The organism is Streptomyces yerevanensis, from assembly GCF_000716805.1.
Lineage (GTDB): Bacteria > Actinomycetota > Actinomycetes > Streptomycetales > Streptomycetaceae > Streptomyces > Streptomyces flaveus.
The window spans coordinates 230,687-288,357 of the sequence record NZ_JNWJ01000014.1; the positions used below are offsets into that span (position 1 = coordinate 230,687).

A 57,671-nucleotide genomic window follows, 5' to 3' on the forward strand; every position below is an offset into this window, starting at 1 on the left:
TTCACCCAGGAACTCGCCGTCGAGCTCTCGGGGCGGCCCTGGCTGCTGTTCGCGCCCGCTCGTTACGAGGGCATCGACCGCCGCGTCATCGACGAGTACGCGACCCGGATGCCTGTCCACGAGGTGTCCATCGGCGACTACGTCCTGGCCGGCGGCGAGGCGGCCGTACTAGTGATCACGGAGGCCGTGGCGCGGTTGCTGCCCGGCGTCCTGGGCAATGCCGAGTCACACAGGGACGACTCCTTCGCACCGGGCGCCATGGCGAGCCTCCTGGAGGGGCCCGTTTACACGAAGCCGCCCCAGTGGCGTGACCGAGGCATCCCGGACGTCCTGCTCAGCGGCCACCACGGGAAGATCGCCCGCTGGCGCCGGGACGAGGCCCTGCGGCGTACGACAGCCAACCGGCCGGACCTCATCGAGCGCTGCGACCCCTCGGTCTTCGACAAGAAGGACCGCGAAATGCTCTCCATCCTGGGCTGGGCACCGGACCCGGAGGGGAAGCCCTACGGCCGATTTTGGCGCAGGCCAGAGGGCGTGGAAGAATAGACCGCTGCTGTACGTCGTCCAGTGTGCGCCCCTGCCACAGGGGGACACGACGCCCGCCCCGACACGGCAGCCCACCTCTGGAAACCTAGTTCCCGTTGATGACCTGTGGCATCAGCGAAGAAAGCAGACGATCATGTCTCACCTGCTCGACTCCGTCGACGCCGCGTCGCTGCGCAGCGACGTCCCGGCCTTCCGCCCGGGCGACACGGTCAACGTCCACGTCCGCGTCATCGAGGGCAACCGCTCCCGTGTGCAGCAGTTCAAGGGCGTAGTCATCCGTCGCCAGGGCGCCGGTGTCCGTGAGACCTTCACGGTCCGCAAGGTCTCGTTCTCCGTCGGCGTCGAGCGCACCTTCCCGGTGCACACCCCGATCGTCGAGAAGATCGAGCTCGTCACCCGCGGTGACGTCCGTCGCGCCAAGCTGTACTACCTGCGCGACCTGCGCGGCAAGGCCGCGAAGATCAAGGAGAAGCGCGAGAGCTGAGCTCGCGCCGGGGTTCACATCGGGCCCGGATAGCATCTGGCCCGATGGACGCCGAAGCACAGTCGACGGAGCGCGACCGCTCCTCCCGCCCTTCCGAAACCGAGGAGATCTCGGCCACAGAGGGGACGGAAGGACGGTCGCGTTTCTCGTTGGTGTCCTGGGCCGCCGACTGGCTTCCCGGTGGTCGCATCAGCCTCACTCTGCTCTTCTGCTTGGTTTTTCTGCTGCTTTTGAGTCGGTTTGTGATGCAGCCGTTCCAAATTCCCAGTGGTTCGATGGAGCCAGGATTGAGGATCGGGGACCGCGTTCTCGTAAATAAGTTGGCGTACCGTTTTGGTGCCGAGCCGAACCGCGGCGATGTCGTCGTGTTCGACGGCACCGGCCATTTCGGCAGCGCCGACTACATCAAACGAGTCGTCGGTGTGGGGGGAGACCGTGTGGTCTGCTGCGACAGGCAGGGGAGGATCGAGGTGAACGGCCGGTCGGTCGACGAATCGACGTTTCTGTACCCGGGGAACAAGCCGTCCGAGGTGCCCTTCGACGTCGTTGTGCCCGACGGCACCCTGTTCGTCCTCGGCGACCACCGCGGCGACTCCAGTGACTCCCGCGACCATCTGGGCTCACCGGGCGGCGGCATGGTTCCTGTGGGTGACGTGATCGGCAGAGCCGACTGGATCGCCTGGCCCACGGACCACTGGACCCGCCTGGACCCCGCCGACGTCTACGCGCGCGTGCCCGACCCGGAGGCGAACGAGCTGAACACAACGGTCGGTGCGCATGGGTAACCGAGGACGACCGCGCGGAAGTCACCGCGTCGACACCCGACTGCCCACCGGATACCGGCCCACCAGCGGCCGCGTAGGCCCCGGCCGGGCCGAGCGGCGCAAGCTCGCCCGCAAGGTCAAACGGCGCAGGCAGCGTTCGGCGATCAAGGAGATACCGCTCCTCATAGGCGTCGCCCTGCTGATCGCCCTCGTCCTGAAGACGTTCCTCGTCCAGGCCTTCGTGATCCCGTCGGGCTCCATGGAGCAGACGATCCGGATCGGCGACCGTGTCCTGGTCGACAAGCTCACCCCGTGGTTCGGCTCCAAGCCCACACGCGGCGACGTCGTCGTCTTCAAGGACCCCGGGGGATGGCTCGAGGACGAGCAGCCGATCGCGAAGAACGAAGATCCCATCGTCGTCAAGCAGGTCAAGCAGGTGCTGACCTTCATCGGCCTGCTGCCCTCCGAGAACGAACGGGACCTGATCAAGCGGGTCGTCGCGGTCGGCGGCGACACCGTCAAGTGCTGCGACGCCCAGGGCCGCGTCACCGTCAATGGCATGCCACTCAATGAGGCTTACATTCATCCCGGCAACAAACCCTCCTCGATCCCGTTCGAGGTGAAGGTGCCCGCGGGCCGTCTGTGGGTCATGGGTGACCACCGGGACAACTCCGCCGACTCCCGTTTCCACCGCACCGAGGCTTACAACGGCACCGTTTCCGAGGAGGAGGTTGTCGGCCGCGCAATGGTCATCGCCTGGCCCATCGGCCACTGGCGAGGCCTGGAAGAACAGGACACCTATGTGTCCGTGCCCGACGCGCCCGGCGGGTCGACCACCGCCCTCGGCGCGTCGCATAGGCTGGCCGATGCGGATCGATACGGATTGATCCCGCTCCCGAGCCCTGCGGAACTCCCGCTCGTTATGGGAGTGGTGGGCCTGCGCCGCATCTGGCGCGGCCGATGGCACGGAGTGAGGAGTGGATGTGGGGGATTTGGCGGTCGGAGCACGGTCCGGACACGAGGGTCCGGAGGAGAAACCGGAGCGCCCCGAGAAGACGGCTCCCCCGGCCACTGAAGACGTCGTGCCCTCCGGGGGCGACTCCGGTTCCGGAGCCGGAGACGGCGATGACGGGGGCGAGCAGGGCGGTGGGGACGCCCCGAAGCCGAAGAAGCAGCGGTCCTTCTGGAAGGAGCTTCCGCTCCTGATCGGTATCGCGCTGGTCCTCGCGCTGCTGATCAAGACCTTCCTGGTGCAGGCGTTCTCAATCCCCTCGGACTCGATGCAGAACACCCTTCAGCAGGGTGACCGCGTCCTGGTCGACAAGCTCACCCCATGGTTCGGCTCCGAGCCCGAGCGTGGCGAGGTCGTCGTCTTCCACGACCCCGACGGCTGGCTGGCGGGCGAACCGGCCCCGAATCCGAACGCGGTCCAGACGGCCCTCAGCTGGATCGGCCTGATGCCGTCCGCCGACGAGAAGGACCTCATCAAGCGGGTCGTCGCGGTCGCCGGAGACACCGTCGAGTGCAAAGGCACAGGGCCGCTGAAGATCAACGGCAAGGGGCTGGACGAGCCTTACGTCTACCCCGGGAACACGCCGTGCAGCGTCGACGACTCGGGCGGCCAGTTCAAGAAGACGGTACCCCCGGGCAAAATCTGGGTCATGGGTGACCACCGGCAGAACTCGCTGGACTCCCGCTACCACCAGCAGGACGAGAACGACGGCTTCGTCCCCGTGGGCAGCGTCGTGGGCCGCGCCATCGTGGTCGCCTGGCCGCCCACCCGCTGGTCCACGCTGCCGGTGCCGGAGACCTTCGACCAGGGACTCAGTGCCGCGGCTCCGGGCGCGCTCGGCCTCGCGGGCGCGGTGCCCCTGGTGTTGTGGCGCAGGCGCCGGATTACCGTCGGAAACGCCAGGGTTTCTGGGCGGGGTACCGCCAGGTAGGGTGCCGTCCCAGATCGCCGATCTTCCGGGGCCACAACGAGCGCCCCGGGGTCGATTCTCCGAGTTGGAGGAGCACTGGGATGAGCCGGACACGTCGTACGGACGAGGGCCACGGACGGCTCGGCAGCACGCTGTCGGGGCTGGCCGTGGCCCTCGGCTGTGTGCTCTTCCTCGGAGGATTCGCCTGGGGCGCGGTCGTCTACCAGCCGTACACCGTGCCGACGGCCTCCATGTCGCCCACCATCGCGGCCGGCGACCGGATCCTCGCCGAGCGGATCGACGGCGGTGAGGTCCAGCGTGGCGACGTCGTCGTCTTCAAGCAGGCCAGCTGGGGCAACGTCCCCATGGTCAAGCGGGTCGTCGCGGTCGGCGGCGACACGGTCGCCTGCTGCACGGACGGCAAGCTGACCGTCAACGGCAAGAAGATCGAAGAACCGTATCTGGCCAAGGGCTCCGAGGCCGAGACGAGCAAGATCCCGACCGTCACGGTTCCCGAGGGCCGACTCTTCCTGCTCGGTGACGAGCGCGTCGGCTCCCTCGACTCGACCGCCCATCTCACGGAGGCCGGCAACGGTTCGGTGCCGCGCGGCTCGGTGGACGCACGGGTCGACGCGGTGGTGTGGCCCATGAACGGGGTGCTGGACCGTGCCACCGGCTTCGAGACGCTCGGCGGTATTTCCCAGCCAGGGCCCCTGAGGCTGGTCCTCGCCGCGATCGTGGCGGGCGCGGTGCTCGTCCTGGGCGGGGCCGCGTACGGGCCGCTCGCCAAGCGGGCGGCGCGGCGGCGGAGCGGTACGGCGGCCAAGGAGCAGGTCCTTGCCGGCTGAGGTGCCGGAGGGGCTCGGTGAGCTGCCGTCCGAGGGGCGGGAGGGGCTCGGTGAACTGCGGAAAGTCGCTCGGGTGGTGCTTCTCGATCCGCAGGACCGCATCCTGCTGCTGTACGGCCACGAGCCCGAGGATCCGTCGGACAACTGGTGGTTCACTCCGGGCGGCGGCGTGGAAGGCGAGGAGACGCGCAAGGAGGCTGCTTTGCGGGAACTCGCGGAGGAGACCGGCATCACCGAGGTCGAGCTCGGCCCGGTGCTGTGGCGGCGGACGTGCTCGTTTCCGTTCGCGGGGCGCCGCTGGGACCAGGACGAGTGGTATTACCTGGCCCGTACAACACAGACGGCGACCAAGGCGCTGGGCCTGACCGAGCTGGAACGGCGCAGTGTCGCCGGAGCACGCTGGTGGACGTGCCAGGAGCTTCTCCAGGCACATGAGACGGTGTATCCGACCAGACTCGCCGAGCTGCTGCGCAGGCTGCTCGACGAAGGGCCCCCGGCCGGCCCCGAGATCCTGGACACCGAAATCGTCTAGGGGCTCGCGGGGCTGGCGCACAATAGGGGGACGCACGGCTGAAGGGGAACATGCCATGAGCGCCGAGGACCTCGAGAAGTACGAGACCGAGATGGAGCTGAAGCTCTACCGGGAGTACCGCGATGTCGTCGGTCTGTTCAAATATGTGATCGAGACCGAACGGCGCTTCTACCTCACCAACGACTATGAGATGCAGGTCCACTCGGTTCAAGGTGAGGTGTTTTTTGAGGTGTCCATGGCGGATGCCTGGGTGTGGGACATGTACCGGCCTGCTCGTTTCGTGAAGCAGGTGCGAGTACTCACGTTCAAGGACGTGAACATTGAGGAGCTGAACAAGAGCGACCTGGAGTTGCCGGGCGGCTGACATGGAGCCGCCGACGGCCGGTGATCACCCGCAAGGGTGGCGACATTGTCCACAGATCCAGGGTTGTCCACCAAGATCCAATAGCTTGCTGAGCTGCCCTCATCGTTGGCGCCGGAGGTGGTGCCGACATGAACGCACGCAATGCACGGGGCGCGCTCGGCAAGTACGGCGAAGACCTGGCCGCGCGGCGGCTGGGTGAGGCCGGAATGACGGTCCTGGAGCGCAACTGGCGCTGTGGCAGGACCGGTGAGATCGACATCGTGGCCCGGGACGGCGACGCGGTGGTCGTCTGCGAGGTCAAGACCCGCCGGGCCGGTGCCTTCGAGCACCCGATGGCCGCCATTACGCCCGTCAAGGCGGAGCGACTGCGAGGCCTGGCCGAGCGCTGGGTGCAGGAGCATGGAGGGGCGCCACCCGGCGGCGTACGGATCGATGTCGTCGGCGTCCTTCTCCCCGACCGTGGTGCGCCCGTCGTCGAGCATGTGCGGGGGGTGGCCTGATGGGATTCGCCCGTACGTGCTCGGTGGCGCTGGTCGGCGTAGAGGGCGTCGTCGTCGAGGTTCAGGCGGACCTGGAGCCGGGGATCGCGGCGTTCACGCTGGTGGGGCTGCCCGACAAGAGCCTGTCCGAGAGCAGGGACCGAGTCCGGGCGGCCGTGGTCAACTCCGGCGGCGAGTGGCCCCAGAAGAAGCTCACGGTGGGTCTCAGCCCCGCTTCGGTACCGAAATGCGGCAGTGGTTTTGATCTTGCTGTCGCTTGCGCCGTACTGGGAGCCTCCGAGCGGATCGATCCACGGGTGCTCCCCGACATCGTGATGATCGGGGAGCTGGGCCTGGACGGCCGGGTGCGGCCGGTACGGGGTGTGCTGCCCGCGGTGCTGGCCGCGGCGGACGCCGGGTACGAACAGGTGGTGGTGCCCGAGTGCGCTGCCGCCGAGGCCTCGCTGGTGCCCGGCGTCTCGGTGCTCGGTGTCCGTAGCCTGCGCCAGCTGATCGCCGTCCTCACGGACGAGCCGGTGCCCGACGAGGAACCGGACGAACAGGGACGCCCGGACCCGCTCCTCGCGGGCCTGCGCATGCCGGGTACGGGCGCCGCCACCGGCATGCACAGCATGGGCGCCGCGCAGCACGACCACGGCCATGACCTCGCCGATGTGGTCGGCCAGCTCTCGGCGCGGACGGCGGTGGAGATCGCCGCAGCCGGCGGTCACCATCTGTTCTTGGAGGGTCCGCCGGGCGCCGGCAAGACGATGCTCGCCGAGCGGCTGCCGGCCATCCTGCCGCCGCTCGGCAGGCAGGAGTCGCTGGAAGTCACGGCGGTCCATTCCGTCGCGGGCCTGCTCCCTCCGGGAAAGCCGCTGATCGATGTCCCGCCCTACTGCGCGCCCCACCACTCGGCGACGATGCAGTCGCTGGTCGGCGGTGGCCAGGGAGTCGCCCGGCCCGGCGCGGTGTCGCTGTCTCACCGAGGGGTGCTTTTTCTGGACGAGACTCCGGAGTTCAGCAGCCGGGCGCTGGACGCGCTGCGCCAGCCCTTGGAGGCGGGACACGTCGTGATCGCGCGAACCGCAGGTGTCGTGCGCTTTCCGGCGAGGTTCCTGATGGTGCTCGCGGCCAATCCCTGCCCCTGTGGCCGCTTCTCGCAGACGGGTAACTCGTGCGAGTGCTCTACTCCGATGATCCGCCGCTACCAGGCCCGGCTCTCCGGTCCGCTGCTCGACCGGGTGGACCTCAGGGTCGAGGTGGACCGCGTCACACGCTCCGCGCTGGTGGAGGCCGGTACACGGGGCGACTCCACCTCGACGGTCGCCGACCGGGTACGAGCGGCCAGGGAGCGCGCGGCCGCCCGGCTGACCGGCACACCGTGGCGGACGAACAGCGAGGTCCCAGGACGCGAACTGCGCAGCCGGTGGTACGCGTCGATCGGCGCCATGGACGAGGCCGAACGGAGCCTGGAGCGCGGCCTCCTCACCGCCCGCGGTCTCGATCGCGTGCTCCGCGTCGCCTGGACCATCGCGGACCTCGTCGGCCACGACCGGCCCGATGCCACGGACGTCGCCCGAGCCCTGCAACTGCGCACCGGGGTGCCTCAGGGAGCGCCGATGGTGATCGGAGCGATGCCGTGAGCGGGGGTGACGAGCGCGTGAGCGGGGACGGCGAGTTGGAGAGCAGGGACGGCGAGCGCGTGAGCGGGGACGATGAGCGGCTCCACCGTGTTTTCCTCGCGCGCGTCATCGAACCTGGAGACGAGGTCTGCGGGCGCTGGCTCCGGCAGCTCGGGGCCGGCGAGGTGGTGCGGCGCCTCTTCGGGCAAGGGGAACAACTGCCAGGGGTGACGGACAAACGGTGGGCGGGCCTGCGGGCCAGGGCCCAGCAGGCGGATCCGGAGCGGGACCTGGCGGCGGCGCGGGACGTCGGGATGCGGTTCGTGTGTCCCGGGGACCCCGAGTGGTCGGCGCAGCTCGATGACCTGGGGGACGCGCGGCCCATCGGACTGTGGGTGCGAGGGCGGCCCAACCTGCGGATGTGGGCACTGCGGTCCGTCGCGGTCGTGGGCGCCCGGGCCTGCACCGAGTACGGCGCCCATATGGCGGCCACCCTCGGCACGGGGCTCGCGGAGCGGGGCTGGGCCGTGGTGTCCGGGGGTGCGTACGGAGTCGACGGTGCGACACACCGTGGTGCGCTCGCGGCCGGCGGAGCCACCGTCGCCGTGCTTGCCTGCGGGGTCGATCAGCCCTACCCGCGCGGGCACACCCAGTTGATCACCAGGATCGCGGAACAGGGCCTGGTCGTAGGCGAGTTGCCACCCGGTGAGCACCCGACGCCGAGCAGATTCATTCTCCGCAACAGGGTCATTGCGGCGCTGACCCGCGGCACGGTGGTCGTCGAGGCCGCCTACCGCAGCGGGGCGCTGGTGACCGCGAGAGCCGCACAGCGGCTGGGGCGCTACACGATAGGTGTCCCGGGCCCCGCCACCAGCGGGCTCTCGGCCGGTGTGCACGAACTGCTGCGCGGGGACGCGGTGCTCGTCACCGATGCCGCCGAGATCGCCGAGCTGGTCGGCGACATGGGTGACCTGGCGCCGGACCGGCGCGGGCCGGTGCTGCCGCGCGACCTCCTGGACCCGGACGCCCGCCGAGTGCTGGCCACGCTGCCCGCCCGGAGGACCGCGTCGGCCGAGGAGATCGCCAGGGGTGCTGGGACGACGCAGGACGACGCGGTCGGGAGACTGTACGAACTCCGGTCACTTGGCTACGTCGAACGACACGGCGACGGCTGGAAGTTGACACGCGAGGCGATGATCCCCGTCCACCCGGATCGGGGGCGATGCTGACCCAGCGTGTTCCCCCGTCCGGGCGACACGCCGATATCCCTGGCAGTTCCCGCAGTTGGTGCCTCGCGACAGTCACGTACGGCGACGGACGTGACCCTGAGGGGCGCCCAGCGGAACGTATCTGCGCATGGTGGATCCTCCGCCCTTCGCTCACTGCGACTCCCCAGTCACGCTACGCTCACGAGGATTCCGACTCAGGCAAGCAACCCGGACGAGCAACTCAGACAAGCACCTCGACTTCAGACCGACAGCTCACTCAGGCACTCCCTGTTCACGGCAGAACGGCACAAGACGACGAATGCCCCAGCACACCTCCGGGTCAGACCGGGCGGCTGTTCCCCCCGCTGCCCGCGGCGACGTGCGGCCGCCCGCGCCCTCGACGCTCGACGAGTTGTGGAGGTCGTACAAGGCGACGGGCGACGAGCGGCTGCGCGAGCAGCTGATCCTCCACTACTCGCCGCTGGTGAAATACGTCGCGGGCCGGGTGAGTGTGGGGCTGCCGCCCAATGTGGAGCAGGCGGACTTCGTCTCGTCGGGGGTGTTCGGGCTGATCGACGCGATCGAGAAGTTCGACATCGAGCGGGAGATCAAGTTCGAGACGTACGCGATCACCCGGATCCGGGGTGCGATGATCGACGAACTGCGGGCGCTGGACTGGATTCCGCGGTCCGTGCGACAAAAGGCGCGCAACGTCGAGCGGGCCTACGCGACGCTGGAGGCCCGGCTGCGGCGCAGTCCGTCGGAGGGCGAGGTGGCCGACGAACTGGGCATCGGGGTGGACGAACTCCACGCCGTTTTCAGCCAGTTGTCGCTGGCGAACGTGGTGGCCCTGGAGGAGTTGCTGCACGTCGGGGGCGAGAGCGGTGACCGGCTGAGCCTGATGGACACGCTCGAGGACACCGCGGCCGACAATCCTGTGGAGGTCGCCGAGGACCGCGAGCTGCGGCGGTTTCTCGCACGGGCCATCAACACGCTGCCCGAGCGCGAGAAGACCGTGGTCACGCTGTACTACTACGAGGGCCTCACGCTCGCCGAGATCGGCAACGTACTCGGGGTGACCGAGAGCCGGGTCAGCCAGATCCACACGAAGTCGGTGCTCCAACTGCGGGCGAAGCTTGCAAGCTTCGCCCGTTGACCGCCGCTGACGTCCGCCGACTTGGCTGACTCGCGCCTTCTGCTCGGAGCCTTCATCAGACCTCGTCGTGCGGAGTGACTCCCGTCGCGGGTGGTCCATCCGTAAAGTGGAGGCGTGCCAAGGATTCGAGCGGCCTCCGTGGCCGAGCACCGGTCGATGCAGCGAGCCGCCCTGTTGGACGCGGCACGATCACTGCTGTCGCAGGGTGGGACTGAGGCGCTGACGTTCCCCGCGCTCGCCGAGCGCACGGGACTCGCGAGGTCCTCCGTCTATGAGTACTTCCGTTCTCGGGCGGCCGTGGTCGAAGAACTCTGCGAGGTCGACTTCCCGGTATGGGCGGCCGAGGTCGAGGCGGCGATGTCGCAGGCCGAGACGCCCGAGGGCAAGGTCGAGGCGTATGTCCGCCAACAGCTGGCCCTGGTAGGTGACCGGCGGCACCGGGCTGTGGTCGCCATCTCCGCGAGCGAACTCGACGCGGGCGCACGCGAAAAGATCCGCGCCGCGCACGGCGGCCTCGTCGCCATGATCGTGGAAGCGCTCGGGGACATGGGCCACGGCCAGCCCCGTATGGCCGCCATGCTCCTGCAGGGCATCGTGGACGCGGCGGTACGGCGCATCGAGCTGGGCGCGGCCGAGGATCCGGGCGTCATCACCGATGCCGCTGTGGCGATGGCGTTGCGGGGGGTACGGGGCTGAGGCCCTTTCGGCCGGCCTGACGCTTGGCCGGCTGGAGCTCGGCTTGGCTGACGCTTCGTCGGCTGGACCTCGGCTTGCCGGAGCCGGCTGACTGGCGGATGAGTTCGCTTCCCGGGTTTCCCAGTCGGGTAGCCGGGGTCCGCTACCGAACCCCGGCCCCCTCAGAACGGACTGCTTTCCCTACGTCGGTGGCCCCTCCGGTACGCCGATGACCGGGAGCAGGCGTGAGGGGCCCCGGTGGAGCAGCCATGGGGGCAGCAGGGAGAGCGGGTCCAGGTAGGTGTCGGCTCGGAGCAGGCCCCAGTGCAGGCAGGACGCCTGGCAGTGGGAGCCCGTGGGTTCCACGACGCCGACGATGTCACCAGGCGTCACCTTGTCTCCCTTCTTCGCTGTCGCGCGAACCGGCTCGTATGTGGTGCGCAAGGGGGGATCGCCGGTGCTGTCGAGTTCGATCGAGACGACTCCGCGGCCCGCGACCCTGCCCGCGAAGGAGACACGGCCCGGGGCGACGGCGCGGACCGGTGTGCCTGATGGCACCGTGAGGTCCACGCCGCGGTGGCCCCGGCCGTACTCCGTCGTCGGCGGATCCCAGCCGCGGGTCACTGGTGGACGTACCCCTACAGGCCAGGCGCGGCCGACAGCCGGGACCGGGGCAGCGGCTCCCGGCGGTGCCGGACCGTCCGCGCCGCCGGGAGCCGCTGCCCCGGCCGCGGGGAGGGTGATGCCGAAGGCGGTCACCGTCAGGCCCAACAGCAGCGCCGGCCACGTACGAAGACATCGCTGACATCGTCGACCTCGTTCTGCTCGCATGCGAGAACGCTCCCGCGGTCCGCGGGAAAAAGTGGATCATGGCCAGGATCTGTGGACTACCGGGCGGTTGTGGACAGCGGCGTCACCCGGTGCCTCGCCTGTCCCGTACACTTCTGATGGCGATCCGGGTCACCGGGTCGACTTCGCACGCCCCGACATCGGGCCACCAAAAGCCGGTGTCAGCGCCCCTCGGTCCCTAGTGGCAGGCGCATCGCGGGCGTCAGGCGCGCGTGCCGTCCGGCACGCGCGGCACAACCGAGAACACCAAGGAGTACGGCCATGGCCGTCGTCACGATGCGGGAGCTGCTGGAAAGCGGCGTCCACTTCGGTCACCAGACCCGCCGTTGGAACCCGAAGATGAAGCGATTCATCTTCACGGAGCGCAACGGCATCTACATCATCGACCTGCTCCAGTCGCTGTCGTACATCGACCGCGCCTACGAGTTCGTCAAGGAGACCGTCGCCCACGGCGGCACGGTCATGTTCGTCGGGACGAAGAAGCAGGCGCAGGAGGCCATCGCCGAACAGGCCACCCGCGTCGGCATGCCCTACGTCAACCAGCGCTGGCTGGGCGGCATGCTCACCAACTTCTCGACCGTCTACAAGCGCCTGCAGCGCCTGAAGGAGCTCGAGCAGATCGACTTCGAGGACGTCGCCGCGTCCGGTCTGACCAAGAAGGAGCTTCTCGTGCTCTCGCGCGAGAAGGCCAAGCTGGAGAAGACCCTCGGCGGTATCCGCGAGATGTCCAAGGTTCCCAGCGCCGTCTGGATCGTGGACACCAAGAAGGAGCACATCGCGGTCGGCGAGGCCCGGAAGCTCAACATCCCGGTCGTCGCCATCCTCGACACCAACTGCGACCCCGACGAGGTCGACTACAAGATCCCGGGCAACGACGACGCGATCCGCTCCGTCACCCTGCTCACCCGCGTGATCGCCGACGCCGTCGCCGAGGGCCTCATCGCCCGCTCCGGTGCCGCCGCCGAGGCCAAGGGCGAGAAGGCCGCGGGCGAGCCGCTCGCCGAGTGGGAGCGTGACCTGCTCGAGGGTGGCGAGAAGAAGGCCGAGGAGGCCACCACCGAGGCTCCGGCCGCGGCTGAGGCCCCTGCTGCTGAGGCTGAGGCCCCCGCCGAGGCCCCGACTGAGGCCCCTGCTGAGGCTCCGGCCGCTGTTGAGGCCCCCGTTGCCGAGGCCGAGAAGCCGGCCGAGACCGAGCAGGCCTGACCCCGGCGTCGCAGGCCTTGACCTCCGCGTCGTGGGCCTGACTCCAGCGTCACGGCTCAAGTGACGGCGGGCGGCGCCAGCGCGCCGCCCGCCGTTCACCCGTAGACCGTAGATCTTCGGTGGACGCCCGCCCGATCAGCGGCGGACGCCGACTTCGAGACTTCGAACTCCGAGAAGAGATTCACTGATCATGGCGAACTACACCGCCGCCGACGTCAAGAAGCTCCGCGAGCTCACCGGCGCCGGCATGATGGACTGCAAGAAGGCGCTCGACGAGGCCGACGGCAACGTCGACAAGGCCGTCGAGGCCCTGCGCATCAAGGGCCAGAAGGGCGTCGCCAAGCGCGAGGGCCGCTCCGCCGAGAACGGCGCCGTCGTCTCCGTGATCGCCGACGACAACACCTCCGGTGTCCTCGTCGAGCTGAAGTGCGAGACGGACTTCGTCGCCAAGGGCGAGAAGTTCCAGGCCGCCGCGAACGCGCTCGCCGCGCACGTCGCCGCCACCTCCCCGGCCGACCTCGAGGCGCTGCTCGCCTCCGAGATCGAGCCCGGCAAGACGGTTCAGGCGTACGTCGACGAGGCCAACGCCAACCTGGGCGAGAAGATCGTCCTGGATCGCTTCGCCCAGTTCTCCGGCGAGTACGTCTCCGCGTACATGCACCGCACCATGCCCGACCTGCCCCCGCAGATCGGTGTCCTGGTGCAGCTGGACAAGCCGGACGCCGAGACCGCCAAGGGCATCGCCCAGCACATCGCCGCCTTCGCGCCCAAGTACCTCTCCCGTGAGGACGTTCCGGCCGAGGTCGTCGAGAGCGAGCGCCGGGTCGCCGAGGAGACCACGCGTGCCGAGGGCAAGCCCGAGGCCGCCCTGCCGAAGATCGTCGAGGGCCGCGTCAACGCCTTCTTCAAGGACGCCACGCTCCTCGGCCAGCCGTACGCGCTCGACCAGAAGAAGTCCGTCCAGAAGGTCCTGGACGAGGCCGGTGTCACCCTGAAGCGCTTCGTGCGCATCAAGGTCGGCATCTGAGTCCGTGCCGCGATCCACGCGAGAGCCCGCTAGGGTCGACAGCAGTCGTCCTCGCACGTGGGCACGCGCGCGTGCGTGACGGACGACAGCAGATCTGACGAGGAGGCCATTGCCGCGCATGGGATGAGAACACCCACCGGCAATGGCCTCCTTCGTATGTGCGACACGTAAAAGAGGCGGGATCTCCATGACCACCACCAAGGCCGACAAGGACGACAAGAGCGATCACGGCAAAGGCGCGGGGCGCTTTCTGCTGAAGCTTTCCGGTGAGGCGTTCGCCGGTGGCGGGGGACTGGGCGTCGACCCCGACGTGGTGCACAAAATCGCCCGCGAGGTGGCCTCCGTTGTCCGCGGTGGTGCCCAGATCGCCGTCGTCATCGGCGGCGGCAACTTCTTCCGCGGTGCCGAGCTGCAGCAGCGCGGCATGGACCGGGCCCGCTCCGACTACATGGGCATGCTCGGTACGGTCATGAACTGCCTCGCCCTTCAGGACTTCCTGGAGAAAGAGGGCATCGACTCGCGCGTGCAGACCGCCATCACCATGGGGCAGGTCGCGGAGCCGTACATCCCGCTGCGCGCCGTGCGCCACCTGGAGAAGGGCCGCGTGGTCATCTTCGGCGCCGGTATGGGCATGCCGTACTTCTCCACCGACACCACCGCCGCCCAGCGCGCCCTGGAGATCGACGCGGAAGCCCTGCTGATGGGCAAGAACGGTGTGGACGGGGTCTACGACTCCGATCCGAAGACCAACTCCGGGGCCGTCAAGTTCGACTCGCTCAGCTACGGCGAGGTCATCACGCGGGACCTGAAGGTCGCCGACATGACGGCCATCACGCTCTGCCGGGACAACAAGCTGCCCATCCTGGTCTTCGAGCTTCTGGCGGAGGGCAATATCGCGCGGGCCGTCAAGGGTGAGAAGATCGGCACTCTCGTGGGTGACCAAGGCAGCCGGGCCTGACCGGGACTGTCCCCGCCAGGAGGACGGACCCTGACCGGGGGATGGACAATGTCCTGCCGGTCGGGAACCGTGCAGTAATAAGACGCGACGCAGCCGGCTGCCGACCCCGACCAGGAACAGCTGCCGGGCCTACTCAAGACACGCAGGAGCAAGTGGTGATCGAAGAGACCCTCCTCGAGGCCGAGGAGAAGATGGAGAAGGCCGTCGTGGTCGCCAAGGAGGACTTCGCCGCGATCCGCACCGGTCGTGCGCACCCGGCGATGTTCAACAAGATCGTGGCCGACTACTACGGCGCACTGACGCCGATCAACCAGCTGGCCTCGTTCTCGGTGCCGGAACCGCGTATGGCCGTGGTGACCCCGTTCGACAAGAGCGCGCTGCGCAACATTGAGCAGGCGATCCGCGACTCCGACCTGGGCGTCAACCCGAGCAACGACGGCAACATCATTCGGGTGGTGTTCCCCGAGCTGACCGAGGAGCGACGCAGGGACTACATCAAGGTCGCCAAGACCAAGGGCGAGGACGCCAAGGTCTCGATCCGGTCCGTGCGCCGCAAGGCCAAGGACGCCATCGACAAGATGATCAAGGATGGCGAGGTCGGCGAGGACGAGGGCCGCCGTGCGGAGAAGGAGCTCGACGACACCACCGCGAAGTACGTCGCCCAGGTGGACGAGCTGCTCAAGCACAAGGAATCAGAGCTGCTCGAGGTCTGATGAACGACTCTTCCTGGGGGGCGCCGCCACAAGCCGGGTACTGGGGGCCGTCCGACCAGGGGCCTGTCCAGGGGGCTGCCCCGGCGGGTCCCGCGTACGACGCGCACAACGCCCAGCAGACTCGCCCCATGCCCATCGTGCCCGACGTACCCGCGCATGGCGGAGACCAGGATGACGAACGGGGGGCCGCTTTGACGGGTGGCCCCCTGTTCCGCGACGAGACGCCGTCGCACCGGGCCCCGTCGCAGCACCAGCCCAAGCCGCAGGAGCCCATGTCCAGCGCCTCACAGCCGGCGTCCGCACCGCAGAAGAAGAACGCGGGCCGCGACCTGGGTGCTGCCATAGGGGTCGGCGTCGCGCTCGGTGCGGTGATCGTCGTGTCGCTGTTCGTCGTCAAGGCCGTCTTCGTCGGCGTCATAGTGGTCGCCGTCGTGGTCGGCCTGTGGGAGCTCACCTCGCGGCTCCAGGAGCGCAAGAGCATCAAGGCGCCCTTGGTGCCGCTCGCACTCGGCGGTGCGGCGATGGTCGTCGCCGGATACGTGCGGGGGGCAGAGGGCGCCTGGGTGGCGATGGCGCTCACCGCTCTCGCGGTCCTCGTCTGGCGTATGACGGAACCACCCGAGGGTTACCTCAAAGACGTCACGGCGGGCGTTTTCGCGGCCTTCTACATCCCGTTCCTGGCCACGTTCGTGGCGATGATGCTCACCGCCGACGACGGCGCGTGGCGGGTCCTCACGTTCCTGGCGCTGGCCGTGGTGAGTGACACGGGCGCGTACGCCATCGGCTGGCGCTTCGGAACGCACAAGCTCGCCCCGCGCATCAGCCCCGGCAAGACCCGGGAGGGCCTGCTGGGCGCGGTCGCCTTCGCCATGGTGGCCGGCGCACTGTTCATGCAGTTCCTGATCGAGGACGGCACCTGGTGGCAGGGCCTGCTCATGGGCTTCGCGGTCGCGGTCACCGCCACTCTGGGCGACCTCGGCGAGTCCATGATCAAGCGCGACCTCGGCATCAAGGACATGGGGACGCTGCTGCCGGGCCACGGCGGCATCATGGATCGACTGGATTCGCTGCTGCCCACGGCTCCGGTGGTGTGGCTGTTGCTGGTGATCTTCGTCGGTTCGGGATGACCTTTGTGAATCGCTGCTGACCTGCACGTTCATACGTGAGGGGCTCGTTGTCCACCTCGTTGTCCACAGGTGGCGAGCCCCTCTTCGTATGTCTGCGACACTGGTATGGCCATGCAGAAGCCCGGAGAACTCGTTTTCGTCGCCCCCCGCGGAGCCAAGAAGCCGCCGCGGCATCTTGCCGATCTCTCGCCCGCCGAGCGCAAGGAAGCCGTTGCCGCGATCGGTGAGAAGCCGTTTCGTGCCAAGCAGCTCTCGCAGCACTACTTCGCGCGGTACGCACACGATCCGGAGCAGTGGACCGACATCCCCGCCGGTTCGCGAGCCAAGCTCCAGGAGGCGCTGCTTCCCGAGCTGATGACGGTCGTACGGCACCTGTCGACCGACCAGGACACGACCCGCAAGACCCTGTGGCGAATGTTCGACGGGACACTCGTCGAGTCCGTGCTGATGCGCTACCCGGACCGGGTCACCATGTGCATCAGTTCGCAGGCGGGCTGCGGCATGAACTGCCCCTTCTGTGCCACCGGGCAGGCCGGGCTCGACCGGAATCTGTCGACCGCCGAGATCGTGCACCAGATCGTCGACGGCATGCGGGCCCTCAGGGACGGCGAGATCCCCGGTGGCCCGGCGCGGCTCAGCAACATCGTCTTCATGGGCATGGGCGAGCCCCTCGCCAACTACAAGCGCGTCGTCGGGGCGATACGGGCGCTCACCGACCCCGAGCCGGACGGGCTCGGGCTGTCGCAGCGCGGCATCACCGTGTCGACCGTCGGACTGGTCCCCGCCATCCACCGGTTCGCCGACGAGGGCTTCAAGTGCCGGCTCGCCATCTCGCTGCACGCGCCGGACGACGAGCTGCGCGACACCCTCGTACCCGTCAACACACGCTGGAAGGTGCGGGAAGTCCTCGACGCCGGCTGGGAGTACGCGGCCAGGTCCGGGCGTCGGCTGTCCATCGAGTACGCGCTGATCCGGGACATCAACGACCAGGCGTGGCGCGGCGACCGGCTCGGTCGGCTGCTCAAGGGCAAGCCCGTGCACGTCAACCTGATTCCGCTGAACCCGACGCCCGGCTCCAAGTGGACCGCCTCGCGGCCCGAGGACGAGAAGGCGTTCGTCGAGGCGATCGCCGCGCACGGGGTGCCGGTCACCGTCCGGGACACCCGTGGCCAGGAGATCGACGGGGCGTGCGGGCAGCTCGCGGCCACTGAGCGCTGACGGGAGTCAGGGCACGGGCTGATCACAGCGTCCACCGAGCGGTGGGCACGGGCGGATCAGGCGGTACTCTGACCTCCGTACACATCTTCATACCTGCAAAATCCGACAGGGGAGCGCCACAGCGCTGAGAGTGCGGCACGGCCGCAGACCCTCTGAACCTCGCCCAGGTCATTCTGGGTAGGAAGTTCGGTCTTCACTCGAGCCAGCTGTTGTGCCCTGCCCGGGAGCCTCGGGAGTTCTCCGAGAGTGCCGGGCAGGGCCGCGTCTCTTCTGGTCATCCCCAGGAGGGATCCAGTGAGCACCACCAAGAAGTTCGTGGCCGTGGCCGTCGGGCTCGGTCTGGTCACGTTGTCCGCTTGCACGTCGTCCGACTCCGGGGACGGGGAAGGGGCCTCGGAGTCCAAGACCGTCACCCTCGTCAGCCATGACTCATGGGCGGCGTCCAAGAGCGTGATCAGCGACTTCGAGAAGCAGTCCGGCTACCAGGTGAAGGTCCTCAAGGACGGGGACGCGGGCCAGGCCCTCAACAAGGCGGTCCTCACCAAGGACAACCCACAGGGCGATGTCCTCTTCGGCGTCGACAACACCCTGCTGTCCCGGGCGTTCGACAACGACCTGTTCCAGAAGTACGAGGCCAAGGACTCCGATCTGCTGCCCCCGGAGTACCGGATCGACCAGCAGAAGAAGCGGGTCACGCCCATCGACTTCGGCGACATCTGCGTCAACTACGACAAGACCTACTTCGAAGAGAACGACCTGACCCCGCCGGAGTCCTTCGACGACCTCGTCAAGCCCGAGTACAAGGACCTCCTCGTCACCGAGAACGCCTCCACCTCCTCGCCCGGCCTCGGCTTCCTGCTGGGCACCGCCGCAAAATACGGCGACGACGGCTGGCAGGATTACTGGACGAAGCTCAAGGCCAACGGCGTGAAGGTCGTCGACGGCTGGGAGCAGGCCTACAACGAGGAGTTCTCCGGGTCCGCCGGCGGCAAGAAGGCGAAGGGGGACCGGCCGCTCGTCGTCTCCTACGCCTCCTCTCCGCCCGCCGAGGTCGTCTTCGCCGACCCCAAGCCGGACACCGCACCGACCGGCGTCGCCTATGGCACCTGCTTCCGGCAGATCGAGTACGCGGGACTGCTCAGCAACGCCAAGAACGCCAAGGGCGGCAAGGCCCTCATCGACTTCCTCATCTCGAAGAAGTTCCAGGTCGACATGCCGCTCAACATGTTCGTGTACCCGATGCGCGAGGACGCGCAGATCCCCGAGGAGTTCACGAAGTACGGCGCCCCGGCGGAGGACTACGAGGTCATGGCGCCCGAGGACATCGCCAAGAACCGTGACCAGTGGGTCAAGTCGTGGACGTCGCTCGTACTGAAGTAAGGGCCGGACGCCCCAGGACACCGGCTCCCGGGAAGAGCGCGGCGCGGCTCGCCCTGCTGGTCGTGCCCGTCGTGTTCTTCGCGCTCTTCTTCGCCTACCCCGTCGCGGCGATCGTGGCCCGTGGTCTCAAGATCGACGGGGCCTGGCAGTTGGGGCGGGTCGGTGAGGTGCTCGCCCAGTCCGACATCCAGCATGTCCTGTGGTTCACGACCTGGCAGGCGCTTGTCTCGACCGCTCTCACCCTGCTGATCGCGCTCCCCGGCGCATACGTTTTCGCGCGCTTCGATTTCAGGGGCAAGCAGGTGCTGCGGGCTGTCATCACCGTCCCGTTCGTGCTGCCGACGGTCGTCGTCGGGACTGCCTTCCTGGCGCTGGTCGGGCGCGGTGGACTCCTCGACGAGCTGTGGGGCGTACGCCTCGACACCACCGTCTGGGCCATCCTGCTGGCGCACGTCTTCTTCAACTACGCCGTCGTCGTACGCACGGTCGGCGGCCTCTGGTCGCAACTCGACCCGCGTCAGGAGGAGGCCGCGCGGGTCCTCGGCGCCTCACGGCTCGCGGCCTGGCGGAAGGTCACGCTCCCCGCTCTGGGCCCGGCTGTGGCCGCCGCCGCGCTGATGGTCTTCCTCTTCACCTTCACCTCCTTCGGTGTGGTGCAGATCCTCGGCGGTCCCACCTTCGCCACGCTCGAAGTCGAGATCTACCGGCAGACCTCGGAGATCTTCGACCTCTCCACCGCTGCCGTGCTCACCATGATCCAGTTCGTGGCGGTGGGGGCGGTTCTCGCGGTCCACGCGTGGACGGTACGCCGCCGGGAGACGGCCCTGCGCCTGGTCGACGCCTCCGTGACCGCGCGACGGCCGCGCGGCGCCGGGCAGTGGGCGCTGCTCGCCGCCGTCCTCGGCACCGCCGCCGTACTGCTCGTACTGCCGCTGGCCGTGCTGGTCCAACGCTCGCTGGACGCACCCGGGTTCGCGTACTACAAGGCGCTGACCAGCGACGAGAGCGGCGTCTTCCTCGTACCGCCCATCGAGGCCGTCGGCAATTCACTCCAGTACGCCCTCGCCGCCACCGCCCTCGCCCTGCTGATCGGCGGACTCGCGGCAGCCGCCCTCACCCGCCGGGACGCCGGTCGTCTCGTACGGGGCTTCGACGCGCTGCTCATGCTCCCGCTCGGTGTCTCCGCCGTGACCGTCGGCTTCGGTTTCCTGATCGCGCTCGACGAGCCGCCGCTGGACCTCAGAAGCAGCTGGATCCTGGTGCCGCTGGCCCAGGCACTGGTCGGCGTCCCCTTCGTCGTACGCACCATGCTGCCCGTCCTGCGAGCCGTGGACGTACGGCTGCGCGAGGCGGCGGCCGTGCTCGGGGCCTCGCCGTGGCGGGTGTGGCGGGAGGTCGATCTGCCGATGGTGCGGCGGGCTCTGCTGGTCGCGGCCGGGTTCGCCTTCGCCGTGTCGCTCGGTGAGTTCGGCGCGACCGTCTTCATCGCGCGGCCCGACAACCCGACGCTGCCGGTCGCCGTCGCTCGACTCCTGGGGCGTGCGGGCGAGCTCAACTACGGTCAGGCGATGGCCCTTTCGACGATTCTGATGGTGGTGTGCGCGGTGGCGCTGCTCCTCCTGGAACGTATACGCACCGACCGGACGGGGGAGTTCTGACGATGCTCGAGCTGGATGAGGCGACCGTACGGTTCGGGGGGCGTACCGCGCTGGACGCCGTCAGCCTCGACGTCGCCGAGCACGAGATCGTGTGTGTGCTCGGGCCCAGCGGCAGCGGCAAGTCGACGCTGCTGCGGGTGGTCGCGGGGCTGCAGCCGCTCGACTCCGGGCGGGTGTTCCTGGACGGCCGGGACCTCGGCGGGGTCCCCGCGCACAAGCGGGGCGTCGGCCTGATGTTCCAGGACCACCAGCTGTTCCCGCAGCGCGATGTGGGCGGCAACGTGTCCTTCGGGCTGCGGATGCACGGTGCGTCGAAGGCGCAACAGGGCATACGGGTAAGGGAGTTGCTGGAACTCGTCGGTCTGCCGGGAGCCGCTTCGAGGGCCATCGCCTCCCTCTCCGGAGGCGAGCAGCAGCGCGTCGCACTCGCCCGCGCGCTCGCCCCGCGCCCCCGGCTGCTCATGCTCGACGAACCGCTCGGCCAGCTCGACCGCTCCCTGCGCGAGCGGCTCGTCGTCGAACTCCGGGAACTCTTCAGCGAGTTGGGTACCACCGTGCTCGCGGTCACCCACGACCAGGGCGAGGCGTTCGCGCTCGCCGACCGCGTCGTCGTGATGCGCGACGGGCGGATCGCCCAGTCCGGTACGCCACTCGAGGTGTGGCAGCGGCCGGCGGACGAGTTCGTGGCCCGCTTCCTCGGCTTCGAGAACGTGGTCGGAGCGAGCGTCAGCGGAGAGGCCGCGGACACACCGTGGGGCAAGGTTCCGGTACCCACCGGTGCCCCACAGGGCGAGGTCACGCTGCTCATCAGGCCCGCGGGCGTACGACTCGTACCGCCGGCGGAGGGACTGCGCTGCAAGGTCGCGGCGCGCACGTTCCGCGGCACGCATGTCTCCGTACACCTGCAGCCGGAGAGCGCACCGCGGCTGGAGGCGGCGTGCGCACTGCGGGATGCGCCGGAGCCGGGGGGCGAGGTCGGAGTGGCGTTCGACGCCGCCGAGATCGTCGTGCTCGACGGGGTGCCGTCGATCTGAAGTGCCGGGCATGAAGCTCCTCGGACCCGACCCCGGACATGATCGCTACTGCGACGAAATCGTCGCGCAGACCGAGCTGTTGAGGGAGTGCTTGAACGGCGCCGATCTCGCCGTGACCGTGCCGACCTGCCCTGCCACCTGCCCTCAGCCGACGCTTGCCCGAGCCAGCCGGACCAATGCCTCCGGTGCCTCCTCGACGTGGTCCACGAGGGCGATCCGTGGCTCCATCGAGCGGTTCCTGGCCAGCGACTGAAGCAGCGGCCAGACCGGCAGCCGCTCCGTCCAGTGGACGCGGTCGACCAGGACCATGGGGGTGGGCTCGCCGCGCGACTCGTAGTAGTTCGGCGTCGCGTTGTCGAAGACCTCCTGTACGGTCCCGGCGGCGCCCGGCAGGAAGACGACGCCCGCGTTCGAGCGGGCCAGCAGGCCGTCCTCGCGGGTGGCGTTGGCGAAGTACTTGGCGATGTGGGAGGCGAAGGCGTTCGGCGGCTCATGGCCGTAGAACCAGGTGGGGATCCCGACGGAGTGGTTGCCCTTCGGCCAGCGCTCGCGCACTTCGAAGGCGGACCGGGCCCATTCGGTGATCGAGGGCGTGAACGAGGGCGCCTTGCCGAGGAGCTGGCAGGCATCCGCCAGCATCGCGTCGTCGTACGGTGCCGCGTACGCGCCCAGGTTCGCCGCCTCCATGGCGCCCGGGCCGCCGCCCGTCGCCACCGTGAAGCCGGCCCCTGCCAGCGCGCGTCCGAGCCGCGCGGCGCGCTCGTACGCCTCAGTGCCGCGGGCCATCGCGTGGCCTCCCATCACCCCCACCACTCGTGTCCCGCGCAGGAGTTCGTCGAGGGCGTCGGAGACGGAGTCGTCGTGGACGGAGCGCAGCATCGACGCGTAGACGTCGCCGTCGGCCTTGGTCTGCTGGAACCAGGCGTAGGCGAGGGCGTCCGGCGTCTGTTCGTAGCCCTTGTCGAGCGAGGCGAACAGCTCGCCGGGCGTGTAGACATGACCGCGGTACGGGTCGAAGGGCAGGTCCGGGACCGGCGGGAAGACCAGGGCGCCGGCGGCGCGGACCTTCGCCGCCGCCTCCTCGCGCATCGGGCAGCCGAGGAAGACGGCCCCCGCGGTGTCGGTGGTGAGCAACTCCCGCGTACGGTCCGTCAGATCAACGGCCTGGACGCGGAACCCGGCGAGAGTCCCGCGCGCGGAGACGATCGCGTCGAACTCTTCGAGGGTCTCGATCTCGTTGTCTTGGTGGTGGGCCGCATGGGCGGGCATAGTCTGCACCCGCCCATGCTAGGAGTGGCCGCGTAAGCAACGCGTTGTGCCCTGGACCTCAGCCCTGGACGGCCGCCGGGTCCATCCACATGATCTCCCAGGTGTGGCCGTCCGGGTCGTCGAAGGCGCGGCCGTACATGAAGCCGTGGTCCTGCGTCTCGCCCGCCGGGGACCCGCCCGCCGCCAGCGCCTTCTCGACCAGCTCGTCGACCTTCTCGCGGCTCTCGGCGCTCAGACACAGCAGTACCTCGCTGGTCTTCGTCGAGTCCGCGATCTCCTTCTTCGTGAAGTCCGCGTAGCGCTGCTTGTCCATGATCATCGCGACGATCGTGTCGCTGATGACGACGCTGGCGCAGTGCTCGTCGGAGAACTGCTTGTTGATCTCGTAGCCGAGTTCCGTGAAGAACTTCTTCGAGGTGTCGAGGTCGTTGACGGCGAGGTTCACGAAGATCATCTGCTGGTACATGTGCGGTCTCTCCCCTTTTGTGGTGACGTGCTGTTCGATGGGTTAGACCAGAGGCTCGCCGAAAACTCATCGGCTGTCGCGAACTTTTTTCGTGCGGGGGATCAGTCGGCCAGCGGAACTGCCGCCAGCCCTGCGATCGCCCAGGTCAGCGGGCCGAGGACGGCGAGCAGCACGCCCGCGCGGAGTGCGGCGGCGCCACGCAGCAATGTGGCGGGCGCGCCGAGCCCCAGCAGCGCCGCCGTGGTGTCCGCACGAGCGTGCTTGGCCTCGACCGCGGCTGTCAGAAGCGTTCCGACGGCGCAGCCCGCCACGAGCAGCACGCCCAGCACGGTGAGCGGCCCCACCTCGGGGCGCGCGTCGGCATGGAGCGTGGCCATGGCGTACGCCCCCGACGCGACCGCGCACACCACGCCGAGCGGCCGGCCGATGCGTCCCGCCTCCTCCATGAGGATGCGTCCGGCCAGCAGCCGCAACGCGCCCGGCCGCACCGCCTGCAGCAGTCGGCCGCTCAGGTGGGTGAGCGCGGGGCCCGCCATCGCCAGGCCCAGCGTGGTCAGTGCCCAGCCGAGGAGCACACCGACGGAGCCGCCCGCGAGAGAGCCGGGCAGGTCGGGACCGGACGCGGGGCCGCTGCGACTCGCGTACGTCTCGACGGCGAGCCCGGCCGCGAGCACCGCCACGCCCCAGGGCAGGCCGGTGGGAGTGGGGCGAGGGGCGGGGTGCGGCTCCATCGGTGGGCCCGGGGCGTCAGGGTGAGCGTCGCGGTCGGAACCGCCAGAGCCGTCGGAACCGTCAGAGCCGCCGACTCCGGTGGCGGCTGCGCGCGTGCCGGTCCCGCGGGTCGTACCGGCGCCGGACGGCCTGCCTTCGCGCGGACGCAGTGCCAGCGCGCTCGCCAGTGACGCGGCGAGCGGTACCAGCGCCAGCAGCGTGAGCGTGGCCGCAAGGGGCAACGGCTGGTTCCCGGCGAGCAGTTCGGAGGCCTCGCCGTCGAAGGGCAGACCGCTCAGATCGCCGCGCAGGTGGAGCACGCAGAGCAGCGCGATCACCGAACCGAGCGTGCAGGACACCGCCGTGGAGATCGCCGCGAGGAGCATCAGCCGACCCGGTCCCAGACCGATCGCCGAGAGGCCGGACCGGGGACGGGTGGCCGGGTCGGTGCGGGCGACCGCCACCGCGAACTGCACGGTGGCGGCGAGCGGCGCGAGGCACCAGGCGAGCCGGAGCACGGCGGCCGAGGAGTCGTGCGGGTGCCCCATCGCGAACCCCAGGGCGCACAGGAGCAGGAAGCCCGTGCCCGCCGACGCCACCGCGACCAGGAACCGGCGGAGCTGAACGGCGGGCCGGGCGCCCCGGGCTAGGCGGAGAGCGAGCACGCGGCCCGGCCTTCCGACTCGGTCTCGGTGGCCGGAGGCAGATGGACGGTGTTCACGCGCCGCCCGTCCAGCAGCGACACCTTGCGGTCGGCGAGGGCCGCGGTGTCCGCGTCGTGCGTGGCCAGCACGACCGTGATGCCGTGCGAACGGGCCGCTGTCGTGAGCGTACGCAGGACGCTGGCGCTCTCGACGCGGTGCAGCGGGGCGGTCGGCTCGTCGGCGAAGAGCACGGTGGGCGCGGGGACCAGCGCGCGGGCGATGGCGACGCGCTGGCGCTCGGCCTGGAGCAGGGCGTACGGGCGCCGACGGGCACAACCGCCGATGTCGAGGCGTTCCAGCCACTCCAGGGCGGTGGTCTTGGCCTGGCGGCGCCCCACGCCGCGCAGCATCAGCGGCAGCGCGGCGTTCTCCCAGGCGTTCAGTTCGGGCACCAGGACGGGCGCCGGGTCGATCCAGCCGAAGCGGTCGCGGCGGAGCCGTTCGCGGGTGTGCGGGCCCATGGTGTGCACGGGCGTGCTGTTGAACCAGACCTCCCCCTGCTGCGGCAGGAGTTGCCCGGACAGGCACCTCAGCAGCGTGGTCTTGCCGCTGCCGCGCGGGCCGCCGACGGCGAGGATCTCGCCCACGCGGACCCCGAGCGAGACGCCGCTGAGCGCGGGAGAGCCGTTGTGCTTGACATGCAGGGCACGTGCCCAGAGCACGTCGTTGTCCGGCGGAGCCACCATGGCGTACACCTCGGTTCGGATCAGAAATGCCGCGGAATCCCCCCGGACCGGGAGGAAGTCCCCCCTTCCGGGGGAACGAAGGCAGGGCCGATCGGTCACTGGGCACGCTAGGGAGTCAGGGCCGGAAGGCCGGACGTACGCGGCCCCGGTGCCGCCCATTCTCACTCGAACGGGCGGCACCGGGGCCTGTGTTGATCAGCCATGAGGATGATCAGAGCATGAGGGAGATCAGAGCTGGGTCCATGCCTCCGTCAGCACCTGGCGGACGATCCCCTCGATCTCGTCGAACGTCGACTGGTCCGAGATCAGCGGCGGCGCGAGCTGCACCACCGGGTCACCGCGGTCGTCGGCGCGGCAGTACAGGCCGTACTCGAAGAGCTTCTTGGAGACGAAGCCGTAGAGCACGCGCTCCGACTCCTCGTCCGTGAAGCTCTCCTTGGTGGCTTTGTCCTTGACCAGCTCGATGCCGTAGAAGAAGCCGTTGCCGCGGACGTCGCCGACGATCGGCAGGTCGTGCAGCTTCTGCAGGGTCGTCAGGAACGCGTTCTCGTTGTCGAGCACGTGCTGGTTGAGCTTCTCGCGCTCGAACAGGTCGAGGTTGGCGAGGCCCACGGCCGCGGACACGGGGTGGCCGCCGAAGGTGTAGCCGTGCAGGAAGGTGTTGTCGCCCTTGTAGAACGGCTCGGCGAGGCGGTCCGAGACGATGCAGGCGCCTATGGGGGAGTAGCCCGAGGTCATGCCCTTGGCGCAGGTGATCATGTCCGGGACGTATCCGAACTTGTCGCAGGCGAATATCGTGCCGAGCCGGCCGAAGGCGCAGATGACCTCGTCCGAGACGAGCAGTACGTCGTACTGGTCGCAGATCTCGCGGACCCGCTGGAAGTAGCCGGGCGGCGGCGGGAAACAGCCGCCCGCGTTCTGCACCGGCTCCAGGAAGACGGCCGCGACCGTCTCCGGGCCCTCGAAGAGGATCTGCTGCTCGATCTGGTCGGCGGCCCAGCGGCCGAAGGCCTCCGGGTCGTCGCCGTGGATCGGGGCGCGGTAGATGTTGGTGTTCGGGACCTTGTGGGCGCCGGGGACCAGCGGCTCGAACGGGGCCTTCAGAGCGGGCAGGCCGGTGATGGACAGGGCGCCCTGCGGAGTGCCGTGGTAGGCGACCGCGCGCGAGATGACCTTGTACTTGGTCGGCTTGCCCACCAGCTTGAAGTACTGCTTGGCGAGCTTCCAGGCGGTCTCGACCGCCTCGCCGCCGCCCGTGGTGAAGAAGACCTTGTTCAGATCGCCGGGGGCGTGGCCCGCGAGGCGCTCGGCCAGCTCGATCGCCTTGGGGTGGGCGTACGACCAGACCGGGAAGAACGCCAGTTCCTGCGCCTGCTTGGAGGCGGTCTCGGCCAGCTCCACCCGGCCGTGTCCGGCCTGGACCACGAACAGACCCGCGAGACCGTCGAGGTAGCGCTTGCCCTTGTCGTCGTAGATGTAGGTGCCCTCGCCCCGGACGATGGTGGGAACGGGCGCGTTCTCGTACGAGGACATGCGGGTGAAGTGCATCCACAGGTGGTCGTACGCGGCTTTGCTGAGGTCCTTGCTCACGGCTATCGGGTTCCCCACATGTAGGTCTGCTTCTTGAGTTTCAGATAGACGAAGCTCTCGGTGGAGCGCACGCCGGACAGGGCCCGGATGCGTTTGTTGATGACGTCCAGCAGATGGTCGTCGTCCTCGCAGACGATCTCGGCGAGGAGGTCGAAGGAGCCGGCGGTCATCACCACGTACTCGACTTCCGACATGTCAGTCAGCGCGTCGGCCACGGACTCGGTGTCGCCCTCGACGTTGATGCCGACCATCGCCTGCCGCCGGAAGCCCACGGTGAGCGGGTCCGTGACGGCGACGATCTGCATCACGCCCTGGTCGAGCAGCTTCTGGACGCGTTGGCGCACGGCCGCCTCCGACAGGCCGACGGCCTTGCCGATCGCGGCGTACGGACGACGGCCGTCTTCCTGGAGCTGCTCGATGATGGCGAGGGAGACGGAGTCCAGCTGGGGTTTGCTGTTCCTCGACCCGTTCCTGGACTCGCGGGAGCCCTTTGCGTCCCTCGTGTCCCTGGGGTCTGCGCTTCGACTGGCCACAGGCTCACTGTGCACGAGGACTCGACAGTTCCGCAAGCCTTGATCGATGAAATCCGTTGTTTACGCGGCTAATGCTTGCGGATTTCGCAGATCTGAGGCGATCGGGGGTGTTGAAAACGTGGGGCATCGGATTAGGGTGGGTGTCTCAGGTATTGGACAGTCGAAGACAGTCGAACCCGACAGGAGGGCCGGCAGTGAGCACTGAGCTGCGTCGTCTGCGCAACTACATCGACGGAGAGTTCCGCGATGCCGCCGATGGACGGACCACCGAGGTGGTCAACCCCGCGACGGGCGAGGCGTACGCCACCGCGCCGCTGTCCGGGCAGGCGGACGTCGACGCCGCGATGGCCGCCGCGGCCGCGGCCTTCCCGGCCTGGCGGGACCTGGTCCCGGCCGAGCGCCAGAAGGCCCTCCTCAAGATCGCGGACGCCTTCGAGGAGCGGGCCGAGGAACTCATCGCCGCGGAGGTGGAGAACACCGGCAAGCCGATCGGGCTGACCCGGTCCGAAGAGATCCCGCCCATGGTCGACCAGATCCGCTTCTTCGCGGGTGCCGCCCGGATGCTCGAGGGCCGCGCGGCCGGGGAGTACATGGACGGCATGACGTCCATCATCCGCCGCGAGCCCGTCGGCGTCTGCGCGCAGGTCGCGCCCTGGAACTACCCGATGATGATGGCCGTATGGAAGTTCGCCCCGGCGCTCGCCGCGGGCAACACGGTCGTGCTGAAGCCGTCCGACACGACTCCCGCGTCGACGGTCCTGATGGCCGAGATCATCGGCTCGATCGTCCCCAAGGGCGTCTTCAACGTCATCTGCGGCGACCGTGACACCGGCCGTCTGATGGTCGAGCACCCGACCCCGGCGATGGCCTCGATCACCGGTTCCGTACGGGCCGGTATGCAGGTCGCCGAGTCCGCCTCCAAGGACCTCAAGCGGGTTCATCTGGAGCTGGGCGGCAAGGCGCCGGTCGTCGTCTTCGAGGACACCGACATCGCCAAGGCTGTCGAGGACATCTCGGTCGCGGGCTTCTTCAACGCGGGCCAGGACTGTACGGCCGCCACCCGCGTCCTCGTCCAGGAGTCCATCCACGACGAGTTCGTGGCCGCGCTCGCCAAGGCCGCCGCCGACACGAAGACGGGCCAGCCGGACGACGAAGACGTGCTGTACGGGCCACTGAACAACCCGAACCAGCTCAAGCAGGTCAGCGGCTTCATCGAGCGGCTGCCCGCCCACGCGCGCGTGGAGACCGGCGGCAAGCGCGTCGGCGACAAGGGCTTCTTCTACGCCCCGACCGTCGTCTCCGGCCTCAAGCAGGACGACGAGATCATCCAGAAGGAGGTCTTCGGGCCGGTCATCACCGTCCAGTCCTTCACGGACGAGAACCAGGCCCTCGAGTGGGCGAACGGCGTCGAGTACGCGCTGGCCTCCTCGGTCTGGACGAAGGACCACGGGCGCGCGATGCGCATGTCCAAGGCCCTCGACTTCGGCTGCGTCTGGATCAACACGCACATCCCGCTGGTCGCGGAGATGCCGCACGGCGGCTTCAAGAAGTCGGGTTACGGCAAGGACCTGTCGTCGTACGGCTTCGACGACTACACGCGGATCAAGCACGTGATGACGTCGCTGGACTGACGACGCCTCACAGGGTGGTGCGGGCCTGCTCTGGCCGGAGCAGGCCCGCACTTTTGTGCTCAGGAAGCGAAGGCGGCGCGGAGGATCTGCTCCTCCACCGGGTTCATGGCCACGGCCTTCGCGTTGGTTGCGTTGATCGAGTGGACGAGGGTGCGGGAGAGATCGGGGGTCGTGGCGATCATCGTGCGGTAGCCGGGGCGGGAGCCGGACTTGAGCCAGAGGGTGAGGCCGTCCTTCTCGTAGTACTGCAAGCCTGCACTCATGGTCGCTTCTCCCTCCTCGACCTTCGGCAACGTGAGCATCTCCTGCTTCAGCAGCGGCTGCGGGACGACCTTTCCGCGGAACAGGCCGAGGAGCAGGCGTTCCAGGTCCGCGGTGGTGGAGATCATGTCGCCCGCCGCCCAGCGGTCCGACATGTTCCACTCCGTGGCGTCCACGAGGCGGCCGTCGGCAAGTCTCTGGTAACCGCGGTTGTGGGGGCCGTGGATGCGGGGGTCGGGTCCGCAGGGGAAGGATGTGCGCTGCATGCCGAGCGGCTTGAAGATCCGTTCGGCCGCCTGGTTCTCGTACGAGTCGCGCGTGACCTTCTCGATGAGCATGCCGAGCACGGTGTAGTCGATGTTGCCGTACTGCTGCCGCTTGCCCGGATCGAAGGCGCGCCCCTTGGCGACGGACGAGGCCACGACCTCCTCGGGCGTCAGCGTCTTGTAGCGGTTCTCGAAGCCCTCACCGTCTTCGGCGCCCAGTGAAATGCCCGGCTTCAGCCCACTGGTGAAGGTCAGCAACTGCCGTACGGTGATGGGGTCGAAGTCGTCCGACAGCAGGCCGGGAAGGTACGTCTGGACGTGCCCGTCCAGGTCCACCTCCCCCTCGGCCGCGAGCTGGAGCACGACGGCCGCCGTTACCACCTTCGTCGTGGAACCGGCCCTGAATCGCCCGTGTTCCAGGGCGGCGCGACCGGTGGCGAGGTCGTGTACGCCGGAGCTGCCGTGCCAGCTGCCGCCCGTGCCGCCGACCCGTACGAGTGCGGCCGTCGCGTCCTTGTCCGACAGGTCCGGCAGGTCGGCGATCGCGGCGCTCAGGGCCTTGTCGTTCGGGCCGTCGGCCTCCCGCACGACCGTTGCGGCGGGGGAAGCGGCGGCGGCACCGGCCAGGGGGCCGGCTGCCAGGCCCAGGACGACGAGAGCGGCGCAGGCGGTACGGACACGGTTATGCATCGGGCGGCTCCTCAAGGTGGGTGGATCTTCATCCTCCGCGCGTACGCCGCCCATGCGGATCCTCACCGAGGAGGGTGCCTCCCCTGGGGCTGCCCCCAGTCAACTCACCTGCAGGCCAAGGGTGTTGTCAGGGATCTCCCCTAAGGCCGCGAGCCGAACCCGTGAAAAAACTGTTATCGCGGTGAGGTTTCCGCCGTCTCCTGTGCACACGCGGCACGCCCGGCACGCAGGCCCACCTGACACCATGCCTCACAGCGATGGCTGAGAATGTGCGTCCGGAAGGCGGCGGAGGAGATGACACGTGTGCGGGAAGGGACGTACGTGGACGGTCGGCAGTGGCGTACGACCATCGCGGCAGCGCAGGCCGGTGACCGGCGCGCCCTCGACGAGCTGGTCGAGGGCTGGCTGCCGCTGGTCTACAACATCGTCGGCCGTGCACTGAACGGTCACGCGGACGTCGACGACGTCGTGCAGGAGACCATGCTGCGGACCGTGGACAACCTCGGCTCGCTGCGCGATCCGGACAGTTTCCGCTCCTGGCTGGTCGCCATCGCGATGCGGCAGATACGGGACCGGGCGCGGCGCCGTACGTCCGAGTCACTGGCCGAGGACGCCGCGCACGAGGCCGCCGACTTCGCCGAACTGACCGTACTGCGGCTTCAGTTGGAGGGGCAGCGACGCGAGGTCGCGGAGGCGGTGCGCTGGCTCGACGACGAGGACCGGCAGCTCCTCTCGCTGTGGTGGCTGGAGGTCGCGGGCGAGCTCACCCGGCGCGAGCTGGCGTCGGCCCTCGGCATCAGCCGGCAGCACACCGCCGTGCGCGTCCAGCGGATGAAGGCACGCCTGGAGACCGCGCGGGGCATCGTGCGGGCGCTCGGCTCGTCCTGCCCTGATCTGCGCGACGTCACCGCCCGCTGGGACGGACAGCCCGACTCGGTGTGGCGCAAGCGGCTGGCCCGGCACATACGGGACTGCCGCCACTGTTCCGGACGCCGCGAGAAGGTCGTACCCGCCGAACGCCTGCTCGTCGGGCTCGCGCTCGTCCCCGTCCCCGTCGGCTTCACGCTCTCCCTGGTCTTCGGCGGCAAGACGGCGGTCGCCGCCACGACGGCCGCCACGACCGTCGGCTGGTCCGCCAAGATCGTCGGCGCTTTCACCAAGCCCGCGGTGGCGATGACGGCCGGGGCGACGATGGTCGCGGGCGGCGCGTACGTGGTCACACAGCCGCCGGACGCGCCGCGCCCCCGCGTCGCGGCTCCCACGACGTCGAGCACGGTCCGCCCGAGTCCGTCACCCACGCCCACGCCCACGCCGACGCCCACCCCCTCACCGACGCAGAGAGCCAGCCTGTACGGCACGGTCGTCGACGCCGTCGACCAGGCCCCCGACCCGAATGCCCGTCCCGCCGACCTGCCGCGCCGACCCGAGTCCGGCATCACCAGCACCGGTGGCGGGCGGATCGTGATGCAGCACCGTGGCGAGAGCGTGACGCTCAGCGGCCAGGGCTACGTACTGGTGCGCTGGCAGATCTCCCCGCACGACCGGCCCGGCGGCCTCACCATGCCGACCTGGACCGGCCTGAGCGGCAAGCTCTTCCACGTCGCGTCCGGCGGCGGCCGACGGATGGACGACGCCGGCGGCACCCGGCCCGGCTACGCCACCGGAATGGGCAGCCCGGACATCGGCTTCACCGTCCTGCCGGAAGGCACCCAGCAGATGTGGCAGAACGAGTTCTTCTACGTCGACGGCACCGTCACCCTCAACGTCAACGAACGCGGCGCCTCCTACGGCCTGAGCGTCTTCCCGACGGACTGGGAAGCGGTGAACAAGGACATCACGACCGGCCCCGAACAGGGCGCCATCCGCTACGGCCTCACCCGCGACAACGGCAAGGACACCGCTCCGGTGCCCCAGTACGTCACCCGCTCGAAGCCCGCCGATCCGGCGACGGTGCCACAGCGCTCCCGGGTGACGACCTAGGGAGCTTCTGACGGCACCTGCCGAAGCGAGCACAGCGTGTCGATGCGGTTCGTCGTGATCGAGTCGACCCCCGCATCCAGCAGCCGTCGCATCGAGCGGCGGGTGTCGGGGGTCCAGGTCGACAGGAGGTGGCCGTCGCGGTGGACGCGGGCGGCGAGGTCGCGGTCGACCAGGCTGAAGCGGTAGTTGAGCCAGCGGGGGCGGATCGCTTCGAGGAGGGCGGGGCGTGGGGGCGCGAGCGTGGTCCAGGTGAGGGCGATCTCCGCGGCGGGGTCGGCCGCGCGGACGGCGAGCATGGTCTCGGCGCCGGCGCTGTAGTACACGCGCTCGTCGGCGCCGAGATCGCGGATGACGTCGACGATCCGGCGTACGGCCCGGGGAGTCGCGGCGCCCGGCAGGTCGACCATGAAGCGGCCGTGATCGGTTGCCTTCAGGGCCTCCTCCAGGGTGGGAACGCCACCGGAGGTGAGTCCGTGCACTTCGTCCGCGGAGAGCGAGATCAGCGGCCGGTCGTGTTCCCACAGCCGCTTCAGCGTCGCGTCATGCAGCAGCACCGGCACATCGTCGCGGGTCAGCCGGACATCGAACTCCACGGCGTCCGCGCCCTGTTGGAGCGCGGAACGCAGCGAGTCGATCGTGTTCTCGCGGACGCGGTAGGGGTCGCCGCGATGGGCCACGGCTGTCACGGTGCGCATGGGCCCATTGTGCTGGGTCAGTTCGCGAGCCATGCCGCGGTGTAAGTGTCGATCTCTCCTGCCAGCTCCGTCTTGCCTGCCGGGTCGAGGAACGACGCCTCGACGGCGTTCTTGGCGAGCGCGGCGAGACCTTGTTCGTCGAGGTCCAGGAGGCGGGCGGCCACCGCGTACTCGTTGTTGAGGTCCGTGCCGAACATCGGCGGATCGTCGGAGTTGATCGTCACGAGCACCCCGGCCCGTACGAACTCCTTGATCGGGTGTTCGTCGAGCGTGCGGACCGCGCGCGTGGCGATGTTGGAGGTCGGGCACACCTCCAGGGCGATGCGGTGCTCGGCCATGTGCGCGAGGAGCTTCGGGTCCTGCGCCGAACTCGTGCCGTGCCCGATGCGCTCGGCTCGCAGGTCGGTCAGTGCGTCCCAGACGGTCCCCGGCCCGGTGGTCTCACCCGCATGCGGCACGGAACGCAGCCCGGCCGCGATCGCGCGGTCGAAATACGGCTTGAACTGCGGCCGGGCCACACCGACTTCGGGCCCGCCGAGCCCGAACGAGACGAGGCCCTCCGGCCGGAGCTTGTCCGTGGTGGCGAGCCGGGTGGTCTCCTCGGCGGCCTCGAGGCCCGCCTCTCCGGGGATGTCGAAGCACCAGCGCAGTACGGTCCCGAAGTCGGCCTCGGCCGCCTTGCGGGCGTCCTCGATCGCGTCCATGAACGCGCCCTCGTCGATACCGCGACGGGTCGAGGAGAACGGCGTGACGGTCAGCTCGGCGTACCGGATCCGCTGCCGCGCCATGTCGCGGGCGATCTCGTACGTGAGGAGGCGTACGTCCTCCGGGGTCCGGATGAGGTCCACGACGGACAGGTACACCTCGATGAAGTGGGCGAAGTCCGTGAACGTGAAGTAGTCGACGAGCGCCTCGGGGTCGGTCGGCACCTTGGAGTCGGGGTGACGGGCGGCCAGTTCGGAGACGATACGGGGGGAGGCGGAGCCGACGTGGTGCACGTGGAGTTCGGCCTTGGGCAGTCCGGCGATGAAGTTGTGCAGGTCGCGCGGGACGGGCCCGGTGGGCACGGCGGGCGGGACGCTCGGGTCGCGGTGGTCGGTCACGGGTTCCTCCCCGGGAACGGCGCCCTGCCTGTGTCCGGCGGGCGCGGGTGATCGGCTGATCGGTGGTGCGGGATGGTGCGGAGATCATCGTAGGCCGGGGTCATGGGCCGGTGGTCCGGCCGTAACATGACGGAACGTACGACAGAGGGGACTCCGCGCATGTCCGACGACGCGCAGCCGCCGGGTACGCCGGGGAACGGCGAACCGAACCCGTGGGCTCCGCCTGAGTACCGGGTTCCGACTGCCGGAGCCCCGAGCGCAGGTCCACAGGACGCGACTCCCCGGGTTCCCTTGGACAAGCCGGGCGCTGAGCCGTATCCGGGTGGGGCAGCTTCGGGAGCGGGGGCTTCTGTACCGGGCGACGGTGCCGGGGTGAATCCGTGGGGTGCGCCTGGCGGGGCCGTGTCGGGAGCGAGCGCGGGTTCAGGTCCGGGAGCGGGGGCTTCTGGGCCGCCCTACGGCGTCGGGAGCTCCGGGCAGCGGGGCGGCGCCGGCTCGCCTTCCGTGCATGACCAGCCGACGGTCACCTCGATACCCGGCGCGGGCACGCCGCCTTCGCCGGGCGGCGCCCAGCCCTGGGCCAATCCCGTGGCACCGCCGGCCGCCTCCGGCCCCGGCAACCCGTTCGCGGGCCCTGGCGGTACGCCCCCGAATCCGTCGAGTCCGTCGAATCCATCCGGCAACCCCTTCGCGGCCCCGGGCGGCGGCCCCGGCGAACCCGTCCCCCCACCTCCCATCTCCCCGGAAGGGCCGGGCCAGGCGTCCTACGGCTATGGCTACGGCTACCAGGGCCAGCCCTACTATCCGGCCGCCCCTGGCGCCGGTCCCGGCTACGGCTGGCCCGGGATGCCCATGGCGCCGAGCAACGGCATGGGCACGACGGGAATGGTGCTCGGGATCATCTCGGCGGTCGGCTTCTGCCTCTGGCCGGTGGCCATCATCCTGGGCGTCCTCGCCGTGATCTTCGGCGCGATCGGCCGCGGAAAAGCCCGGCGGGGCGAGGCGACCAACGCCGGCCAGGCCCTGGCGGGGATCATCTGCGGAGCCGTGGGCATTGTGCTGGGCGTGGCCATGTTCGTACTGGTCATCATCGCCCCCGGCCTGCTCGACGACAGCGAAACGGACTACTCGAACACGGGCGACGACGGCTTCAACACATCGCTCGTCGCCGAACGCTAGCGGCTCCGCCGGGGTGCGGGTAGGCGGGGGCTGGGGTGGGAGGGGTTTCTTTCCCCAGCCCCGCCCCTTCCCGAAACTGGGGGTTGCGCCCCCAGGCCCCCGCCAGGGGGTGGTGGGTGACACTGCGTGTCACGGCTGCGGGTGCGTCGTGGCTGGTCGCGCAGTTCCCCGCGCCCCTGAAAAGCCTGCGGCTAACCGCACCCCGAGCAAGGCCGCGCCCTGAAAGCCTGTACCCCCAACGACCCGCAGTTTCCCTCCGGCGGGAGGGGGCGTGGGCCGGTGCGTCGTATGCCCGTCGCTTAGCTTCTGTCTCGGAGAACCCGCACCCTGTACCAGGCCAGGGCCGTATGCGGCAACAACGGAATCCCTTGTTGCATAGGCCCTCCTCTGCCAGGATCAGCCTTCAAATCGAGCTGGAGCCACGCCACCCCCCTCCCCGGAGGGGAACGGCGGCGGAGGAGAGCGACATGCACAATGCGGGCCAGAACAAGCACGTGCAGCGCAGCATCAGGAACGGCGGACCCTCCGTCACCCGCCGTTCACTGCTGCGCGCCACCACCGGCGGCGCCCTCACCCTCGGCGGCGCCGCGACACTGAGCGCCTGCGGCATCCCGGCGGCGAAGAACACCGCAGGTGTCGACTCCGACGACCACTCGGCCAAGGAGAAGCGGATCAGCTTCTCCAACTGGACCGAGTACATGGACGTCGACGACAGCGAGAAGCGCCACCCCACCCTCGACGCGTTCACCAAGCGCACCGGCATCAAGGTCAAGTACACCGAGGACATCAACGACAACGTCGAGTTCTTCGGCAAGATCAAGCCACAGCTGGCGGCAGGCCAGGACACCGGCCGCGACCTCATCTGTGTCACCGACTGGCTGGCCGCCCGGCTCATCCGTTTCGGGTGGGTCCAGAAACTGGACCCGTCCAACCTGCCGCACGCGTACGCCAACCTCTCCCAGCAGTTCCGCAACCCCGACTGGGATCCGGGACGCGCCTTCTCGTATCCCTGGACCGGCATCTCCACGGTCATCGCGTACAACAAGAAGGCACTCGACGGCGTCGAGGTGAAGTCCGTCTCCGACATGCTCGACAACCCCAAACTCAAGGGCCGCGTCGGTTTCCTCTCCGAGATGCGCGACACCATCGGCATGACCCTGCTGGACCTGGGCAAGGACCCGGCGAAATTCACCGACGACGACTACGACGCGGCGATCGCCCGCCTCCAGAAGGCCGTCGACCAGGGCCAGATACGCCGCTTCACCGGCAACGACTACACGGCCGACCTCACCAAAGGCGACCTCGCGGCCTGTATCGCCTGGGCCGGTGATGTCGTCCAGCTCAAGGCGGACAGCCCCGACGTCGACTTCGTCATCCCCGACAGCGGTTACATGACGTCGACCGACAACCTGCTGGTCCCCAACAAGGCCCGGCACAAGACCAACGCCGAACGGCTCATCGACTACTACTACGAGCCCGGCCCGGCCGCACAGCTCGCCGCGTACATCAACTACGTGTGCCCCGTGGACGGTGTGAAGGCCGAACTCGCGAAGATCGACGAGGACGCGGCGAACAACCCGCTGATCATCCCCGACGCGGCCATGGCCGCCAAGTCGCGCTCCTTCCGCTCTCTGAGCACGAAGGAAGAGACAGCGTACGAAGAGAAGTTCGCAAAGCTCACAGGGGCGTGACGATGATGACGAAAGACACCAGCGGCGATGTCCGCCTCTCCGGAATCAGCAAGACGTACGGCTCCTTCACCGCCGTGCACCCGCTCGACCTGACCGTCCCCCAGGGATCGTTTTTCGCCCTCCTAGGGGCATCGGGTTGCGGAAAGACCACCACCCTGCGGATGATCGCGGGCCTGGAGGAGCCCACTTCGGGAAACGTGTCCCTGGGAGACCAGGACGTGACGAACCTGCCGCCCTACAAGCGGCCGGTGAACACCGTCTTCCAGTCGTACGCCCTCTTCCCGCACCTCGACATCTTCGAGAACGTCGCCTTCGGTCTGCGCCGGCGCGGCATCAAGTCGGTGAAGAAGCAGGTCGAGGAGATGCTCGAGCTCGTACAACTCGGCGAGCAGGCCCGCAAGAAGCCGCACCAGCTCTCCGGCGGCCAGCAGCAGCGCGTCGCGGTCGCCCGCGCGCTGATCAACCACCCCAAGGTGCTGCTCCTCGACGAACCCCTCGGCGCCCTCGACCTCAAGCTGCGCCGTCAGATGCAGCTCGAACTCAAGCGCATCCAGACCGAGGTGGGCATCACGTTCATCCACGTCACGCACGACCAGGAGGAGGCCATGACGATGGCCGACACGGTCGCCGTGATGAACGCGGGCCGGGTCGAGCAGCTCGGCTCGCCCGCCGACCTCTACGAGAACCCGCAGACCACGTTCGTCGCCAACTTCCTCGGCACCTCCAACCTGATCCAGGCCGAGGTCGACACCAAGAGCGGCGACGAGATCGTGCTCAGGGCGGGCGACGGCAAGCTCTCCCTGCCGGCCGCGCGCTGTTCGGCGCCCACCACGACCGGCGGCAAGGTCCTCGTCGGAATCCGCCCCGAGAAGATCTCCCTCACGCACGCCGACGACGCGGGTGGGATACCCGAAGGCCGAAACCGCATCACCGGGAAGATCGCCGACAGCAGTTTCATCGGCGTCTCCACGCAGTACGTCATCGACAGCCCTGTCTGCCCCGAGTTCGAGGTCTACGCCCAGAACATCGACCGCGACGCCCGGCTCATCCCCGGCGCCGATGTCGTCCTGCACTGGAACCCGGCACACACCTTCGGCCTGGACGCGACTCAGGACATCGACGCGGGAGTCGAGACCGTCGGAGAAGAGGCCTCGGCATGACGACCGTCACCGAGGCGCCACCGCCTCTCGCACCCGCCCCGCAGAAGAAGCCCCCGCGCAGAAGAGGCCGCCTCACCCCGTACTGGCTGCTCCTGCCCGGCATCCTCTGGCTGCTGCTCTTCTTCGCGCTGCCGATGGTCTACCAGGCCTCCACGTCCGTGCAGACGGGTTCCCTCGAGGAGGGCTACGAGGTCACCTGGCACTTCGCGACCTACTGGGACGCGGTCTCCGAGTACTGGCCGCAGTTCCTGCGCTCGGTCCTCTACGCAGGCACCGCCACCGCCCTGTGTCTGCTGCTCGGCTACCCGCTCGCGTATCTGATCGCGTTCCGCGCGAGCCGCTGGCGCAATCTGATCCTGATCCTGGTCATCGCGCCGTTCTTCACCAGCTTCCTGATCCGTACGCTCGCCTGGAAGACGATCCTCGCGGACGGCGGCCCGGTCGTCGGCGCCCTCAACTCGCTGCACCTGCTGGACGTCACGAGCTGGCTCGGCATCACGGCCGGTGACCGCGTGCTGGCCACGCCGCTCGCGGTGGTCTGCGGACTCACGTACAACTTCCTGCCGTTCATGATCCTGCCGCTCTACACCTCCCTCGAGCGCATCGACGGACGCCTCCACGAAGCGGCGCACGACCTGTACGCCAAGCCGTTCACGACCTTCCGCAAGGTGACCTTCCCGCTGTCCATGCCGGGCGTCGTCTCCGGCACGCTCCTCACGTTCATCCCCGCCAGCGGTGACTACGTCAACGCCGACCTGCTCGGCTCCACGGACACCCGCATGGTCGGAAACGTGATCCAGGGGCAGTTCCTGCGGGTTCTCGACTACCCGACGGCCGCGGCTCTTTCCTTCATCCTCATGGCCGCGATCCTCATCATCGTCACGCTCTACATTCGCAAGTCCGGGACGGAGGATCTGGTCTAAATGACCCTCGTACGCTGGCTCAAGCGCCATCTCGTCGTCATAGCGGGCCTGTTGACGCTCGGATATCTGCTCCTGCCGAACGTCGTCGTCACTGTCTTCTCCTTCAACGATCCGAAGGGGCGCTTCAATTACGAATGGCAGCAGTTCTCCACGGACGCCTGGACCGATCCGTGCGGGGTTGCCGATCTGTGTGGTTCGCTGTCACTGAGTCTGCAGATCGCGGCCTGGGCGACACTCGGCGCGACGGTTCTCGGCACGCTGATCGCCTTCGCGCTGGTCCGCTACCGCTTCCGCGCGCGGGGCGCCGTGAACTCGCTGATCTTCCTTCCCATGGCGATGCCCGAGGTCGTCATGGCCGCCTCCCTGCTGACCCTTTTCCTCAACATGGGCGCTCAGTTGGGTTTCTGGACGATCCTGATCGCCCACATCATGTTCTGCCTCAGCTTCGTCGTGACAGCCGTCAAGGCGCGCGTCATGTCGATGGACCCGAAGCTGGAGGAAGCCGCCCGGGATCTGTACGCCGGACCGATCCAGACATTCGTCCGCGTCACCCTGCCCATCGCGGCCCCCGGAATCGTCGCCGGCGCGCTGCTCGCCTTCGCGCTCTCCTTCGACGATTTCATCATCACCAATTTCAACGCGGGCGCGACCGTCACCTTCCCCATGTTCGTCTGGGGCTCGGCGCAACGCGGCACACCCGTCCAGATCAATGTCATCGGTACGGCCATGTTCATCGTCGCCGTACTGATCGTGCTGTCCGGAATGGTCATCAGCGGTCGCCGAAAGCGGCAGAGAGCATAGCTGGGGCAACCGGGATAACTAGGCAGAACTGCCGAAATTCTGTGGGGAGTTGACATCATGGCCCCAAGCGCCATGACCCGTTTGAACCACTGGACGAAATCCCTATCCGAAGCCCAGCCGGTTTCCTACTGGCTGGACGACCCGGGAAAGCCCCGTCCCGAGCCCGCCCTCACCACCGCCGAGACCTGCGACCTGCTCGTCGTCGGCGGCGGCTACACCGGACTGTGGACCGCGCTGCTCGCCAAGGAACGCGAACCGCGCCGCGATGTGGTGCTCGTCGAAGGCCGCGAGGCGGGCTGGGCCGCCTCCGGCCGCAACGGCGGCTTCTGCGCCGCCTCGCTCACCCACGGCCTGGCCAACGGCCTCAGCCGCTGGCCGGACGAGATCCACACACTCCAGAAGCTGGGCGCGCGCAACCTGGACGCGATCGAGTCCACCGTCGCCCGCTACTCCATCGACTGCGACTTCGAGCGCAGCGGCGAGATCGACGTCGCCACCGAGCCGTACCAGGCAGCCGAACTCCGTGACTGGTACGGGGAGTTGCAGCGCTACGGACTCGCGGACGGCATCGAGTACCTGGACGCCGACGCCGTGCGGCAACAAGTCGACTCACCGACATTCCTCGCCGGCCTCCACGACCGCCACGGCGTAGCGCTCCTGAACCCTGCCAAACTCGCGTGGGGCCTCAAACGCGCCTGCGTCGAGCTGGGCGTCCGCGTGTACGAGCACACGCCCGCGCTCAACCTGAAGGCGCACGGCGCCGGTATGGCCGTACGCACTCCGTACGGCAGCGTCCGCGCCCGCCACGTCGCCCTCGGCACGAACATCTTCCCCAACCTGGTCCGACGCGTCCGCTCGTACACCGTCCCGGTCTACGACTACGCGCTGATGACCGAGCCGCTCACCGACGCCCAGCTCGCCTCCCTCGGCTGGAAGAACCGCCAGGGCCTCGGCGACAGCGCCAACCAGTTCCACTACTTCCGGCTGTCGGCCGACAACCGTGTCCTGTGGGGCGGCTACGACGCGGTCTATCCGTACGGCGGCCGGGTGCGCGCCGAGTACGACGACCGCCCGGAGACCTACGCCAAGCTCGCCGGGCACTTCTTCACCTGCTTCCCGCAGCTGGAGGGCGTCCGCTTCACGCACGCGTGGGGCGGCGCGATCGACACCTGCTCCCGTTTCTCGGCCTTCTTCGGTACGGCACATCAGGGGCGGGTCTCGTACGCGGCGGGCTACACGGGACTCGGGGTAGGGGCGACCCGCTTCGGCGCGGACGTGATGCTCGACCTGCTGGCGGGGGAGCGTACGGAACGTACGTCCCTGGAAATGGTCCGCAAGAAGCCGCTGCCCTTCCCTCCAGAGCCCTTCGCCTGGACGGGCATCGCGCTCACCAAGTGGTCGCTGGCGCGGGCGGACGCGCACGGCGGCCGACGTAATCTGTGGCTGAAGACGATGGACAGACTGGGCCTCGGCTTCGACAGCTGAAGCACGGGCCTGCGCTCATGACTCCGGCGGCGGCTCCGGCGAGCGACGACGGGAGTTCAGGAACACCGTGAGCGCGATCAGCAGCATCGCGCTCAGCACCAGACTCGCCACCACGTCCAGCGGCCAGTGGTAGCCGCGCCGGACCAGACCGAAGCCGACGAAGGCGACCAACACCAGGTAGCCAATGGTGAGTTCACGGCGGATGTACGAGCCGCGCAGCCAGGGCAGCAGAAGCAGGACGGCCGCTCCGTAGGCGACGGCGGCCGTCGCCGTGTGGCCCGAGGGGTAGTAGCCGTCGCCCGCCATGCCGGGCGGACCCGTGCGCCCCACGGCCTCCTTCAGCGGGATGACCAGCACCGGTACGGCGGCCATGGTGACCAGGGCCGCGAGCGACGGCAGCCACCAGCGGGACGTACCGGCGCGACGCGCGCGCCAGGCGACGTACGCGAGAACGGCGACCAGGACCGGGACGGCGACCGTGACGTTGCCGAGATCGGCGAGGAGTTCGGCGACGCGGTCCGGCAGTGGACCGTCCGCGATCGCTCGGCCCAGGCGCTCGTCGGCGCGGCGCAGCGGGCTGTCGACGGCGGCCTGCCAGGTGAGGAACGCGAAGAGCAGGGCCAAAGTGGCCAGAGCCGTCGGGGAAAAGGTCGGCCGCCCCGGAACAGGGGGGGTAGTTCCGAGGCGGCCGCAAGGACCGGGTCGTCGCACGCCCCGGGGGGTTTGGGGCGAGCGACTGTCCGATCGGTGAGGAGACCCTCCGGAGCCGGAAGCTCCAGTAGTGTGCGCGAGGGCACGACCAGGGCGAAGCTGGGGAGGCCTCGACCCTGAATCGCCCACAGTCCCCTGTGGGCGGGGTGTATCTCTCATCTGGGTAGAACCTACGACAGGGGATCGGCGTCCGACAGACCGATTCGCCTCCCGCCATGCACCCCGCACACGTTCTTCACATGTCTCTCCCGTCGCCGCCCCGCAGCGGAACCGGATGAGAGAACTCCTGCTCAGATGCGGGTGAACGCCTGTTCCAGGATGTCGAGGCCCTCGCTGAGCAGCTCCTCGCCGATGACCATGGGCGGCAGGAAGCGCAGCACGTTGCCGTAGGTGCCACAGGTCAGGACCAGCAGGCCCTCCTGGTGGCAGGCCTTGGCCAGCGCGGCGGCGGCCTCCGGGTTCGGCTCCTTGGTGGAGGGGTCCTTGACGAGCTCGATGGCCAGCATGGCGCCGCGTCCGCGGACGTCGCCGATGATCTCGTACTTCTCCTGCATGGCGCCGAGACGTGCCTTCATGACCGTCTCGATGTGCCGTGCCCTGGCGGCCAGGTCGAGCTCCTTCATCGTCTCGATCGAGCCGAGTGCGCCCGCGCAGGCGACGGGGTTGCCGCCGTAGGTGCCGCCCAGGCCGCCCGCGTGCGCGGCGTCCATGATCTCGGCGCGGCCCGTGACGGCGGCCAGCGGCAGACCGCCCGCGATGCCCTTCGCCGTGGTGATCAGGTCCGGGACGATGCCCTCGTCCTCGCACGCGAACCACTGACCGGTGCGGCAGAAACCTGACTGGATTTCGTCCGCGACGAAGACGATGCCGTTGTCCCGGGCGAACTCGCTGAGTGCCGGCAGGAAGCCCTTCGCCGGCTCGATGAAGCCGCCCTCGCCGAGGAGCGGCTCGATGACGATGGCGGCCACGTTCTGAGCGCCCACCTGCTTGGTGATCTGGTCGATGGCCTGCGCGGCGGCCTCGGGGCCGCAGTTCTCGGGGCCGGTCGGCCAGCGGTAGCCGTACGCCACCGGTACGCGGTAGATCTCCGGCGCGAAGGGGCCGAAGCCATGCTTGTACGGCATGTTCTTCGAGGTCAGCGCCATCGTCAGATTCGTACGGCCGTGATAGCCGTGATCGAAGACGACGACGGCCTGGCGCTTGGTGTGGGCGCGAGCGATCTTGACGGCGTTCTCGACGGCCTCGGCGCCCGAGTTGAACAGGGCCGACTTCTTGGCGTGGTCGCCGGGGGTCAGCTCGGCCAGTGCCTCGGCGACGGCCACGTAGCCCTCGTACGGCGTGACCATGAAACAGGTGTGGGTGAAGTCGGCGAGCTGCGCGGATGCCCGGCGTACGACGGCCTCGGCGGAGGCGCCGACGCCGGTCACGGCGATTCCGGAGCCGAAGTCGATCAGCCGGTTTCCGTCGACGTCCTCGATGATCCCGCCGTCCGCACGCGCGGCGAACACGGGCAGCACGGACCCCACGCCGGCCGCGACCGCGGCGACACGGCGGGCCTGCAACTCCTGTGACTTCGGGCCGGGGATGGCGGTGACGAGGCGGCGCTCCTGCGGAAGTTCGCTCATGAGGGGGCTCCCTGGGGTCTTGCGACGGGGTCCAGCGGGGTCTGTGCGGAGGGGTCTTTTCGGACAGCTCGCTCTTCGCAGGCTAGGGGCGGGGGTGGGGAGTGGGCATGCTCCATGTGGGCGTTGTCGGCCTGCTGGGTTGTCCGCGGTGGACATGGCGGCGGCCGAGGGGTCGACCCCGGCCCGGCCCGGTAAGCGGTGAACTCCCCCTGCGGGGGCATTAGATTGGCTCGCTGATGGTGGATCGAACGGCTGGTCAGGGGACAAGGGCGATGGACAGCGACGGCACGCAGGACGCACGGGGCACACACGCCGATCGTGTGCCGCGCCCGGCGGGGCCGCCTCAGGCACCGCCACGGCCCGCGCAGGCGCCGGGCGCGCCGCCGATGCCGGAGGGTTCCGCCTTCCTGGCCTGGCTGCGGGCGCCCCGGCCCGAGGCGGCGCCGGGGGTGTGGAGGTTCGGGCACCGGCCGCGGCCGGACGAGGAGCCGGAGGCCGTCTCGAACCGGCAGTTGCTCAGCGGTGCGCTGATCGCCTTCCTCGTGGGATGGCTGATCTGGTCGCTGCTGTGGAACGGCTACCTGGGCGGCTGGTGGCTGGTGCCTCTCTACGCGATGATTCCCGATTCCTGGGCGGAGCCGGGCTCCTACACCCGCGTGGTCCTCAGCTACACCTGGTACACCGTCGTGGCCCTGATGATCATGATCAGCGTCGGGCGTCTCGGCCGATGGGGCGAGGTGTGGCGCCGGTTCGTGACCTCGCGCCTGCGACGGGAGCGGGAGCGGCCCGTCGCCCCGCCGCCTCAGCGGGACCCCGCCGAGTGGCCCGGGCTCCGCGACGCCGGAGCCACCGACGCCGCCGAACGGCTCGCCGCCGAGGCCCGCTCCGGGCTGATGCGCGACGTCGACCACGCGCGCATCACCCGCGCCTGGCAGGGCGTACGCAGCGGCCGGCACAGTTTCGCCACCTTCACGGGCGCTGTGCTCAAGGACGGCGCCGCCGCCTGTCTGCACCCTTCCGGCGAGCGTGATCTTCCGGGGCGCCTCGCCCAGCACGACCTCGTCACCGGGCAGGTCCGGCTCGGCACGACCGCCGACGACAAGCGCAATCCGTATGCCTACCGCGGCACCGGACTCGGCCTCGGCCCCGAACTCCTCGGCACCTCCCTGCTCGCCGTCGGCCCCGCCGGATCCGGCAAGACCAGCGCTGTCGTCTGGCCGCTCGCCGAGTCGCTGTGCCTGCACGCGCTCGCCGGGCGGGCCGCCGTCGTCGTGGTCGGGGCCGCGGGCGCGGGTCTCGGGCCCGCGGACGCGTACGACGTCGTCGTACGGGTCGGAAATCCCGAGTCCGTCTACGACCTCGACCTGTACGGCGGAACCCACGACCCCGACGAGGCGGCGGCCGTCCTCGCCGAGGCACTGGTCGGCGACCTCACCGACCCGCACCCCGGCGGAGACAGCCGCCGCTCCACCACCGTGCTCGCCCAGCTGCTCGGGCCGTATCGCGCGGTCCACGGGCGCTTCCCCTCCGTACCCGAACTGCGGCAGCTCCTCGACGGTGCGCCCGGCCCGCTCGGCGCGCTGCGCAAGGCGCTCACGGAGACCGGACAGGAGTCGCTGCTGCGCGAACTCGACGCCCGGGAGCGGCAGTCGGGGCATCCGGGCGATGTCGGCTCGGTGCTGGCCGATCGGGTGGCGCTGCTGGACCGGCCCGCCTTCGCCAGGTTCTTCGATACGTCCGGTCAGTCCCGGCCCTTCTCCCTGCGCGCCCTGGACCACCCGGTGCGGGTACGCATCGACCTGCCCGAACGCGGGCACGCCGACGCCTCGCGGATCCTGGCGCGGCTGGTGCTCGCGCAGTTCACGGCGAGTGTGGCGGTGCGCGAGGACCGGTCGTTGTTCGCGTGTCTGGTGCTGGACGACGCGACGGGCGTCGTCACCCCCGAGGCCGTACGAGGAGTCCAGCGGCTGCGGTCCGCCAACGCCGGGGTGGTCATGACCCTGCGTACGCTCGACGATGTGCCGCGGCCGCTCAGGTCGCCGCTGCTCGGGGCGATCGGCTGCCGGGTGGCGCTGTCCGGGCTCACGCCCTGGGACGGGCAGGACTTCGCCGAGGTGTGGGGCAAGGAGTGGACCGAGGCGACGGACGTCACCGACCGGCAGATCATCGCCGAGACCCCGCTCGGCAAGACCGCCCACGCGCTGCGCCGAGTGATCACGGGACGTGCGCCCACCGCCCGGGCCGTCACCGTGCGGCAGGTCGAACGTGAGCGGTGGTCCGCGTCCGAGCTGGCACATGCCGTTCCGCCGGGGCATGCGGTGCTGTCGCTCACGAGTGTGCGCGGGGAGCACGCGCCGCCGTTGCTGGTGGACCTTCGCGGCTGACACCGCTCGGGCCGGACAGGTGGCAGGACATCTGGACATAACGTGATGCGGTCACCGTACAGTGAGGCAGAATCGACACAGGTCGTTCATACGTGACGGCCAAAAGATCACACCCTCCGCTCCTCACCGCACTTCCGCCGCTCCGGTGAAGGCCTCGCCAGGAAGACCCGAAGGTCCCATGCCCCGCACGCTCGCCTCTCTCGTCCAGCACTCTGCGCTCAAACTCACCGTGCGCGCGGGAGAGGAACACCTGGACCGGCCCGTCCTCTGGGCTCACGCCAGCGAACTCGCCGACCCCGTGCCGTACATGGAGGGCGGGGAGCTGCTCCTGATCACCGCGCTCCAGCTGGACGCGGAGGACCCCGAGGCCATGCGGCGCTATGTGAAGCGGCTCGCGGGGGCGGGGGTCGCGGGGCTCGGGTTCGCGGTCGGGCTGCACTACGAGGAGATTCCGAAGGCGCTGGTCGACGCCGCGGAGCGGGAGGGCCTGCCGCTTCTCGAAGTCCCTCGGCGCACCCCCTTCCTTGCCATCAGCAAGGCCGTCTCCGCCGCGATCGCCGCCGACCAGTACCGCGCCGTGACCGCCGGCTTCGCCGCCCAGCGCGAGCTGACCAAGCGGGCGTTGAGCGAGGGACCCGAGGGCCTGCTGGCAGCGCTCGCCTCGCAGATCGACGGCTGGGCCGCCCTGTACGACGCGACCGGTGCCGTCGTCGCGACGGCGCCCGAGTGGGCGGGGCGGCGGGCGGCCCTGCTCACCGCCGACGTGGAACGGCTGTGGGAGCGGAGCGTGCCCGCGAGTTCCGTCGTCGGGGGTTCCTCCGAGGAGGGCGAGGACGAGGACCGCGTCGAACTGCACTCGCTGGGGACGGGGCGGCGGCCTCTGGGAGCGTTGGCCGTGGGTACCGCCGCGGCGCCGGGTACGGCCGAGCGGTACGCCGTGCATTCCGCGATCGCTCTGCTGACGCTCACGACCGAGCGGTCGCGGTCGCTGTATGCCGCGGAGCAGCGGATCGGGGCGGCTGTGCTGCGCATGCTGCTGGCGGGGCAGCCGGACCATGCTCGGGCTGCCGCGGGGGATCTGTACGGGGAGCTGCTCGATGCTCCGTATCGCGTGATCCTCGCGGAGTCGGGGGCGGTGCCGGGTACGCGGGGCCGGGGCGTGAGCGGGGGCTTGCTCTCGACTTCGGCTTCGGCAGCGGCTCCGGCTTCGGGGACTGACGCGGCGGCCGATGCCGGAGCTGATCCGGTGGGTGGGTTCGCGGAGGTCGTCGAGGCCGCGGCGGCCCGGTCGGGGGAGGCCGTGCTGGTCGTGCCCGACGGGGAGCGGCTGGTGGTGCTGGCCGCGGACGGGGGAGCGGTGGTTGCGTCCTGCGCCCAGTACGCGGAGGCGCTCCAGACCGATCGGGGTGCGGCCGAGCAGGGCGTGGACGAGGACGAGCTGGTGGTCGGACTGTCGGCTCCTGCCGGCCCCATTGCCGCCGCGGCTGCCTACAAGCAGGCCGAACAGGCCCTGTCCGTTGCCCGGCGGCGGGGGCGGGTGCTGGTCGAGCACGAGGAGCTGGCCGCGGGGTCCGTGGTGCCGTTGCTCGCGGATGACGCCGTGCGGGCGTTCGCGGACGGCTTGTTGCGGGCGTTGTACGAGCATGACGCGACGGGGCGGGGGGATCTGGTCGCATCTCTTCGGGCCTGGTTGTCGCGGCATGGGCAGTGGGATGCGGCTGCGGTGGATCTCGGGGTGCACCGGCATACGTTGCGGTATCGGATGCGGCGGGTCGAGGAGATCCTGGGGCGGTCGCTGGACGATCCGGATACGCGGATGGAGCTGTGGCTGGCCCTGAAGGTGTCGGCCTCCGGCGGTTAGCCCACCTACCCAACGCCCCACGTCCCGTAGGTGCCGAAGTGGAGCACCAAGCATGGCGAGTGGTACAGGCCGGACAAGCCGCCGCTCCGGCCGGCAGGCCTACCGTGGGCACGTACAACACGTGCAACATCACGTCGACCGAAGGGCCGGACCCCTATGACCGCCACGCACGCCTTCTGGCTCGCCGGCCGCCAGGCCACAGGTGACACCACGTTCGAGGTCACGTCCCCGTGGGACGGACGCGTCGTCGGGACCGTGAGCGTGCCGAGTGACGCGCAGGTGGAGGAAGCCGTCGCCGCCGCCCACGCCGTGCGCGACGAGTTCGCCGCCACCCCGGCCCACATACGCGCCGCCGCCCTCGACCACGTCTCCCGCCGACTCGTCGAGCGGACCGAGGAGATCGCCCGTCTCATCTCCGCCGAGAACGGAAAGCCGCTCAAGTGGGCCCGCGGTGAAGTCGGCCGAGCCGTGTCCGTGTTCCGGTTCGCGGCCGAGGAAGCCCGGCGATTCAACGGCGGAGAGGCCCAGCGACTCGACACCGACCTCGGTGGACAAGGACGGCTGGCGATCACGCGCCGCTTCCCCAAGGGCGCTGTCCTGGGCATCGCACCGTTCAACTTCCCGCTCAACCTGTGCGCCCACAAGATCGCCCCGGCCATCGCAGCCGGCGTCCCGATCATCCTGAAGCCCGCACCCGCGACCCCGCTGTCAGGCCTGATGATCGGCGAACTGCTCGCCGAAGCCGAGACCGAGGCGAAGAGCGAGCTGCCGCGCGGAGCGTGGAGCATTCTCCCGGTCGCCAACGACCGCATGCCCGCCCTCGTGCAGGACGAGCGTCTGCCCGTCATCTCGTTCACCGGATCCGAGAAGGTCGGCTTCTCGATCATGGACTCGGTGCCCCGCAAGCACTGCACCCTGGAACTGGGCGGAAACGGCGCGGCCGTCGTCCTGGCCGACTACGCCAGTGACGAGGACCTGGACTGGGCGGCAAGCCGTATCGCCACCTTCTCCAACTACCAGGGCGGCCAGTCCTGTATCTCCGTCCAGCGGGTGATCGCCGACGCCTCCGTGTACGAGCGGCTGGTGCCCCGTGTCGTCGCCGCCGTCGAGGCCCAGGTGACCGGCGATCCCTCCGACGACGCGACCGACGTCGGCCCGTTGGTGAGCGAGGACGCCGCGAGGCGCGTGGAGGCGTGGGTCGACGAGGCGGTCGAGGCGGGGGCCCGGTTGCTGACCGGCGGCAAGCGCGACGGGGCCTCGTACGCGCCGACCGTTCTCGCCGAGGTGCCGGGCGACGCCACGCTGTCCTGCGAGGAGATCTTCGGACCCGTCCTCACTCTGCACAGGGTGGAGGGGGAGGCCGCCGCCTTCGCCGCCGTCAACGACTCCAAGTACGGCCTCCAGGCAGGGGTGTTCACCCACGACCTGCAGACCGCCTTCCGCGCGCACCGTGCGCTGGAGGTCGGCGGCGTGGTCATCGGCGACGTCCCCTCGTATCGCGCCGACCAGATGCCGTACGGCGGAGTGAAGCAGTCCGGAGTCGGGCGTGAGGGCGTGAAGTTCGCGATGGACGACTACACGTACGAGCGGGTCATGGTGCTGACGGGGCTCAACCTCTAGCTTGTGACAATCGTTTTCATGTAGGCTCGGGTCGTATCCCGGGATGAAGGGGCCCGGCGCCGATGCCTTCCGGTGCCGGGCCCCTTCTGTGCGTCAGCTTGGTCCGGACCCTCAACCGGAGAAGCCGACGCGCGCGAGCCGAACCCGGCCGCGCAGCTTGATGTACAGGTCGTGGACTCCGGTGACGTGCGCCGCCGGGCCGGTCACGGTGGTGTAGTCGTACGGGCCCGTCGTCGCCGGGATGTCGAGCCGCGCGAGCACCGGGCCATCCGCGAGTGCGAGTTCGACCGAGCCCTCGCCCGCAGCCTCGGCGGAGACCACGGTCGTACCGCCGGCGAAGTCGCAGGCCCGGAAGACCAGTTCGGCCTCACCGTCACCCACGTCCTCACGCGCGCCCGCCGGCGTCACCGCGTCGCCCGACTCCTTCGTACGGTCGACGATCTCGGCGTCCCGCTGCTCGTCGAAGTCGGCGGCGTTCAGACCGAGTTCGAGGACCGGACGGGGAGGCGTGGGAGTGCCGTCGAGGTCGATCGTGCAGCGCAGGCGGATGTCCTCGCTGGATGCGCCCACGAGAACCTCGTACGCTCCCGGCTCCAGCCGCCACCTGCCGTGTGCCACATCCCAGAACTCGAAGATGTGCAGCGGGAGTTCGAAGGAGAGCTCGGCGGAGGCGCCGGGGGCCAGGCGGACTCGGCGGTGTGCCGCCAGTTCCCGGCGCGGGCGCGGGACCGAGGGGTGCACCGCGCGCGTGTAGAGCTGGGCGACCTCGTCGGCGGCCACCCCGCTCGCGTTGGTGACCGTGACGGAGACCTTCAACTCGCCGTTGCCCTGCTCGACTTGAAGGCCGTCGTAGGTGAAGGACGCATACGACAGGCCGTGGCCGAACGGGAAGAGCGGGGTGCCCTCGAAGTAGAGGTACGTCTGGCGGCCGCCGATCACGTCGTAGTCGAGGAGATCGGGGAGGTCCGCGTCGGAGGCGTACCAGGTCTGCGGGAGGCGGCCGGCCGGGGAGACGTCGCCCGCCAGGACGCGGGCCAGGGCGGTGCCGGCCGCCTGGCCGCCGTGGGCCGTCCACAGCAGGGCCGGGATGTCCCCGGGATCCACTGCGTACGGGTAGGCGGAGACGAGAGCCAGGGCCGTGTTCGGATTCGCGGCACGCGCGGCCCGTAGCAGGCGCTCCTGGTGCTGGGGGAGGCGGAGCGTCGTGCGGTCCTCCGTCTCGCGGCCGTTGATGTGCGGGTCGTTGCCCGCGACCACGAGCACCACGTCCGCGGTGGCGGCGGCCCGGGTCACCGCGTCCTCGCCACGTTCCGTGACGATCAGCTCGAAGATCTCCGCGTCCCGCGCGTCGTCAGCGGCAACCTTTACGCCGTCGGCGGCGACAGAGGCGTACCGACCAGTTCCCAGGTGCTTCAGGAGGTGCCCGTTCGCGTGGGAATCATGGGGTTCCAGGCGGAATGTCTCCTGGACCACCCAGCCGCCGGGCTGCTCCGCGGACGCTCGTACGTAGCCGTCGTCGGCGACGGAGAGGTAGCGGCCGTCGGGGGCGCGGAGGGTGAGGATGCCCTCGCCCCAGTCGATCAGCGCGAGGTCCGTACCCGTGACGTCGGTGGTCAGCGGGGGCAGGTCGGTACGGCCCGCGAGGAGGGCCGGGTCCAGGGCGCCCTCCGCGCCGCGGACTTCGTCGCTCGCGTCGTCGGCGAGAGGCACGCTCATATACGTACCGGCCGAGGTCTTCAGACGTACCCGGTCCACGCCCTCGGCGAAGTCGACGCGCTCGGCACCGAAGCGCTCGTACAGGCCCTCCAGGGGTGTGGAGCGGTGGATGAGCGTGCCGCTGTACCAGTCGAGCTTGCACTCGTCGGCGAGGAGGCCGACCACGGCGATGCGGGTGCCTTCGGCGAGGGGCAGCAGGTCGTCGTTCTTGAGGAGGACGATCGCCTGTTCCGCGGCCTCCTGGGCGAGTGCGCGGTGGGCCGGGGTGTCGAAGTGCTTCGTGTCCGCATACGGGTCCAGGTGCGGATCGAACTCGCCGAGCCGGAAGCGGACCGCGAGCTGGCGGTGGACCGCCGCGTTGATGTCCGCCTCGGTCAACAGGCCCTGGTCCAGGGCACCCTGGACACGTTCGACGATCTTCGAGCTGTCCGTGCCGTGGTCCGTGAAGCTGTCGACGCCGGCGATCAGCGCGGCGGCCGTCGCCTCTTCGTGCGTGTCGAAGTAGTGCTCGGAGTCGACCAGGTTGGAGGGCGCGCCCGCGTCCGAGCAGACCAGGAGTTCCTGGTCCGTCCAGGTGCGCAGGTGCTCGCGCAGATACGGCGACACGTGGTTGGGGCGGCCGTTGACCAGGTTGTACGCGGGCATCACGCCGGCCACCGTGCCTGCCTCGACCGTCTCGCGGAAGGCGCGCAGGTCGTACTCGTGCAGGACGCGGGGCCGGACGGACGACGAGGTGATGTCCCGCTGCGTCTCGTTGTTGTGCGCGAGCCAGTGCTTGAGGACGGGGGCCGTGCGCCAGTACGCGGGGTGGTCGCCGCGCAGGCCGCGGGTGTACGCCGTCGCGATCGCCGAGGTCAGTTTGGGGTCCTCGGAGTAGCCCTCCTCGTTGCGGCCCCAGAGGGGGTGGCGCAGGAGGTTGACGGTGGGCGCCCAGACGTTGAGGCCGACGCGGTCGTCGCGGGCGCGCATCGCCCGGGTCTCGGTGGAGACGGCCTCGCCGACGCGGCGTACGAGATCCTCGTTCCAGGTCGCGCCGAGGCCAACTGCCTGCGGGAACACGGTCGCCGGACCCATCCAGGCCACGCCGTGCAGCGCCTCCTGGCCGGTGCGGAACGCGGCGACGCCGAGCCGCTCCACGGCGGGCGCGAACTGGTGCAGCAGTGCGATGCGTTCGGCCACGGTGAGCCGCGACAGGAGGTCGTCGACGCGCTTCGCGAACGGCAGCTGCGAGTCGCGGAAAGGCGGCGTTTGTGCGGTCACGCGGGCATCCCTTTGTGGAGGAGCGATGAAGAGCTTTCGAAGCGCTTCGATGCTCATTCGACCGGAGGGTGGGTGTCAAGACATCCCGAGGCAACATCTCCGCATCCTCTCCGGCGTTTCAAGGCCCAGATCAGACAGGTTCAGTCCTTTGCACCCCGGAGGAATGTTCGGAACGACTCTTGTGCACCCTTGGGTGTTCACTTAACCTCGCAGCAACATCGAAGCGCTTCGACTGGTCGAACAGGCCGCAACTGCGGTCACAGTTCCTCCGAGCTCCGCTTCAGCTCAGCCAGTTCCACTCAAGACACCACAGCCGACGACCTCTCCGCCGGGTGTCCTGCTGTGCGCCATGAAGGGTTGACGCAATGACGCCGAACACCTCCGCCCCCAGCCGGAGAAGCTTCCTCGCCTCCACGGCGGTCGCCGCCGCCGCGGTGGCCGGAGGCGTGCCGCTGCTGTCCGCCTGCGGCGGCTCGCAGGAGGCCCGCAAGGACGGCACCACGTCCGGGAAGGACGCCGCGAAGATCCTTCCGGCGTATGTGGCGTCGACTGTGGTGGCGCCCGACATCCCGGCGAAGAACGGCTCGGCGGCCGGTTTCACCAAGGCGATCCCCACGGCCGAGTTGAAGACGTCGGTGGCCAAGAAGCTGGGCAGCGGCGGCAAGCTCACGATCATGTCGCCGTTCTTCGGCACCCCGCCGAAGACCGACAACCCGTACTACAAGGCCATGAACGAGGCCATCGGCGTCGAGGTCACCTGGCAGAACCAGGACGGCGTCACCTACGACCAGAAGCTCGGCGCGGTCCTCGCCGGCAGCAACATCCCCGACGTGGTGACCGTGCCGGGCTGGAACATGATGGGCCGGATACCCAGCGCCATCAACGCCAAGTTCGCGGACCTCGGCCCGTACCTGTCCGGCGACAAGGTCAAGGACTACCCGAACCTCGCGGCCGTCCCCACCGAGGCCTGGCAGCGCGGCATCTTCGGCGGTCAGCTGCGGGCTATCCCGATGCCCGCCTCGTACGTCACGGACATCGCGCCCCTGTACCGCGTGGACCTGTTCAAGGAGAAGGGCTACAGCGTTCCCACCAGCCCCGACGAGTTCCTGTCCTGGGCCAAGGAAGCGACCGACGCCAAGTCGAAGCTCTGGGCATGCGACGACATGAAGTGGGCGTCGTGGAACTTCTTCGGCGTCCTGTCCGGCAGCGACAAGGCGCTGTGGTGGAACATGGACGGCGGCAAACTGATCAACCGCATCGAGACCGAGGAATACCTCGAAGCCCTGGAGTGGACGCGCAAGCTGTATGCGGCCAAGGTGGTTCACCCGGACGCGGTCCAGGGCAAGGAGGGCGGGACGGCGGGCAACCGCTTCACCGCCGGTGAGGTGCTGGTCTACAACAACAACATCTCCGACTGGTGGGGCAAGACCGCCGAACAGGCCACCCAGAACCCGGACTTCGACATTGCCGCGTTCGACTACTTCGGCCCGGACGGCGGCGACCCGACGCTGTGGGCGGTCCAGCCCGCCAACATCTTCACCTTCGTCAGCAAGAAGGCGACCGAGGCGCAGATCAAGGACTTCCTGGCCCTCTGCAACTTCTGCGCGGCGCCGTACGGCACCAAGGAGTTCATGCTCACCGCGTACGGCGTCGAGGGCACGGACTACGAGATCAAGAAGGGCCTGCCGGTCAAGACGACCCAGGGCGTCAACGAGGTCAACGGCGCCTACGACTACACCGGCAACCCCGCCCCGTACGTCGCCTACCCCGACTTCCCCGAGGTCACCAAGGGCATGGTCGAGTGGCAGCAGCGCATGGGCGCCTTCACCAAGAAGTCCTCCTTCTTCGGCCTGAACGTCACCGAGCCCAACCGCTGGGCCAACCTCGCCGACGACTTCGAGCAGCTCGAGGACGACGTGGTGCGCGGCCGCAAGAAGATCAGCGACGTCCAGCAGGCGGTCGCCGACTGGAAGAGCAAGGGCGGCGACGACCTGCGCGACTGGTACAAGAAGCTGCTCGACGACAACGGGTCGGCGAGCTGACCCGGGGCTGAGGCAAGGAGAAAGCCGTGTCGCACAGCACGGTGCCCCGGTCCAGAGCCGAGGCAAAGACCCCCGCGGAGGATCCGGCGACGTCCGACGGCGCCGCCGGACGCCGGTCCCGGTCGCGGTCACGGAAAGACAAGCGTGCCGGGAAGCTGAGCCTCCGGCTCAGATTCAAGCGCGACCGCACGCTGGTCCTGATGACGCTGCCGGCGGTGCTGCTGCTCCTGGTCTTCAACTACGTACCGATCCTCGGCAACGTGGTCGCCTTCCAGGACTACGACCCGTACCTCAGCGAGAACGGCTTCGTCGCCATCTTCCAGAGCCCCTGGATCGGCTTCGAGCAGTTCGAGCGGATCTTCGCGGACTCGGCCTTCTGGCACGCGGTGCAGAACACGTTCGTGCTGTTCTTCCTGCAGCTGATCCTGTTCTTCCCGATCCCGATCCTGCTCGCGCTCCTCATCAACAGCGTGGTCAGGCCCCGGGTGCGGGCTCTCGCCCAGGCGATCATGTATCTGCCGCACTTCTTCTCCTGGGTCCTCGTCGTCACCGTCTTCATGCAGATCTTCGGCGGCGCGGGCATCATCGCGCAGACCCTCCGCCAGCACGGCTACGAGGGCTTCGACCTGATGACCAACCCGGAGACCTTCAAGTACCTGGTCACGCTGGAGATGGTCTGGAAGGACGCGGGCTGGGGCATCATCGTCTTCCTCGCGGCGCTGTCGTCCGTCTCCAACGACCTGTACGAGGCCGCCGCCATGGACGGCGCCGGACGCTGGCGGCGCATGTGGCACATCACGCTGCCCGCCCTGCGCCCGGTGATCGCCCTGCTTCTGGTGCTGCGCGTCGGCGACGCCCTCACCGTCGGCTTCGAGCAACTGCTGCTCCAACGGCAGGCGGTGGGCGTCGCCGCCTCCGATGTGCTGGACACCTATGTGTGGTGGAACGGCATCCGCAACCAGGACTTCAGCTATGCCGCCGCCGCGGGACTCATCAAGGGCTTCGTCGGCCTGGCACTGGTGCTGACCGCCAACAAGGTCGCCCATCTCATGGGTGAGCAGGGGGTGTACAAGAAATGAGCGCTGTCCTCGACAAGCCGGCCGACGAGAAGCCGGCGGCGAAGAAGCCAAGCCTCTGGGCGGCCCCGCCCCGCCCGGTCTGGGAGGAGGAGCCGGCCAAGGTCGGCCTTGCGGGCAAGGGTCTCGTCCTGAGCCTCGCCTGCCTGGCGATCCTCTTCCCGCTGTGGATCGTCATCGTCACCAGCCTCCAGTCGAAGAAGACCATCGACGAGGCCGGCGGTCTGGTGGTGATCCCCAAGGGCATCACCTTCATCGCCTACCAGGAACTCCTCAGCGGCGGTCAGGTCCAGCGCGCCACACTGGTCAGCATCGGAGTGACCCTGGTCGGCACGCTGTTCAGCATGACCGTGTCGGTGCTGTGCGCGTACGGTCTCTCGCGCAGCGGCTCGCTCGCCCACCGCGGAATCCTGATGACGCTGCTGGCGACCATGTTCTTCGGTGCGGGCCTGATCCCGACGTACCTGCTGGTGCAGGGGCTCGGACTGACCGACACCTACCTCGCGCTGATCCTCCCCAGCGCGGTGAGCGTCTTCAACATCCTGGTCCTGCGGGCGTTCTTCATGGGCATCTCCCAGGAACTGATCGACAGCGCCCGGATCGACGGGGCCGGCGACTGGCGCATCCTCTGGAAGATCGTGATGCCGCTGTCGCGCGCGGTCCTCGCGGTGATCGCCCTCTTCTACGCGGTGGGCTACTGGAGCGCCTGGTTCAACGCGTCGATCTATTTGACCGACCAGGACAAGATGCCGCTGCAGAACGTGATGATCCAGCTGGTGCAGAAGCAGGAACGGCCGGTCGGGCTCTCCGCCCAGGTCAACACGGGTGAGCTGTCCGCTCTCGCGCTTCAGATGGCCGTCATGGTGCTGGCCCTCATTCCGGTTGCTGTGCTGTCGCCGTTCGTCCAGCGGCACTTCAAGAAGGGCATGCTGACCGGCGCCGTCAAGGGCTGACTCCGTCAGCCCGCTTTCCTCGGTTCACGACTCCGCCGCGCCGTTCTCCGGGGCGAGCCCGGGAACTGCCTAGGTCGTTTGTGAACTGCGGGCCGGTTGTGGCTGGTCGCTCCCCCACTCTCGAATTCTCCCCCAGTGCCTTAAGGGCCTGGGGGGACCCCCATCGCGGCGAAGCCGCATATGTCACAGCCTCGCGCCCCTGACGGGGCGCTCCCCGAACCCCGACTTCGAACAGGGCGCCCCACACCCCTAAAGGGGGGCCACCCTCCAGCTCGTCACGGGGCGCAGTCCCCTTCCCACCCCCTCCGCAGAACGAGGTATGTCATGCGCACGCCCCGCCTGAGCAGACGCGCCGTCCTTGCCGGGACCGCCTCCACCGCTGCGCTCTCCGCCGTCTCCCTCGCAGGGAGCCCGGCATGGGCGGGCATCGCCCCCGCCGAGGTAGCGGGCAACGCGAACGCGCCCCGCTACCGCTGGCGCAACGCCGTCATCGGCGGCACCGGCTTCGTCACCGGCGTGCTGTTCCATCCCTCCGTACGTGGTCTCGCCTACGCCCGTACCGACATCGGCGGCGCCTACCGCTGGGACAACCGCGCGGCCCAGTGGGTCCCGTTGAACGACGACCTAGGCTGGGACGACTGGAACCTCCTCGGTGTCGAGGCGATCGCCGTCGACCCGGCGCACCCCAACCGGGTGTACCTCTCCCTCGGCACCTACGCCCAGCCCTGGGCCGGCAACGGCGCCGTCCTGCGCTCCGACGACCGCGGCGCCACCTGGTCCCGCACCGACCTGACCGTGAAGCTCGGCGCCAACGAGGACGGTCGCGGTA

Annotated in this window: 49 protein-coding genes and 1 pseudogene (2 of these 50 running past the window's edge); 37 read left to right on the forward strand and 13 right to left on the reverse strand. The window is 69.3% G+C overall.

The annotated features are described in order from the left end of the window. From trmD to OP79_RS17410, 13 genes are all read left to right on the forward strand, one after another. A protein-coding gene (gene trmD, locus OP79_RS17350; RefSeq protein ID WP_033321116.1) for a tRNA (guanosine(37)-N1)-methyltransferase TrmD crosses the window boundary here: on the forward strand, window positions 1-546 show its 3' portion. It extends 288 nt beyond the left edge of the window; only the last 546 of its 834 coding nucleotides appear in the window; its start codon lies off the left edge, out of view; its stop codon occupies window positions 544-546. Window positions 547-679: 133 nt separating this feature from the next. Continuing rightward, complete coding sequence (gene rplS / locus OP79_RS17355; RefSeq protein ID WP_019760519.1) at window positions 680-1,030, forward strand: 50S ribosomal protein L19; 351 nt, start codon at window positions 680-682, stop codon at window positions 1,028-1,030. Between the two features lie 44 nt (window positions 1,031-1,074). Continuing rightward, window positions 1,075-1,815 (forward strand): signal peptidase I, encoded by a 741-nt coding sequence (gene lepB, locus OP79_RS17360; protein ID WP_033321117.1) that lies wholly within the window; start codon window positions 1,075-1,077, stop codon window positions 1,813-1,815. Then, window positions 1,808-2,869 (forward strand): signal peptidase I, encoded by a 1,062-nt coding sequence (lepB, locus tag OP79_RS17365; protein WP_033321118.1) that lies wholly within the window; start codon window positions 1,808-1,810, stop codon window positions 2,867-2,869. Before lepB (OP79_RS17360) ends, lepB (OP79_RS17365) begins: the two co-directional genes overlap by 8 nt. Then, the gene (gene lepB / locus OP79_RS17370) at window positions 2,778-3,737 is read left to right on the forward strand and encodes a signal peptidase I (RefSeq protein WP_051744714.1); all 960 of its coding nucleotides are present in this window, start codon (window positions 2,778-2,780) and stop codon (window positions 3,735-3,737) included. Before lepB (OP79_RS17365) ends, lepB (OP79_RS17370) begins: the two co-directional genes overlap by 92 nt. An 80-nt stretch (window positions 3,738-3,817) precedes the next feature. Then, on the forward strand, window positions 3,818-4,564 hold the full coding sequence (gene lepB, locus OP79_RS17375; RefSeq protein WP_033321119.1) for a signal peptidase I: 747 nt from the start codon (window positions 3,818-3,820) through the stop codon (window positions 4,562-4,564). Further along, on the forward strand, window positions 4,554-5,096 hold the full coding sequence (locus tag OP79_RS17380; protein WP_425428575.1) for an NUDIX hydrolase: 543 nt from the start codon (window positions 4,554-4,556) through the stop codon (window positions 5,094-5,096). The genes lepB (OP79_RS17375) and OP79_RS17380 overlap by 11 nt, the downstream gene beginning before the upstream one ends. Window positions 5,097-5,151: 55 nt before the next feature. Further along, a complete protein-coding gene (locus tag OP79_RS17385; RefSeq protein ID WP_003965949.1) occupies window positions 5,152-5,460 on the forward strand; it encodes a DUF2469 domain-containing protein in 309 nt (102 codons plus the stop codon). 128 nt (window positions 5,461-5,588) lie between these two features. Then, the gene (locus tag OP79_RS17390; RefSeq protein ID WP_033321120.1) at window positions 5,589-5,960 is read left to right on the forward strand and encodes a YraN family protein; all 372 of its coding nucleotides are present in this window, start codon (window positions 5,589-5,591) and stop codon (window positions 5,958-5,960) included. Next, complete coding sequence (locus OP79_RS17395; protein ID WP_033321121.1) at window positions 5,960-7,585, forward strand: YifB family Mg chelatase-like AAA ATPase; 1,626 nt, start codon at window positions 5,960-5,962, stop codon at window positions 7,583-7,585. The genes OP79_RS17390 and OP79_RS17395 overlap by 1 nt, the downstream gene beginning before the upstream one ends. A gap of 59 nt (window positions 7,586-7,644) precedes the next feature. Then, window positions 7,645-8,793, forward strand: coding sequence for a DNA-processing protein DprA (gene dprA, locus OP79_RS17400; RefSeq protein WP_033321198.1), 1,149 nt, complete (start codon window positions 7,645-7,647; stop codon window positions 8,791-8,793). Window positions 8,794-9,091: 298 nt separating this feature from the next. Then, window positions 9,092-9,928, forward strand: a complete 837-nt coding sequence (whiG, locus tag OP79_RS17405) for an RNA polymerase sigma factor WhiG (RefSeq protein WP_033321122.1) — start codon at window positions 9,092-9,094, stop codon at window positions 9,926-9,928. 138 nt (window positions 9,929-10,066) lie between these two features. Next, window positions 10,067-10,624, forward strand: coding sequence for a TetR/AcrR family transcriptional regulator (locus tag OP79_RS17410; RefSeq protein WP_033321123.1), 558 nt, complete (start codon window positions 10,067-10,069; stop codon window positions 10,622-10,624). Between the two features lie 180 nt (window positions 10,625-10,804). On the opposite strand, the gene OP79_RS17415 is transcribed toward OP79_RS17410, so the two are convergent. Next, window positions 10,805-11,434 carry a M23 family metallopeptidase gene (locus tag OP79_RS17415; RefSeq protein ID WP_033321124.1) on the reverse strand — a complete coding sequence of 210 codons (630 nt, stop codon included), beginning with the start codon at window positions 11,432-11,434 and terminating at the stop codon, window positions 10,805-10,807. 279 nt (window positions 11,435-11,713) lie between these two features. Here OP79_RS17415 and rpsB point away from each other — a divergent pair, with 279 nt between their 5' ends. From rpsB to OP79_RS17460, 9 genes are all read left to right on the forward strand, one after another. Further along, a complete protein-coding gene (gene rpsB, locus OP79_RS17420) occupies window positions 11,714-12,655 on the forward strand; it encodes a 30S ribosomal protein S2 (RefSeq protein ID WP_033321125.1) in 942 nt (313 codons plus the stop codon). Window positions 12,656-12,845: 190 nt separating this feature from the next. Then, window positions 12,846-13,682: a translation elongation factor Ts gene (gene tsf / locus OP79_RS17425; protein ID WP_033321126.1), complete on the forward strand. Its 837-nt coding sequence runs from the start codon at window positions 12,846-12,848 to the stop codon at window positions 13,680-13,682. 187 nt (window positions 13,683-13,869) lie between these two features. Further along, on the forward strand, window positions 13,870-14,640 hold the full coding sequence (pyrH, locus tag OP79_RS17430) for a UMP kinase (RefSeq protein WP_033321127.1): 771 nt from the start codon (window positions 13,870-13,872) through the stop codon (window positions 14,638-14,640). Window positions 14,641-14,795: 155 nt separating this feature from the next. Next, on the forward strand, window positions 14,796-15,353 hold the full coding sequence (frr, locus tag OP79_RS17435) for a ribosome recycling factor (protein WP_033321128.1): 558 nt from the start codon (window positions 14,796-14,798) through the stop codon (window positions 15,351-15,353). Then, window positions 15,353-16,480 (forward strand): phosphatidate cytidylyltransferase, encoded by a 1,128-nt coding sequence (locus OP79_RS17440; RefSeq protein WP_078491840.1) that lies wholly within the window; start codon window positions 15,353-15,355, stop codon window positions 16,478-16,480. Before frr ends, OP79_RS17440 begins: the two co-directional genes overlap by 1 nt. Before the next feature lie 111 nt (window positions 16,481-16,591). After that, a complete protein-coding gene (gene rlmN, locus OP79_RS17445) occupies window positions 16,592-17,698 on the forward strand; it encodes a dual-specificity RNA methyltransferase RlmN (protein WP_033321199.1) in 1,107 nt (368 codons plus the stop codon). A 294-nt stretch (window positions 17,699-17,992) separates the two neighbouring features. Continuing rightward, on the forward strand, window positions 17,993-19,078 hold the full coding sequence (locus OP79_RS17450; protein ID WP_033321200.1) for a thiamine ABC transporter substrate-binding protein: 1,086 nt from the start codon (window positions 17,993-17,995) through the stop codon (window positions 19,076-19,078). Beyond that, a complete protein-coding gene (locus OP79_RS17455; RefSeq protein ID WP_078491841.1) occupies window positions 19,054-20,736 on the forward strand; it encodes an ABC transporter permease in 1,683 nt (560 codons plus the stop codon). The genes OP79_RS17450 and OP79_RS17455 overlap by 25 nt, the downstream gene beginning before the upstream one ends. A gap of 2 nt (window positions 20,737-20,738) precedes the next feature. After that, the gene (locus tag OP79_RS17460) at window positions 20,739-21,770 is read left to right on the forward strand and encodes an ABC transporter ATP-binding protein (protein WP_033321130.1); all 1,032 of its coding nucleotides are present in this window, start codon (window positions 20,739-20,741) and stop codon (window positions 21,768-21,770) included. A gap of 144 nt (window positions 21,771-21,914) precedes the next feature. Here the strand turns inward: OP79_RS17460 and OP79_RS17465 are convergent, their stop codons facing one another. From OP79_RS17465 to OP79_RS17490, 6 genes are all read right to left on the reverse strand, one after another. Then, window positions 21,915-23,048: an LOG family protein gene (locus OP79_RS17465; protein WP_033321131.1), complete on the reverse strand. Its 1,134-nt coding sequence runs from the start codon at window positions 23,046-23,048 to the stop codon at window positions 21,915-21,917. Window positions 23,049-23,097: 49 nt separating this feature from the next. Further along, window positions 23,098-23,505 (reverse strand): VOC family protein, encoded by a 408-nt coding sequence (locus OP79_RS17470; protein WP_033321132.1) that lies wholly within the window; start codon window positions 23,503-23,505, stop codon window positions 23,098-23,100. Between the two features lie 101 nt (window positions 23,506-23,606). After that, entirely contained in the window at window positions 23,607-24,881 is a 1,275-nt protein-coding gene (locus OP79_RS17475) for a hypothetical protein (RefSeq protein WP_033321133.1), read from the reverse strand. Continuing rightward, the gene (locus tag OP79_RS17480; protein WP_033321134.1) at window positions 24,863-25,606 is read right to left on the reverse strand and encodes an ABC transporter ATP-binding protein; all 744 of its coding nucleotides are present in this window, start codon (window positions 25,604-25,606) and stop codon (window positions 24,863-24,865) included. The genes OP79_RS17475 and OP79_RS17480 overlap by 19 nt, the downstream gene beginning before the upstream one ends. Before the next feature lie 228 nt (window positions 25,607-25,834). Then, window positions 25,835-27,214 carry an aspartate aminotransferase family protein gene (locus OP79_RS17485; RefSeq protein WP_033321135.1) on the reverse strand — a complete coding sequence of 460 codons (1,380 nt, stop codon included), beginning with the start codon at window positions 27,212-27,214 and terminating at the stop codon, window positions 25,835-25,837. Continuing rightward, the gene (locus OP79_RS17490; RefSeq protein ID WP_033321136.1) at window positions 27,199-27,744 is read right to left on the reverse strand and encodes an Lrp/AsnC family transcriptional regulator; all 546 of its coding nucleotides are present in this window, start codon (window positions 27,742-27,744) and stop codon (window positions 27,199-27,201) included. The genes OP79_RS17485 and OP79_RS17490 overlap by 16 nt, the downstream gene beginning before the upstream one ends. 179 nt (window positions 27,745-27,923) lie before the next feature. On the opposite strand from OP79_RS17490, the gene OP79_RS17495 reads away from it, so the two are divergent. Next, complete coding sequence (locus OP79_RS17495; RefSeq protein WP_033321137.1) at window positions 27,924-29,360, forward strand: gamma-aminobutyraldehyde dehydrogenase; 1,437 nt, start codon at window positions 27,924-27,926, stop codon at window positions 29,358-29,360. Between the two features lie 59 nt (window positions 29,361-29,419). Here the strand turns inward: OP79_RS17495 and OP79_RS17500 are convergent, their stop codons facing one another. Further along, window positions 29,420-30,577: a serine hydrolase domain-containing protein gene (locus OP79_RS17500; protein ID WP_033321138.1), complete on the reverse strand. Its 1,158-nt coding sequence runs from the start codon at window positions 30,575-30,577 to the stop codon at window positions 29,420-29,422. Between the two features lie 294 nt (window positions 30,578-30,871). Between OP79_RS17500 and OP79_RS17505 the strand changes: the two genes are divergently transcribed. Beyond that, window positions 30,872-32,557, forward strand: coding sequence for an RNA polymerase sigma factor (locus OP79_RS17505; protein WP_033321202.1), 1,686 nt, complete (start codon window positions 30,872-30,874; stop codon window positions 32,555-32,557). Here the strand turns inward: OP79_RS17505 and OP79_RS17510 are convergent. Together OP79_RS17510 and OP79_RS17515 are read right to left on the reverse strand one after the other, a co-directional pair. Further along, complete coding sequence (locus OP79_RS17510) at window positions 32,554-33,252, reverse strand: glycerophosphodiester phosphodiesterase (RefSeq protein ID WP_033321203.1); 699 nt, start codon at window positions 33,250-33,252, stop codon at window positions 32,554-32,556. The two genes, OP79_RS17505 and OP79_RS17510, sit on opposite strands and share 4 nt — an antisense overlap. Window positions 33,253-33,269: 17 nt before the next feature. Next, a pseudogene (locus tag OP79_RS17515) lies at window positions 33,270-34,459 on the reverse strand (adenosine deaminase). 400 nt (window positions 34,460-34,859) lie between these two features. Here OP79_RS17515 and OP79_RS51020 point away from each other — a divergent pair. The 6 genes from OP79_RS51020 to OP79_RS17545 all read left to right on the forward strand — a co-directional run bounded on the left by OP79_RS51020 (window position 34,860) and on the right by OP79_RS17545 (window position 41,594). Beyond that, window positions 34,860-35,534 carry a DUF4190 domain-containing protein gene (locus tag OP79_RS51020; RefSeq protein ID WP_063741935.1) on the forward strand — a complete coding sequence of 225 codons (675 nt, stop codon included), beginning with the start codon at window positions 34,860-34,862 and terminating at the stop codon, window positions 35,532-35,534. A 467-nt stretch (window positions 35,535-36,001) separates the two neighbouring features. Next, window positions 36,002-37,225, forward strand: a complete 1,224-nt coding sequence (locus OP79_RS17525; protein ID WP_033321140.1) for an ABC transporter substrate-binding protein — start codon at window positions 36,002-36,004, stop codon at window positions 37,223-37,225. A 5-nt stretch (window positions 37,226-37,230) separates the two neighbouring features. Next, window positions 37,231-38,385, forward strand: a complete 1,155-nt coding sequence (locus OP79_RS17530) for an ABC transporter ATP-binding protein (RefSeq protein ID WP_211270815.1) — start codon at window positions 37,231-37,233, stop codon at window positions 38,383-38,385. Beyond that, window positions 38,382-39,308, forward strand: a complete 927-nt coding sequence (locus OP79_RS17535) for an ABC transporter permease (RefSeq protein WP_033321142.1) — start codon at window positions 38,382-38,384, stop codon at window positions 39,306-39,308. The genes OP79_RS17530 and OP79_RS17535 overlap by 4 nt, the downstream gene beginning before the upstream one ends. Further along, the gene (locus OP79_RS17540) at window positions 39,309-40,109 is read left to right on the forward strand and encodes an ABC transporter permease (protein ID WP_033321143.1); all 801 of its coding nucleotides are present in this window, start codon (window positions 39,309-39,311) and stop codon (window positions 40,107-40,109) included. A 57-nt stretch (window positions 40,110-40,166) separates the two neighbouring features. Then, on the forward strand, window positions 40,167-41,594 hold the full coding sequence (locus OP79_RS17545; protein ID WP_033321144.1) for an NAD(P)/FAD-dependent oxidoreductase: 1,428 nt from the start codon (window positions 40,167-40,169) through the stop codon (window positions 41,592-41,594). A 15-nt stretch (window positions 41,595-41,609) separates the two neighbouring features. Here the strand turns inward: OP79_RS17545 and OP79_RS17550 are convergent, their stop codons facing one another. Together OP79_RS17550 and gabT are read right to left on the reverse strand one after the other, a co-directional pair. Next, complete coding sequence (locus tag OP79_RS17550) at window positions 41,610-42,218, reverse strand: phosphatase PAP2 family protein (RefSeq protein WP_051744716.1); 609 nt, start codon at window positions 42,216-42,218, stop codon at window positions 41,610-41,612. A gap of 377 nt (window positions 42,219-42,595) precedes the next feature. Continuing rightward, entirely contained in the window at window positions 42,596-43,930 is a 1,335-nt protein-coding gene (gene gabT / locus OP79_RS17555; protein ID WP_033321146.1) for a 4-aminobutyrate--2-oxoglutarate transaminase, read from the reverse strand. A gap of 272 nt (window positions 43,931-44,202) precedes the next feature. On the opposite strand from gabT, the gene OP79_RS17560 reads away from it, so the two are divergent. The 3 genes from OP79_RS17560 (at window position 44,203) to OP79_RS17570 (ending at window position 49,795) form a co-directional block, all read left to right on the forward strand. Further along, window positions 44,203-46,314 (forward strand): hypothetical protein, encoded by a 2,112-nt coding sequence (locus OP79_RS17560; RefSeq protein WP_033321147.1) that lies wholly within the window; start codon window positions 44,203-44,205, stop codon window positions 46,312-46,314. Between the two features lie 178 nt (window positions 46,315-46,492). Then, complete coding sequence (locus OP79_RS17565; RefSeq protein ID WP_033321148.1) at window positions 46,493-48,175, forward strand: PucR family transcriptional regulator; 1,683 nt, start codon at window positions 46,493-46,495, stop codon at window positions 48,173-48,175. Window positions 48,176-48,331: 156 nt separating this feature from the next. Next, on the forward strand, window positions 48,332-49,795 hold the full coding sequence (locus OP79_RS17570; protein ID WP_033321149.1) for an aldehyde dehydrogenase family protein: 1,464 nt from the start codon (window positions 48,332-48,334) through the stop codon (window positions 49,793-49,795). A 111-nt stretch (window positions 49,796-49,906) separates the two neighbouring features. Here the strand turns inward: OP79_RS17570 and OP79_RS17575 are convergent, their stop codons facing one another. After that, the gene (locus tag OP79_RS17575) at window positions 49,907-52,771 is read right to left on the reverse strand and encodes a glycoside hydrolase family 3 C-terminal domain-containing protein (protein WP_033321150.1); all 2,865 of its coding nucleotides are present in this window, start codon (window positions 52,769-52,771) and stop codon (window positions 49,907-49,909) included. 365 nt (window positions 52,772-53,136) lie between these two features. Between OP79_RS17575 and OP79_RS17580 the strand changes: the two genes are divergently transcribed. The 4 genes from OP79_RS17580 to OP79_RS17595 all read left to right on the forward strand — a co-directional run. Further along, on the forward strand, window positions 53,137-54,813 hold the full coding sequence (locus tag OP79_RS17580) for a type 2 periplasmic-binding domain-containing protein (RefSeq protein WP_033321151.1): 1,677 nt from the start codon (window positions 53,137-53,139) through the stop codon (window positions 54,811-54,813). A gap of 26 nt (window positions 54,814-54,839) precedes the next feature. Continuing rightward, window positions 54,840-55,892 (forward strand): ABC transporter permease, encoded by a 1,053-nt coding sequence (locus OP79_RS17585; protein ID WP_033321152.1) that lies wholly within the window; start codon window positions 54,840-54,842, stop codon window positions 55,890-55,892. Continuing rightward, window positions 55,889-56,842 (forward strand): carbohydrate ABC transporter permease, encoded by a 954-nt coding sequence (locus OP79_RS17590; protein ID WP_033321153.1) that lies wholly within the window; start codon window positions 55,889-55,891, stop codon window positions 56,840-56,842. The genes OP79_RS17585 and OP79_RS17590 overlap by 4 nt, the downstream gene beginning before the upstream one ends. 324 nt (window positions 56,843-57,166) lie before the next feature. Continuing rightward, window positions 57,167-57,671 carry the 5' end (the start) of a sialidase family protein gene (locus OP79_RS17595; protein WP_033321154.1) on the forward strand. The gene runs 1,742 nt beyond the window's last position, so 505 of the gene's 2,247 nt are visible here — the first part of the coding sequence; it begins with the start codon at window positions 57,167-57,169; its stop codon lies off the right edge, out of view.

Bases quoted from the DNA above. Each gene is read 5' to 3' on its own strand.
- rplS (WP_019760519.1), top strand. From the start codon at position 680: ATGTCTCACCTGCTCGACTCCGTCGACGCCGCGTCGCTGCGCAGCGAC.
- lepB (WP_033321117.1), top strand. From the start codon at position 1,075: ATGGACGCCGAAGCACAGTCGACGGAGCGCGACCGCTCCTCCCGCCCT.
- lepB (WP_033321118.1), top strand. From the start codon at position 1,808: ATGGGTAACCGAGGACGACCGCGCGGAAGTCACCGCGTCGACACCCGA.
- lepB (WP_033321119.1), top strand. From the start codon at position 3,818: ATGAGCCGGACACGTCGTACGGACGAGGGCCACGGACGGCTCGGCAGC.
- OP79_RS17385 (WP_003965949.1), top strand. From the start codon at position 5,152: ATGAGCGCCGAGGACCTCGAGAAGTACGAGACCGAGATGGAGCTGAAG.
- OP79_RS17390 (WP_033321120.1), top strand. From the start codon at position 5,589: ATGAACGCACGCAATGCACGGGGCGCGCTCGGCAAGTACGGCGAAGAC.
- OP79_RS17395 (WP_033321121.1), top strand. From the start codon at position 5,960: ATGGGATTCGCCCGTACGTGCTCGGTGGCGCTGGTCGGCGTAGAGGGC.
- whiG (WP_033321122.1), top strand. From the start codon at position 9,092: ATGCCCCAGCACACCTCCGGGTCAGACCGGGCGGCTGTTCCCCCCGCT.
- OP79_RS17415 (WP_033321124.1), bottom strand. From the start codon at position 11,434: ATGCGAGCAGAACGAGGTCGACGATGTCAGCGATGTCTTCGTACGTGG.
- rpsB (WP_033321125.1), top strand. From the start codon at position 11,714: ATGGCCGTCGTCACGATGCGGGAGCTGCTGGAAAGCGGCGTCCACTTC.
- tsf (WP_033321126.1), top strand. From the start codon at position 12,846: ATGGCGAACTACACCGCCGCCGACGTCAAGAAGCTCCGCGAGCTCACC.
- pyrH (WP_033321127.1), top strand. From the start codon at position 13,870: ATGACCACCACCAAGGCCGACAAGGACGACAAGAGCGATCACGGCAAA.
- OP79_RS17440 (WP_078491840.1), top strand. From the start codon at position 15,353: ATGAACGACTCTTCCTGGGGGGCGCCGCCACAAGCCGGGTACTGGGGG.
- rlmN (WP_033321199.1), top strand. From the start codon at position 16,592: ATGCAGAAGCCCGGAGAACTCGTTTTCGTCGCCCCCCGCGGAGCCAAG.
- OP79_RS17460 (WP_033321130.1), top strand. From the start codon at position 20,739: ATGCTCGAGCTGGATGAGGCGACCGTACGGTTCGGGGGGCGTACCGCG.
- OP79_RS17470 (WP_033321132.1), bottom strand. From the start codon at position 23,505: ATGTACCAGCAGATGATCTTCGTGAACCTCGCCGTCAACGACCTCGAC.
- OP79_RS17480 (WP_033321134.1), bottom strand. From the start codon at position 25,606: ATGGTGGCTCCGCCGGACAACGACGTGCTCTGGGCACGTGCCCTGCAT.
- OP79_RS17500 (WP_033321138.1), bottom strand. From the start codon at position 30,577: ATGCATAACCGTGTCCGTACCGCCTGCGCCGCTCTCGTCGTCCTGGGC.
- OP79_RS17505 (WP_033321202.1), top strand. From the start codon at position 30,872: ATGACACGTGTGCGGGAAGGGACGTACGTGGACGGTCGGCAGTGGCGT.
- OP79_RS17510 (WP_033321203.1), bottom strand. From the start codon at position 33,252: ATGCGCACCGTGACAGCCGTGGCCCATCGCGGCGACCCCTACCGCGTC.
- OP79_RS17525 (WP_033321140.1), top strand. From the start codon at position 36,002: ATGCACAATGCGGGCCAGAACAAGCACGTGCAGCGCAGCATCAGGAAC.
- OP79_RS17530 (WP_211270815.1), top strand. From the start codon at position 37,231: ATGACGAAAGACACCAGCGGCGATGTCCGCCTCTCCGGAATCAGCAAG.
- OP79_RS17535 (WP_033321142.1), top strand. From the start codon at position 38,382: ATGACGACCGTCACCGAGGCGCCACCGCCTCTCGCACCCGCCCCGCAG.
- OP79_RS17540 (WP_033321143.1), top strand. From the start codon at position 39,309: ATGACCCTCGTACGCTGGCTCAAGCGCCATCTCGTCGTCATAGCGGGC.
- OP79_RS17545 (WP_033321144.1), top strand. From the start codon at position 40,167: ATGGCCCCAAGCGCCATGACCCGTTTGAACCACTGGACGAAATCCCTA.
- gabT (WP_033321146.1), bottom strand. From the start codon at position 43,930: ATGAGCGAACTTCCGCAGGAGCGCCGCCTCGTCACCGCCATCCCCGGC.
- OP79_RS17560 (WP_033321147.1), top strand. From the start codon at position 44,203: ATGGACAGCGACGGCACGCAGGACGCACGGGGCACACACGCCGATCGT.
- OP79_RS17565 (WP_033321148.1), top strand. From the start codon at position 46,493: ATGCCCCGCACGCTCGCCTCTCTCGTCCAGCACTCTGCGCTCAAACTC.
- OP79_RS17570 (WP_033321149.1), top strand. From the start codon at position 48,332: ATGACCGCCACGCACGCCTTCTGGCTCGCCGGCCGCCAGGCCACAGGT.
- OP79_RS17580 (WP_033321151.1), top strand. From the start codon at position 53,137: ATGACGCCGAACACCTCCGCCCCCAGCCGGAGAAGCTTCCTCGCCTCC.
- OP79_RS17590 (WP_033321153.1), top strand. From the start codon at position 55,889: ATGAGCGCTGTCCTCGACAAGCCGGCCGACGAGAAGCCGGCGGCGAAG.